Annotated in this window: 65 protein-coding genes and 1 pseudogene (2 of these 66 cut by a window edge); 21 read left to right on the forward strand and 45 right to left on the reverse strand. The window is 67.5% G+C overall.

The genetic code is table 11. The annotated features are described in order from the left end of the window. The 7 genes in view from R1Z03_RS10940 to R1Z03_RS10970 are tightly spaced (at most 29 nt apart) and all read right to left on the reverse strand, a layout consistent with a single transcriptional unit that may run on beyond the window. Positions 1–806: the beginning of a hypothetical protein gene (locus R1Z03_RS10940; RefSeq protein WP_317359561.1), read on the reverse strand. 1,084 nt of this gene lie to the left of the window's left edge; the window shows 806 of its 1,890 coding nt (coding positions 1–806); it begins with the start codon at positions 804–806; its stop codon lies off the left edge, out of view. A gap of 7 nt (positions 807–813) precedes the next feature. Beyond that, positions 814–1,248: a hypothetical protein gene (locus R1Z03_RS10945; RefSeq protein WP_317359563.1), complete on the reverse strand. Its 435-nt coding sequence runs from the start codon at positions 1,246–1,248 to the stop codon at positions 814–816. Then, positions 1,245–2,636 carry a hypothetical protein gene (locus tag R1Z03_RS10950; protein ID WP_317359565.1) on the reverse strand — a complete coding sequence of 464 codons (1,392 nt, stop codon included), beginning with the start codon at positions 2,634–2,636 and terminating at the stop codon, positions 1,245–1,247. The genes R1Z03_RS10945 and R1Z03_RS10950 overlap by 4 nt, the downstream gene beginning before the upstream one ends. Then, positions 2,636–3,811 (reverse strand): hypothetical protein, encoded by a 1,176-nt coding sequence (locus R1Z03_RS10955; RefSeq protein ID WP_317359568.1) that lies wholly within the window; start codon positions 3,809–3,811, stop codon positions 2,636–2,638. Before R1Z03_RS10955 ends, R1Z03_RS10950 begins: the two co-directional genes overlap by 1 nt. A 29-nt stretch (positions 3,812–3,840) precedes the next feature. Next, complete coding sequence (locus R1Z03_RS10960; protein ID WP_317359570.1) at positions 3,841–7,434, reverse strand: hypothetical protein; 3,594 nt, start codon at positions 7,432–7,434, stop codon at positions 3,841–3,843. A 5-nt stretch (positions 7,435–7,439) separates the two neighbouring features. Next, positions 7,440–7,841: a hypothetical protein gene (locus R1Z03_RS10965; RefSeq protein ID WP_317359572.1), complete on the reverse strand. Its 402-nt coding sequence runs from the start codon at positions 7,839–7,841 to the stop codon at positions 7,440–7,442. Next, the gene (locus R1Z03_RS10970) at positions 7,842–11,246 is read right to left on the reverse strand and encodes a tape measure protein (protein ID WP_317359574.1); all 3,405 of its coding nucleotides are present in this window, start codon (positions 11,244–11,246) and stop codon (positions 7,842–7,844) included. Here R1Z03_RS10970 and R1Z03_RS10975 point away from each other — a divergent pair. Then, entirely contained in the window at positions 11,245–11,421 is a 177-nt protein-coding gene (locus tag R1Z03_RS10975) for a hypothetical protein (protein ID WP_317359576.1), read from the forward strand. The genes R1Z03_RS10970 and R1Z03_RS10975 overlap by 2 nt on opposite strands. Positions 11,422–11,438: 17 nt before the next feature. Here R1Z03_RS10975 and R1Z03_RS10980 read toward each other — a convergent pair whose 3' ends face one another. The 28 genes from R1Z03_RS10980 to R1Z03_RS11115 form a co-directional block, all read right to left on the reverse strand. Beyond that, positions 11,439–12,191, reverse strand: coding sequence for a hypothetical protein (locus tag R1Z03_RS10980; RefSeq protein ID WP_317359579.1), 753 nt, complete (start codon positions 12,189–12,191; stop codon positions 11,439–11,441). 12 nt (positions 12,192–12,203) lie between these two features. Continuing rightward, entirely contained in the window at positions 12,204–12,677 is a 474-nt protein-coding gene (locus R1Z03_RS10985) for a hypothetical protein (protein ID WP_317359581.1), read from the reverse strand. Beyond that, positions 12,674–13,168 (reverse strand): gp436 family protein, encoded by a 495-nt coding sequence (locus R1Z03_RS10990; RefSeq protein ID WP_196289123.1) that lies wholly within the window; start codon positions 13,166–13,168, stop codon positions 12,674–12,676. Before R1Z03_RS10990 ends, R1Z03_RS10985 begins: the two co-directional genes overlap by 4 nt. A gap of 17 nt (positions 13,169–13,185) precedes the next feature. Beyond that, positions 13,186–13,560 (reverse strand): capsid cement protein, encoded by a 375-nt coding sequence (locus tag R1Z03_RS10995; RefSeq protein ID WP_317359590.1) that lies wholly within the window; start codon positions 13,558–13,560, stop codon positions 13,186–13,188. A gap of 44 nt (positions 13,561–13,604) precedes the next feature. Further along, the gene (locus tag R1Z03_RS11000) at positions 13,605–14,018 is read right to left on the reverse strand and encodes a hypothetical protein (protein WP_317359593.1); all 414 of its coding nucleotides are present in this window, start codon (positions 14,016–14,018) and stop codon (positions 13,605–13,607) included. A gap of 95 nt (positions 14,019–14,113) precedes the next feature. After that, the gene (locus R1Z03_RS11005; protein WP_317359595.1) at positions 14,114–15,079 is read right to left on the reverse strand and encodes a major capsid protein; all 966 of its coding nucleotides are present in this window, start codon (positions 15,077–15,079) and stop codon (positions 14,114–14,116) included. 40 nt (positions 15,080–15,119) lie between these two features. Continuing rightward, positions 15,120–16,184 carry a hypothetical protein gene (locus R1Z03_RS11010; protein ID WP_317359597.1) on the reverse strand — a complete coding sequence of 355 codons (1,065 nt, stop codon included), beginning with the start codon at positions 16,182–16,184 and terminating at the stop codon, positions 15,120–15,122. 123 nt (positions 16,185–16,307) lie between these two features. Beyond that, the gene (locus R1Z03_RS11015; protein ID WP_317359599.1) at positions 16,308–16,730 is read right to left on the reverse strand and encodes a hypothetical protein; all 423 of its coding nucleotides are present in this window, start codon (positions 16,728–16,730) and stop codon (positions 16,308–16,310) included. Then, the gene (locus R1Z03_RS11020) at positions 16,723–17,172 is read right to left on the reverse strand and encodes a regulatory protein GemA (RefSeq protein WP_317359602.1); all 450 of its coding nucleotides are present in this window, start codon (positions 17,170–17,172) and stop codon (positions 16,723–16,725) included. The genes R1Z03_RS11015 and R1Z03_RS11020 overlap by 8 nt, the downstream gene beginning before the upstream one ends. After that, on the reverse strand, positions 17,169–17,474 hold the full coding sequence (locus R1Z03_RS11025; RefSeq protein WP_317359605.1) for a hypothetical protein: 306 nt from the start codon (positions 17,472–17,474) through the stop codon (positions 17,169–17,171). The genes R1Z03_RS11020 and R1Z03_RS11025 overlap by 4 nt, the downstream gene beginning before the upstream one ends. Continuing rightward, positions 17,471–17,722: a hypothetical protein gene (locus tag R1Z03_RS11030; RefSeq protein ID WP_317359608.1), complete on the reverse strand. Its 252-nt coding sequence runs from the start codon at positions 17,720–17,722 to the stop codon at positions 17,471–17,473. The genes R1Z03_RS11025 and R1Z03_RS11030 overlap by 4 nt, the downstream gene beginning before the upstream one ends. Then, a complete protein-coding gene (locus R1Z03_RS11035) occupies positions 17,719–18,069 on the reverse strand; it encodes a hypothetical protein (protein WP_317359611.1) in 351 nt (116 codons plus the stop codon). The genes R1Z03_RS11030 and R1Z03_RS11035 overlap by 4 nt, the downstream gene beginning before the upstream one ends. 134 nt (positions 18,070–18,203) lie before the next feature. Next, the gene (locus tag R1Z03_RS11040) at positions 18,204–19,097 is read right to left on the reverse strand and encodes a recombination-associated protein RdgC (protein WP_317359614.1); all 894 of its coding nucleotides are present in this window, start codon (positions 19,095–19,097) and stop codon (positions 18,204–18,206) included. Between the two features lie 6 nt (positions 19,098–19,103). After that, the gene (locus tag R1Z03_RS11045) at positions 19,104–19,541 is read right to left on the reverse strand and encodes a hypothetical protein (protein WP_317359616.1); all 438 of its coding nucleotides are present in this window, start codon (positions 19,539–19,541) and stop codon (positions 19,104–19,106) included. After that, a complete protein-coding gene (locus tag R1Z03_RS11050) occupies positions 19,538–20,161 on the reverse strand; it encodes a hypothetical protein (RefSeq protein WP_317359619.1) in 624 nt (207 codons plus the stop codon). The genes R1Z03_RS11045 and R1Z03_RS11050 overlap by 4 nt, the downstream gene beginning before the upstream one ends. Beyond that, on the reverse strand, positions 20,158–20,538 hold the full coding sequence (locus tag R1Z03_RS11055) for a DUF2528 family protein (RefSeq protein ID WP_317359623.1): 381 nt from the start codon (positions 20,536–20,538) through the stop codon (positions 20,158–20,160). The genes R1Z03_RS11050 and R1Z03_RS11055 overlap by 4 nt, the downstream gene beginning before the upstream one ends. Then, entirely contained in the window at positions 20,535–21,149 is a 615-nt protein-coding gene (locus R1Z03_RS11060) for a DUF3164 family protein (RefSeq protein ID WP_317359624.1), read from the reverse strand. The genes R1Z03_RS11055 and R1Z03_RS11060 overlap by 4 nt, the downstream gene beginning before the upstream one ends. A 15-nt stretch (positions 21,150–21,164) precedes the next feature. Next, positions 21,165–21,425, reverse strand: coding sequence for a hypothetical protein (locus R1Z03_RS11065; RefSeq protein WP_317359626.1), 261 nt, complete (start codon positions 21,423–21,425; stop codon positions 21,165–21,167). An 11-nt stretch (positions 21,426–21,436) separates the two neighbouring features. After that, positions 21,437–21,634, reverse strand: a complete 198-nt coding sequence (locus R1Z03_RS11070) for a hypothetical protein (protein WP_317359628.1) — start codon at positions 21,632–21,634, stop codon at positions 21,437–21,439. Next, complete coding sequence (locus tag R1Z03_RS11075; RefSeq protein ID WP_317359630.1) at positions 21,631–22,257, reverse strand: hypothetical protein; 627 nt, start codon at positions 22,255–22,257, stop codon at positions 21,631–21,633. The genes R1Z03_RS11070 and R1Z03_RS11075 overlap by 4 nt, the downstream gene beginning before the upstream one ends. After that, positions 22,254–22,490: a hypothetical protein gene (locus tag R1Z03_RS11080; RefSeq protein ID WP_317359632.1), complete on the reverse strand. Its 237-nt coding sequence runs from the start codon at positions 22,488–22,490 to the stop codon at positions 22,254–22,256. The genes R1Z03_RS11075 and R1Z03_RS11080 overlap by 4 nt, the downstream gene beginning before the upstream one ends. Further along, positions 22,487–22,642, reverse strand: a complete 156-nt coding sequence (locus R1Z03_RS11085) for a hypothetical protein (protein ID WP_317359634.1) — start codon at positions 22,640–22,642, stop codon at positions 22,487–22,489. The genes R1Z03_RS11080 and R1Z03_RS11085 overlap by 4 nt, the downstream gene beginning before the upstream one ends. Before the next feature lie 7 nt (positions 22,643–22,649). Next, positions 22,650–23,630, reverse strand: a complete 981-nt coding sequence (locus R1Z03_RS11090) for an AAA family ATPase (protein ID WP_317359636.1) — start codon at positions 23,628–23,630, stop codon at positions 22,650–22,652. A 43-nt stretch (positions 23,631–23,673) separates the two neighbouring features. Then, positions 23,674–25,455 carry a transposase family protein gene (locus R1Z03_RS11095; RefSeq protein ID WP_317359639.1) on the reverse strand — a complete coding sequence of 594 codons (1,782 nt, stop codon included), beginning with the start codon at positions 25,453–25,455 and terminating at the stop codon, positions 23,674–23,676. A 46-nt stretch (positions 25,456–25,501) separates the two neighbouring features. Next, positions 25,502–26,554 (reverse strand): hypothetical protein, encoded by a 1,053-nt coding sequence (locus R1Z03_RS11100; RefSeq protein ID WP_317359641.1) that lies wholly within the window; start codon positions 26,552–26,554, stop codon positions 25,502–25,504. A 39-nt stretch (positions 26,555–26,593) separates the two neighbouring features. Continuing rightward, complete coding sequence (locus R1Z03_RS11105; protein ID WP_317359644.1) at positions 26,594–26,929, reverse strand: helix-turn-helix domain-containing protein; 336 nt, start codon at positions 26,927–26,929, stop codon at positions 26,594–26,596. Next, entirely contained in the window at positions 26,929–27,156 is a 228-nt protein-coding gene (locus R1Z03_RS11110) for a hypothetical protein (RefSeq protein WP_317359647.1), read from the reverse strand. The genes R1Z03_RS11105 and R1Z03_RS11110 overlap by 1 nt, the downstream gene beginning before the upstream one ends. Beyond that, positions 27,153–27,392, reverse strand: a complete 240-nt coding sequence (locus tag R1Z03_RS11115; RefSeq protein ID WP_317359649.1) for a helix-turn-helix domain-containing protein — start codon at positions 27,390–27,392, stop codon at positions 27,153–27,155. The genes R1Z03_RS11110 and R1Z03_RS11115 overlap by 4 nt, the downstream gene beginning before the upstream one ends. A 117-nt stretch (positions 27,393–27,509) precedes the next feature. Here R1Z03_RS11115 and R1Z03_RS11120 point away from each other — a divergent pair, with 117 nt between their 5' ends. The 15 genes from R1Z03_RS11120 (at position 27,510) to R1Z03_RS11190 (ending at position 36,772) form a co-directional block, all read left to right on the forward strand. Further along, positions 27,510–27,899, forward strand: a complete 390-nt coding sequence (locus R1Z03_RS11120; protein WP_317359651.1) for a helix-turn-helix transcriptional regulator — start codon at positions 27,510–27,512, stop codon at positions 27,897–27,899. Positions 27,900–27,901: 2 nt separating this feature from the next. Further along, positions 27,902–28,306 carry a hypothetical protein gene (locus tag R1Z03_RS11125; protein WP_317359653.1) on the forward strand — a complete coding sequence of 135 codons (405 nt, stop codon included), beginning with the start codon at positions 27,902–27,904 and terminating at the stop codon, positions 28,304–28,306. Next, positions 28,303–28,878, forward strand: coding sequence for a hypothetical protein (locus R1Z03_RS11130; protein ID WP_317359655.1), 576 nt, complete (start codon positions 28,303–28,305; stop codon positions 28,876–28,878). The genes R1Z03_RS11125 and R1Z03_RS11130 overlap by 4 nt, the downstream gene beginning before the upstream one ends. 9 nt (positions 28,879–28,887) lie before the next feature. After that, complete coding sequence (locus R1Z03_RS11135) at positions 28,888–29,082, forward strand: hypothetical protein (protein ID WP_317359659.1); 195 nt, start codon at positions 28,888–28,890, stop codon at positions 29,080–29,082. Next, positions 29,075–29,656 carry a hypothetical protein gene (locus R1Z03_RS11140; protein ID WP_317359661.1) on the forward strand — a complete coding sequence of 194 codons (582 nt, stop codon included), beginning with the start codon at positions 29,075–29,077 and terminating at the stop codon, positions 29,654–29,656. The genes R1Z03_RS11135 and R1Z03_RS11140 overlap by 8 nt, the downstream gene beginning before the upstream one ends. 63 nt (positions 29,657–29,719) lie before the next feature. After that, positions 29,720–30,085 (forward strand): putative holin, encoded by a 366-nt coding sequence (locus tag R1Z03_RS11145; protein WP_317359664.1) that lies wholly within the window; start codon positions 29,720–29,722, stop codon positions 30,083–30,085. Next, complete coding sequence (locus tag R1Z03_RS11150) at positions 30,085–30,789, forward strand: transglycosylase SLT domain-containing protein (RefSeq protein WP_317359667.1); 705 nt, start codon at positions 30,085–30,087, stop codon at positions 30,787–30,789. Before R1Z03_RS11145 ends, R1Z03_RS11150 begins: the two co-directional genes overlap by 1 nt. Further along, the gene (locus R1Z03_RS11155) at positions 30,786–31,202 is read left to right on the forward strand and encodes a hypothetical protein (RefSeq protein WP_317359669.1); all 417 of its coding nucleotides are present in this window, start codon (positions 30,786–30,788) and stop codon (positions 31,200–31,202) included. The genes R1Z03_RS11150 and R1Z03_RS11155 overlap by 4 nt, the downstream gene beginning before the upstream one ends. Positions 31,203–31,304: 102 nt before the next feature. Then, entirely contained in the window at positions 31,305–31,640 is a 336-nt protein-coding gene (locus tag R1Z03_RS11160) for a DUF2730 family protein (RefSeq protein ID WP_317359671.1), read from the forward strand. 3 nt (positions 31,641–31,643) lie between these two features. Then, the gene (locus R1Z03_RS11165; protein WP_317359672.1) at positions 31,644–31,949 is read left to right on the forward strand and encodes an ArsR family transcriptional regulator; all 306 of its coding nucleotides are present in this window, start codon (positions 31,644–31,646) and stop codon (positions 31,947–31,949) included. Between the two features lie 3 nt (positions 31,950–31,952). Next, positions 31,953–32,498: a phage protein Gp27 family protein gene (locus tag R1Z03_RS11170; RefSeq protein WP_317359674.1), complete on the forward strand. Its 546-nt coding sequence runs from the start codon at positions 31,953–31,955 to the stop codon at positions 32,496–32,498. Beyond that, positions 32,498–33,913: a terminase large subunit domain-containing protein gene (locus R1Z03_RS11175; protein WP_317359676.1), complete on the forward strand. Its 1,416-nt coding sequence runs from the start codon at positions 32,498–32,500 to the stop codon at positions 33,911–33,913. Before R1Z03_RS11170 ends, R1Z03_RS11175 begins: the two co-directional genes overlap by 1 nt. Then, positions 33,906–35,444 carry a DUF935 family protein gene (locus R1Z03_RS11180; RefSeq protein ID WP_317359679.1) on the forward strand — a complete coding sequence of 513 codons (1,539 nt, stop codon included), beginning with the start codon at positions 33,906–33,908 and terminating at the stop codon, positions 35,442–35,444. The genes R1Z03_RS11175 and R1Z03_RS11180 overlap by 8 nt, the downstream gene beginning before the upstream one ends. Positions 35,445–35,447: 3 nt before the next feature. Continuing rightward, positions 35,448–36,320: a phage minor head protein gene (locus R1Z03_RS11185; protein ID WP_317359682.1), complete on the forward strand. Its 873-nt coding sequence runs from the start codon at positions 35,448–35,450 to the stop codon at positions 36,318–36,320. Between the two features lie 2 nt (positions 36,321–36,322). After that, positions 36,323–36,772, forward strand: coding sequence for a phage virion morphogenesis protein (locus R1Z03_RS11190; RefSeq protein WP_317359685.1), 450 nt, complete (start codon positions 36,323–36,325; stop codon positions 36,770–36,772). 168 nt (positions 36,773–36,940) lie between these two features. On the opposite strand, the pseudogene R1Z03_RS11195 reads toward R1Z03_RS11190, so the two are convergent. The 7 genes and pseudogenes from R1Z03_RS11195 to bfr form a co-directional block, all read right to left on the reverse strand. Beyond that, positions 36,941–38,359: pseudogene (locus tag R1Z03_RS11195) on the reverse strand (TonB-dependent siderophore receptor); the annotation flags it as partial. 160 nt (positions 38,360–38,519) lie between these two features. Beyond that, positions 38,520–39,236, reverse strand: coding sequence for a DUF4198 domain-containing protein (locus R1Z03_RS11200; RefSeq protein ID WP_317359688.1), 717 nt, complete (start codon positions 39,234–39,236; stop codon positions 38,520–38,522). A gap of 145 nt (positions 39,237–39,381) precedes the next feature. Continuing rightward, positions 39,382–41,508 (reverse strand): TonB-dependent siderophore receptor, encoded by a 2,127-nt coding sequence (locus R1Z03_RS11205; protein WP_284395366.1) that lies wholly within the window; start codon positions 41,506–41,508, stop codon positions 39,382–39,384. Positions 41,509–41,631: 123 nt separating this feature from the next. Continuing rightward, on the reverse strand, positions 41,632–41,958 hold the full coding sequence (locus R1Z03_RS11210; protein WP_284395364.1) for a DUF3325 domain-containing protein: 327 nt from the start codon (positions 41,956–41,958) through the stop codon (positions 41,632–41,634). A 5-nt stretch (positions 41,959–41,963) separates the two neighbouring features. Further along, positions 41,964–43,640 (reverse strand): PepSY-associated TM helix domain-containing protein, encoded by a 1,677-nt coding sequence (locus R1Z03_RS11215; protein ID WP_317359691.1) that lies wholly within the window; start codon positions 43,638–43,640, stop codon positions 41,964–41,966. Beyond that, positions 43,637–43,942, reverse strand: coding sequence for a DUF3649 domain-containing protein (locus R1Z03_RS11220; protein ID WP_284430164.1), 306 nt, complete (start codon positions 43,940–43,942; stop codon positions 43,637–43,639). Before R1Z03_RS11220 ends, R1Z03_RS11215 begins: the two co-directional genes overlap by 4 nt. Positions 43,943–44,330: 388 nt before the next feature. Next, complete coding sequence (bfr, locus tag R1Z03_RS11225; RefSeq protein WP_092744334.1) at positions 44,331–44,807, reverse strand: bacterioferritin; 477 nt, start codon at positions 44,805–44,807, stop codon at positions 44,331–44,333. Positions 44,808–45,087: 280 nt separating this feature from the next. On the opposite strand from bfr, the gene ahpC reads away from it, so the two are divergent. From ahpC to R1Z03_RS11245, 4 genes are all read left to right on the forward strand, one after another. Continuing rightward, positions 45,088–45,663 carry an alkyl hydroperoxide reductase subunit C gene (gene ahpC, locus R1Z03_RS11230; protein WP_272551795.1) on the forward strand — a complete coding sequence of 192 codons (576 nt, stop codon included), beginning with the start codon at positions 45,088–45,090 and terminating at the stop codon, positions 45,661–45,663. A gap of 177 nt (positions 45,664–45,840) precedes the next feature. Then, positions 45,841–47,409: an alkyl hydroperoxide reductase subunit F gene (ahpF, locus tag R1Z03_RS11235; RefSeq protein ID WP_317359697.1), complete on the forward strand. Its 1,569-nt coding sequence runs from the start codon at positions 45,841–45,843 to the stop codon at positions 47,407–47,409. Between the two features lie 311 nt (positions 47,410–47,720). Further along, positions 47,721–47,897, forward strand: coding sequence for a hypothetical protein (locus tag R1Z03_RS11240; protein WP_284430166.1), 177 nt, complete (start codon positions 47,721–47,723; stop codon positions 47,895–47,897). 40 nt (positions 47,898–47,937) lie between these two features. Continuing rightward, positions 47,938–50,148, forward strand: coding sequence for a phosphocholine-specific phospholipase C (locus R1Z03_RS11245; RefSeq protein WP_284430167.1), 2,211 nt, complete (start codon positions 47,938–47,940; stop codon positions 50,146–50,148). A 194-nt stretch (positions 50,149–50,342) separates the two neighbouring features. On the opposite strand, the gene R1Z03_RS11250 is transcribed toward R1Z03_RS11245, so the two are convergent. Both R1Z03_RS11250 and R1Z03_RS11255 read right to left on the reverse strand, forming a co-directional pair. Beyond that, complete coding sequence (locus R1Z03_RS11250) at positions 50,343–51,194, reverse strand: substrate-binding domain-containing protein (RefSeq protein ID WP_317359700.1); 852 nt, start codon at positions 51,192–51,194, stop codon at positions 50,343–50,345. A 50-nt stretch (positions 51,195–51,244) separates the two neighbouring features. Continuing rightward, the gene (locus tag R1Z03_RS11255; RefSeq protein ID WP_272568140.1) at positions 51,245–52,216 is read right to left on the reverse strand and encodes a tripartite tricarboxylate transporter substrate binding protein; all 972 of its coding nucleotides are present in this window, start codon (positions 52,214–52,216) and stop codon (positions 51,245–51,247) included. Positions 52,217–52,325: 109 nt separating this feature from the next. Here R1Z03_RS11255 and R1Z03_RS11260 point away from each other — a divergent pair, with 109 nt between their 5' ends. Beyond that, positions 52,326–53,225 (forward strand): LysR substrate-binding domain-containing protein, encoded by a 900-nt coding sequence (locus tag R1Z03_RS11260; RefSeq protein WP_317359704.1) that lies wholly within the window; start codon positions 52,326–52,328, stop codon positions 53,223–53,225. 81 nt (positions 53,226–53,306) lie between these two features. Here R1Z03_RS11260 and R1Z03_RS11265 read toward each other — a convergent pair whose 3' ends face one another. Next, positions 53,307–53,353, reverse strand: the 3' end of a protein-coding gene (locus tag R1Z03_RS11265; protein WP_317359707.1) for a GAF domain-containing protein. It continues 466 nt past the right edge of the window; only the last 47 of its 513 coding nucleotides appear in the window; the start codon falls outside the window, past its right edge; the stop codon is at positions 53,307–53,309.

The following is a 53,353-nucleotide window of genomic DNA, read 5'->3' on the forward strand; positions in this document are numbered from 1 at the left end:
CTGTCGGCCAGGCCATCGAACACAAGGTGCGCGGGCACCGCCGGCACGTAGCAAGGATCGGGCTGCGGCGGCTGCGTAGGCGCCGAGATCCCGGGACGCGGCACCCACGCCTCTTGGTAAAGACTGCGCCAGGCGCGCGAGCGCGGCTCGGCGATGCCCATGCGGCCGGCTACGGCCATCGACACCCGCACGCCCTCCTGCCAGTGCTGGGCAACCGCCCGGCGCAGCCGCACCGCCTCCTGAAAGCCCTGCACAATGCTCACTGACCGCGGCAGCGCCTCCTCCCAGCGCTGCGCGACCGCCTGGCGCAGCGGGAACGCTTCCTCGAAGCCCTGCACACGGCTGATTGCCCGGCGCAGCGCATCCTGCCAGCGTTGCAGAGTAGCGGCACTGAGCGCTGCCGCGGCCTCGTAGCGCGCGACCGTGCCCGCCCGAAGAGCGTGGGCGTCCTGCCAGCGTTGCCGGCGGGCCGCCTGCAGCGGCAGGCCCTGCTGGTACCGCGCCTGCACCGGCGCGCCGCGCAGGGCCGCGTCCTGCCAATGCTGGACAGCCGTACCGACCAAGGGCCGGGACACGTTGACGTCGTAGCCAGCGGCGGCCACGAGCCGTAGGCCCGTGATCTGGCCGGTGGCCAGGGCCCGCGCCCCGCTGCGCACGAGGATCGGCGCGCGCAGCCCGGTGATCGATCCCGCGGCCTGCAGCTCGACACTGCCCCCGGGCCCGGCCGAGTCGTCGCCGAAGACGATACTGACCGGCGGGCCGGCAGCGTTGGCCGCCTGGTCGAAGATCAGATGGAGGTCGGCCATGTGTGTCTCACGTCAGCGCGGAGGCCGCCAGCACCACCAGGCCACCCGCCAGCAGCAACGGGCTCTGCTCGCCGTCCGGGGTGGTGCCGCCCAGAACGCGGAAGTCCCCACCGTGGTCGGCATCCGTCACGCTGCCCTCGGCCACCACGATGCCCGAGGCGCCGATCCACACGGCCCACCGCGGGATGCCCGCCACCATCACCAGCGCGCCGCCGGCGTCCTCGGCGTGCCACACAAGGGCGCCACCCACGATCGACGCGCAGGGCTTGGCGAGCACGATCTCGGCCTGCGGCGTGCCGCCCACGGCGCCGCTGATCGATGACGGCCGATCGGTCGTATGCAGCCGCACCCGGCACCGGCCGCTGCCGGCGTCCGCGCGCGCGATAGTGGCCTCCAGCTGCGCGAGGGCCACCTCGGGCCCGATACGCCACGTGCTGCTCATGGCTGCGCCTCCAGGCGGCTGGCGGCCACCGGCCGGTAGTTGCCGGCCTGGTCCTCGGCGAGCACCAGCCACTGCTGCCCCGCGTCGAGGCCCACGAACTCGAATGCACCGGTGACGGGGTCGCTCCACACCTCCCGGGCCACCAGCTTGTCGCGCTGGCGCAGCAGCAGCACGCGCGAGCGCGTCGGCACGTCGACGGCGCCCTTGATCTTGGTCGTGCCCCAGATGCGCGCCAGTCCACCGAACTCCATGTCACGCGCCAAGCGCGCCGCGCCCGGGGACGGCACGCCGGCATCCGGCACCGGGCCGCCCGAGATCACGCGGGCACCCGAGCCCGAGGTCGGCAAAACGCGCGCCGTGCCGGCCTTGGCGAGTTGCAGCGCGCTGTCCGCATACAGGTTGTCCAGGCGTGCAACCATCGTGGGCGTGCCATGGCTGAAGGTCCAGCGGCCGATCTGCAGCGGCCGCGTCGGCGCGGGCAACGTGCCCAGACCGCTGCGGGCCGCCACCTGGGCTCCGTCGCGGATCACGGCGCCGTCACCACCCGAGCGCACCATGCGCCAGCGCTGGGCCACGTTGGGCGTGTACTGCACGTCGAGGTACTGCTCGTCCGCGTAGCTGGTGGCGTAGAAATAGAACCGGAGGCGGTCGTCCAGCAGCCGGATCGAGATGCCCGGCGATGGCCACGAGAGGGCATCCGCGTTGTAATAGCCCTGGTGCCAGATCGCGCCCACGGTGGAGCCGCTGGGCACGCGCAGATCAAACCCGATCTCGTAGCTGTTGCCCAGCGCCAGGTCCGCGGCGTTGGGGAATTCAAGGTAGTCCTCGCCACCGGCGAGGCTCAGGTAGGGCGTCCCGTCGATCAACGGCGAAGTACTCTCGATGTGCGCCCCCCCGTGGACCGTCACAGGGTGACCGTAGGCCTCGGTGATCGCGCCGCCGTTGAAGTCCATCGAGAACACATGCTGGCGCAGATCGTCCACCGAGCCCAGGGTGTATGGCCCTGGGAAGAGCAGCCCGCCCACCTCGCCCAGGGCCGTCCAGGCCGCACCATCCGGCGACGACTCCACCCGCAGGTCGCAGGGGTAGGTTGCCTGGGTGGCACCACCGCCGATCGCGATGCACACGATCTCCACCGCCGCAGGAAACTCCCAGATCAGCGCCCACCCTGGCGCTGCGACCTGGCTGGCGCTCCAGTTGACCACCGCGGCCGCGGAGCCATCCTGCAGAGCCGCCAGGCCGCCCATGGTGGGCGCCATGCGCGAGGTGAGCGTGGCCGACGCGTCGGCGCGGCCGGAGGCCGTGTAGAGGGCGGCCTCGCTGATGGAGAGCGCACCCAGGCCCCAGGGCCGCACGGCGGCAAGACGCCAGTAGCGTGCAGCGGCCATTACCGGCTCCAGATCCCGCCGACGTCCACGAACACCGTGCCCACGTCGCCGCCTGGTGCTGGAGCACCGACGCGCACGGCCAGCAGGGTGCGGCCCGCGTAGTCCCCGGTGCCGGTCACCGTGCCGCCCGTCGCGAAGGCAGCTGCCATATCCTGAATCGGGTGCAGCAGGCCGGGCAGCGTGCCGCGCAGGCCCAGGCCGTTGATCTCCACCGCGCCGGTCATCAGTCCGTTGTTGGCGCCGTTGGGGTACGTGCCCCAGGCATAGCCGGGCAGGCCCGCGTACAGGTCCGCCACCACGCCCGTGTGGTGGGCGCCGATGCGCTGCACCGGGATGGCTTGGCCGATGCCCGTGTGGGCGCGCGCCAGGTAGGCGCCGCCGCGGGCATTGCGGTGGCTGTAGCCGCAGCAGCCGTCGGGTGGAGTGGTCGATGCCACCTGGTCGGACTGGTTGCCCGTCACGAGCCAGCCGTACGTGTCGCCGCTCTTGTAGCTGGCGATGTCGCCCGCGTAGAGCAGCGTGTAGCGGTCATACCCCGGTTGCGGGGCCACCGCGAGATAACACCCTCGCTCGTCGGCAATCAGCCACCACGGACGCGCTGCAGCGCTGGCCACGCCGCTCTTGGGCCAGTACAGGCCACCGGCCACTTGCGATGCCAGCGGGATCACGCCCTGGCCCGTGGTGATGTCGCTCATGGACTCATAGCCTCGCACGCGGGCATTGGTCGCGCCCGTGTCATCGACGCGCAGCACGCAGCCCGTGGCCTCCACGGCCTGCGGCCGCAGGGCGATCACGTTGTCGGCCTGGCCCGCAAAAAGCTCCTGCCAGCCTGCCGCCGCCATGCGGCTCGTGATCGACCCCGCAGCCGCCCCCGCGGCCGCATCGGGCGCCGCGAAGGTGACCCGGTCGCCCGCGATCGTGAGGATGCGGCGATCGCCGTTGATGCCATCGCCGGTCGCCCCCGCGAAGAGCGCGACGGAGCCCACGCGGTAGGGGTGGCCGGACGCGTAGGTGGCCGTGGCCACGCCGGCCGTGACGGTGAGCGAGGCGACAGCGCCGGCGCCGTAGCCGTCCACGAGGCAGGCCTTGAGCACGGCGCGCAGCGCGCCGGGGGTGCCGGAGAGGACTGGCGCACCGGTCTGCGCGGAATCGAAAACCTTGACGGGAGTAGTCATGTGGGTGGTCCTGGGTTGGATGGAGGCGATCAGGCCGAGGGCGGGCGATCGACGTTGCCGCGCGCCAGCAGCTCGAACTCGTAGTCGGTGGCCGTGGCCACGCCGGGCTGCACCGCGCGGATGGCCGCAAAGGGGTAGAACGCCCCCACCGTGGGCAGGAACAGCACGTTGCCGGCCGCCCAGCCGTTGCCCCAGCCCGCCGCGCGCAAGGTGAAATACGGCGCGCCGCTGATCGGGTTGAGGGGTGCGATGTCGGTGTTGCGCGAGTAGGTGCCGACGTTGCCCACGTGCTCGCCGATCACCTCGACGTCGGTACCGCCCGTGAGCACGCGCAGCGCCCAGCGTTCGGTGAGCGCACCCGCATTGGTGACCACCACCGGGAAATTGCCGTCGTTGTAGGTGGCGGGCGCCGGACCGGCAGGCCCTACGGCATCCAGCCAGGTCACACCGTCCCAATTGAGCTGGTCCCAAACGGGCAGCGCCCGGCCCTGGAGATTGCCGGACATGAGCGCCGAGGACACCACGGTGCCGGCCGGGAACGCGTGCGAGAGCTGCTGCGTGAGCTTGATGGTGCCGTCGATCTGCACGTCGGCCGCGCGCACCATCTGCTCGATGCGGTGCAGCACGCGCACCGGCTGCACCCAGGTTCCCGGGTCCACCACCTGCACGGTGCCGGCGTCGAGGTTGGCGGTCCAGCCGGTCTGGATCAGTTGGTTGTCGGCGCCCACCAGGTGCACGCGCGAGAGCCGCGTGCGGCCCGCTGCGATGGTCTGCCCTGCGGTGTAGTTGGCCGCCGGCACCGTGCCCGTGTGGCCCACCACCAGGTAGCTGCCCACGCGGTAGATCGGCACGCGGCCATCCGGCGGCAGGCGCACGGGGTCGAGCCCGAGGATGTCGGCATCGAGCGGGAGATAGAAATACGCCACGCTGTTGTAGCGCAGGGTCGTGGGGTCCACGGGCCAGGGGCGCCAGATCTTGCCGGGCTCCACCGCGCCGACGTCGGCGGCGCTGTACCACCACTCGGCTCGCTGTGCATCCGTGAGCGTGGCCGGGTCCACGTAATCCCCGAATTGCAACTCACCGACCCCACTGGCGTAGTCCATGCGGCCGCGCATGTGATCGCCCGCGAACGATCCATCCACGCCGGCCGTGGCGGTGAGTGCATTCCCCTGCAGGTCCAGCAGCGTCAGCACCAGCCCGCCCGGCTTGAGCGGCGCCGCCTGCGTGCGGAAAAACACGCTCGCCGTGCTCCATGGCGTGCGGCGCGTCCAGAGGCTCTGCAGGACCACGCTGGCCGGGCTCGGCCCCACCACGTAGTCGGACATACGGGCCAGGCCGGCCGCGTAGTCCAGCGTGCCGGATGCGGTGCCTGGCACGCTGTCCGAGCGACCGCGGTAGAGCACGCCCTCGAAGTCCTCATACACCTGACCCATCCACGAAAACCGCACGCTGCTCGGCACCGCGCGGTCGCTGGTGTAGGGCAGCAGATCGATCACGACCTCGCCTGGCGTGATCGTTTCGGTGGCCGTCGTGGACGCCAGGGGTGCCACCTTGTAGCGCGCCACCACGGAGCCCAGCTGCTGCTCGCCCACCGCTGCCGTGTCGTACTCGCCGCCCTTGGCGGAGCTGCTGCTGGAGGCGTTGCTCGATGCCGGATCGTCGAACACCTTGGCGTCCTCGTGGTCCGCTTTGTAGGCCGTCGTGGAGCGGTCGTGCGACACCAGCTTGAGCAGCACGGTCTTGCTGCCGTAGGCCACGGTGCCGAGCTGGCCGGGGAAATTTCCGGCACCATCGTCCGTCGCGCGGTGCATGGTGATGACGCGGCGGGTGTTGGTGTTGTCGCGCGCGGTCATGCGCGACCAGGTCGCGTTGGTCGTGTTGTCGCTGATGCGGTAGATCGGCACCTGGACCACCGGCACCGGTGTCTGCGCATCCACCGGCGCAGGCTTGGTGACGTTGGCGCCGCCGCCCGCGGCGTTGTCGGCGTACATGTTGAAGATCGACTGCGGAACGTAGCCCATGACGGTGCGCGTCTGCCCCACGGTCTTCGCGGCGCCCGTCTCGGTGAGCGTGGTGCCGCTCGTCGTGGAGACCTCCTGCGCGGTGATCCACTCGATCGCCAGGGAGCCAGCCACCGGCTGCTGGGCCAGCACGATGGTGGCCTGGCCTGCAGCGTCGAGCACCGGAGCGGCCAGCACCTCCTCCACGACAGCGCCGGCATCGGAGGTGACCGCATACTGACCGCCCGGATCGATCATGAAACTCGGCCGGAAGAAGATGCTGCTGCTGGGGTAATCGATCTCGCCCACCGCATCGCCTGTGAACTTGCCAGTGCCGTTGTCCGTTGCCGTGCGCACCACGCCTCCGGACGTCCAGTGCACGGTGACCGAGCCCGGCGTGGTGCCGCGGCGCGAGAGCTGCCAGGCCACCTCGGGCGCGCGGATCTGCGCGCCCTGGCCCGAGCGGTCGGTGTAGGCGACCTGCTCACCCCATTGGATGATGATGCTGCTCGCATCGTCGGGCATGGCCTGCAGCGTCATGTCGATGCTGCCGGTCGTGTAGATCACCCGGCCGGAGCCTGCGCCCGTGAGCACGCCGGTGCCGTCGTCGGTGAGCGTGTACCAATTGCCGAGCGCGCGGTAGCTCACGATCACCGTGCCCGGACTGGGCAGCGGCTTGAGCAGCGCAACGAAAGAGAAACCCCGATTGCTCTGGTTGATGCGGATACGGCGCGTGTGGGCCGCCACGGCCACCTCGACACGGCGGGGTGCCAGGGCGAGCACGATGGAGCGCTCCGCGGCCGGCCGCTGGTCGAGGGCCGTCGTCTCGGTCCGCGAGCTGGGCACGAGCTGGGTGTAGATGCTCTGCACCCGGATCACCGAGTCGCCCAGCGCCGAGGGGTCGGCCAGGGGCGATGCACCGTAGTACTCCGCGGCGTCAGCTACCGTCGTGTCGCGGATCACTGTCTTGTTGACCGCCGCCGAATAGTCTCGGGAGGGAGGCGAGCCCGGAAACGCGAAGCGCAGCGCATCGGTCAGATCCACCTTGGTGACAGCTGCCTCGTAGTCCACGAAGCCGCCGGAAGCCGTGTGCGTGAACGTGCGGATCTCGGTCTCGGTCCGCGTCACCCGCACATACTGCAGGCGCTCCTGCGACGTGCCGACCTGGTAGCCCAGGACCAGGGTGCGACCGATGTCGGGTGCGGGCGTGCCCTTGCGGTGCAGGATCTGGATGGAGCGCATGCCGGCGACGTGGTCCTCCAGCAGGTAGCCCGCCCACTGCGTGCCCTCGATCAGGTAAGCCGCGATCGCCGCGGCGATCTGCGTGCGTCGGGCGAAGAGCCCGCACTTGGCGAGGGTCACGCTCACCTGCGCATCCGTGGGCAGCTGCGACAGCACCACGTTGCCGCCCATGTAGGTATCGGTGTTGGGCGTGAGCACGCCGACATGCAGCTGGCGGATCGACACGTTGCCACCTGCCCGATCCGTCTCGGTGACATCGGGGAAGACGTTGTTGGAGCCGCCCCAGGGGATGGCGGTGCCGGTGGGCCCGCCGCCGCCCTCGGGCACGTCGGCCATGACGCGGCTGGCGAGGATGTTGATGTCGCCGTCTTGGATGGGCATGGTGATCAGACCTCGATGAATTTGAAGGTGGGGAGATAGAGCAGCTCGGGCGTGATCGCACCATCCTCGAGCTTGTGGATCGGCTGGGCGGCAAAGCCGCTGCCCTGCGCGTGGTCGAACACCACGCGGTAGGTGTCGCCGCGCAGGACCAGGTCCAGCTCAATGCCGGGCAGCGCCGCCCAGGCGCGCAGCGTGTCGCAGAGGGCGCGCGACAACCATGCGGCGGTGTCGGTGCCGACCAGGGTGATGGGGCGGCCCGCCTGCTTGACCGCGACGTCCACCAGCAGCGCGCCAGTGGTGCTGTACGCCGTGGCCTGATCGACCGGGCTCCAGGCGTATTCGTCGGTCCACTGGAGCCGGTCACTGATGTGGGCCGTGGTGCCGTTGTAGGTGAGGGTGATGGCCATCTAGATCGATGCTCCCTGGGCCTGTGCGAGCTTGCGCAGCAGGTCGATCTCGGTCTCGGCGCTCTGGGCGTCGGCATGCCGCGTGGTGCCGCGCACGACGCCCCAGTCGCCCACACCATTGATCGTGATGTTGTTGACGTAGGTATTGCCTGCACCCGATCCCGTGCCAGGCGATGGAGCTGGAGATGGCGACGGGCTCGGCGAGGGTGCTGGCGCTCCAGCGCCCGAGTTGCCCTTGAAAAGGTGCTGCTCGGCAGCTTTGTAGAGCGCCTGGGTCATGGTGCTGTTGCGGCCACCGTACTTAATCTGGCCCGCGTTGTTGCTGTACGGGACGTTGCCGCTTGCATCGACAAAATCGCCGGACACCCGCTTCGCTGTTTCATCGTCAAGACCTGCCTGTTTCAGCCAGTCAATGATCGCCAAGCGCGTCCATGCGAACTGGTTTTCGCTCTGTGGCCGATTCGTGATGCTCGATGCGGAGGTATCAGCCGACTTCTGCGCAGCGGCCGCTGCCAAGAACTGGCCCTGGGCCGCCAGCGCTTTGGCTGCAGCATCGGAGTAGGCGCTGCCGACATCTCGCACTGCAGCGGCATGCGCACTGGCAGATCCGGAACCTGCACGCATGGATGCCGTTGATTTGTCCACGGCACTGGATAGCTCCAGAGTGGAACGACCGGCTTCGTCGGTGACCACCTTGAAACCACGCATAGCGGCCTGGCCTTCCACCCATGCCGGCGCGATCCCCTTGTTTGCTGCGATGGCTGCTTCCGCCGCGCGCTTAAACCCTTCGCCCAGTTCGCGAGCGCTGGCGGTTCCACTGGCCGTCAGGGTGTCGTAGGCGTCCTTCGCGTCAGCCGCGGTCTTCTTGAGCGATTCGTCGGAGGTAATTCCCAACTGCTTCATCGCCTCGCGCACGCTGTTGATGCCGGGCGTCGCCTGATCCAGGGCATCCTTGAGCGCGTTGGCTTTCTCACGGGCCTGGTCGAGCAGCCCATCGGTGATCTTGTCACCCAGAACCTTGCGCATCTGCTCTATGCGACCACGCAGGTTGTCGATGGCCGCCTGCCCGTCGGCCGTGCTGATCGCCTTCGAGAGACTGGCCACGAGCACGCGGCCGGTGTCCACGCCCTGGGCTTTGAGCCGATCCATCCCTGCGACGATGGCCTCAACGTCGTTGATGGCACTGCGAGATACCGAGCCGATCTTGCCCTGTAGCTGCTCATACTCCAGACCGGTGCGCCGCACAGCCTCTCGCAGCAGACTGTCCGTCAGCTGCGCGGCGCGCGAGCTTTCTCGGGTGAGGACCGCAAATGCTGCCTCGGCCTTCGCCTTCAGCGCAGTGAGTTCATCGCCGTTCACCCCCCGCGCGATCGCTGCCTGCACCGCGGCGGCCGCTTTCTCGGCTTCTGCGCGAGCGGCACCAAAGGCCATCCGCGCCTTGATTTCAAAGTCAGCCAGATCTTTCCCATTGAGCGCTTGCGACCACGCGGCCTGCAACTCTCCGATGGAGATCTTCCCCTCTGCCGACAGCTTCTCCAAGACCGAGGAGAAGTCACGGATGCCCTGCACCTTATTCAGGTCGAAAGAGTCCGTCGCTTTCTTGAGAGCCTCGGCTGTGCTGTTGCCCTCCTTCGTCAACTGCTCAAACTCCGCCACGCTGCTGCGTGCGGCCTTGGAAAGGTCGAAAGTGCGATCGATGGCAGCCTGGATGGATGCTGCCAGACGGGCCCGATCGGCCGCAGCCTGCTTCGCGGTCTCCGCTTGGACTTTTTCTGCGCGCGCAAGCTCCTCGGTGCGGTCCTTGTACCCGGCCAGCTTTGCGGCGCTCTGACCGATCCATGTGCCGATGTCCTTGAAATTGGCGACGATGCCGACCAAGGTGAACGTGCGCAGGCTGGCGAGGATGGTGGCAAAACGGCCGGCGCTCGCCGCCGCTGTCGCCGCGGCTGGTCCCGCCGCGACCATCTGGGCATTGTTGGCCGCCACTGCGGCCGCGGATGCCTGTGCGGCCGCGCTGAGGCCGAGAAACTGCTGCGCCAGGCGGAGTGCGGCAAAGGCGGCAGCGGCCTGGCCCACATCGATCAGCAAGCCTGCGATGGTGCGCAGGTTGCTGGCGAGGGCGCTGATCGCCGTCGCAGCAGCACTGCTGGCCCCTGTGGCTTTGTCCGTCTCACCGATATACAGCGTCCACTGCGTGGACAGATCCTGCAATGCCCGCCCCACGGTAGGCGGCAGCTTGGAGAACTCGGTGGCCACCGTCTGGCTCTGGCCCTGCAGGGCCTTGATGACGGTGTCGCTGGTGAGCAAACCGGCTTCGGCCATCTTGCGCAGCTCGCCGGTGGTGACACCCAGTCCATCGGCCAGCGCGCGCGCCAAACGTGGACTCTGTTCCATCACGGAATTGAACTCGTCGCCACGCAGCGCGCCGCCCTGCAGGCCTTGTACGAGCTGGGTGATTGCGGCGCTCGATGCCTGTGCGCTGGCGCCGCTGAGCTGGATGGCCTGGTTGATCGTCTCCGTCAGCGCCAGGCTCTGGGCGCTGGCCTGGGCCGTTGTGAGGCCCGCATCCTTGCCAGCCTGGGCCAGGCGCGTGAAGAGCACGCCCGTCTCCTCCAGTGCGCTGTGCGTGCGCAAGGCCACTTCGGTGACACCCTGCCAACTGCGCGTGAAGTTGTCGCCTTCCCCGGTGACCAACTTGAGACGCGCTTGCAGGTTGTTGACCTCGTCGGCCGTCTTGGCCAGATCCGTGGCGATGGCCTTGAAGCCCTGCAGCCCGGCGAAGCCTGCATAGAAGCTCTGCAGCCTGGCGAGTTGCTGGCTGATGGACTCCACACCGTCGCCGATGGCGCGGTGCGTGCGGTTCATCGAGCTGCCGGCGTTCTGGGCACCCGCGGCTGCGCCCTGGTAGGCGGGTGCGAGGCCCTGGACGGAATCGCGCACTAGCGCCACTTCCTGCCGGAGCCGCTGCTGGGCAGCCTGGGCGTTCTGCCCGGCGATGCCGTACCGCTGCAGCTCGCCCTGCGCTCCTGCCAGGGCCTGCTGTTGCTGGCCGAAGGTGGCACGCGCACTCTCGGCCGTTGCCTGCAGGCGCTGCAAGGCTGCGGCCTCCTGGGCGGTGGGCGGCCCCAGAGCAGTGATCTGCTTGCCGTAGTTAGCGGCCTCGGTCTCTGCCGCCTTGAGCGCGCGGCCTGCGTCACGCGCTTCAGCTTGCAGACGGTTGAATGCCGTGATCGCGGCATCTTGCTCGGCCAGTTCACGCAGACGGGTTGCGGCGGCCTGGGCCTGCTGGCTCAGCTCACCGCTCAAGACCTTGGCGACGTCGTCCAGGTCGTCGGCCAGTCCAGTGATGGACTCACGCCCCTTCACGTCGGCGCGGATCTCGTATCTGACTTGCTTGTCCGCCATGCTTTCCTACAATGCGGACATGCCGCGCTTGATCGCCTTCATCCTTTGCATCGCCTTCCTGGTGGGCGCAGGTGCATCCGTGCGCGCAGGCATGGCCGTGGCCGCCATGGCCCTGCTAGCCCTGGGCGGTTACCTCGCCTGGACCTGGCTGCGTCTTTTCCTCGGCCCGCGCTGACCGGCCGCGCCGCGCCGTTAGACGTAGATCGTGCGCATATAGCGGCTGATGCCGGTGCCGCTCTTGGTGGAGTCCTGCAGCACCTCGCCCTCGATATCCAGGGCGCCGAACCCTTTCTTGATCATGGTGAGTTGCTTGGCGATGCCCTGGCTGACGCGCCACAGATCCATCACCACCGGGCGGCCGCTGTCCGCCTCGTTCAGGCCGCCGAAGCGCAGCGTGAGTTCGGCGGCCTTGGCAGTGAGCGCCTCGATCACGACCTGGTCGGCATAGCTGTAGCTGTAGGTGATGGCATCGGCCTCGATGAGCCCCGCGGCGTCCGCGCGAATCCAGATGCCTTCGGGCAACAGGTCGAAGTTGCCCGCTGCCCCGACCACCGTGGAGCCCTTCTTGATCACCAGGTTGGTGACGCTGATGTGCGGCAGCGGGATCAGGCCGCCCAGGCGGGCGACGGCGGGCACATCGGCCACGGTGCCGGCGTCCTGCGGGTTCACGGTGCCGAGCACGGCACGGGCCATGTTGACGATGTTCAGGTCCGCGAGCTTGCCCTTGAATGTCACGCCCGTCACGCGGCGGATCTCCGCATGCACGCCGCCGCCCAGGGCCGTCATGTCGTCCTGCTTCTCGACGGACTCGGCCTGCTCGGTGCTGGCCTCCAGCACGTTGCCGATGGGCACCAGCGCCGCGGCGGTGCCATAGGGCTTGGCGTAGATCTTGCCGACCAGGCCGCTCGGGGCATAGGTGCGCTTGATGATTTCGATGGCGGCCATGGTGGCTCCTCTTTACTGTTGCGGTTTGCGAAATACCGTGGTGGCCTGGAAGGCCGAGGGCAAGTACTGGAACCCTGCCGCGTAGCGCGCTGCCGGCGGCGTGATGAGCGTGAGCGGCCGGGTGGCGCCGGGCACCGTTGCACCGGCCAGCGCGCCGACCACGTGGGCGGCCAATGCGCCCGCGTCCTGGCGCGCGGCCTGGCCGCTGCGCGCCGTGGCCACGTTCTTGACCGCGGCCACCACGTACCAGGTGTGCTCCAGTTCCCAGGCGACGCCGATGTCCTCGGCGATGCGGTAGCCGCCATAGATCACATGCACGGCGGGGGTGCGCTGCGCCGTCTCCTTCACGTCTGCGATCTCCGCCGCCGTGAGAACGTGGACAGCGGGGCTCATGCCCTCCACCGCCTGGCGCACCAGTGCGACCAGGTGCGGCTCCAGGGCCATGAAGTTGTTGGCCTCTGCGGTGGTCAGGCCCTGCGTGCTCATGCGTAGCCCCGCATGCTGTCGTCGGTCACTTGGCGCGGGCTGAAGCCGAAGACCACTTCGGCATCGCCCGGCGCATCGCCGGCCACGAGCACCCCGGGTGCGCCGCCCCAGGGGCACGACAGCACGGCCTTGCCCTCGGCGATCTGGCCCAGCTCGCGCTCGGCGGCCTTGTAGCGCAGGTAAACCTCATGCTCCGGCGCCAGGTCGTCGTAGAGGTAATAGCGCGCCACATCGCACACCACGCGGGTGAGCTGCGGCGGAGCCACGAGCTGGACGGCCCCGGGATTGCCAGCCACGGGCGCGGGCTTGCTGCAGCCGGGCAGCGGCAGGCGGTACACCCGGCCCACGAACCCATCGGCGAATGCCTGGGCATCGTCCAGCGCGCGCTGCGCCTTCGCGGCTTGCACGGCCAGGATGTCCGGGTCGGTGAGCTGGACCAGCTCGCGCTCTCCGAAGCGGTCGATCATGTCCTGCACGGTGGCGTAGTTCATGGCGCTGCGGTCGGCGATCAGGCGTGGACGTGCTTGTAGATCTGCACTTCGATGAGCTGGCCCGCCTGCGTGGCCGCACCCAATGCGCGGCCGCAGTGGTCCGCGGCAGAGCCGGTCACGGCCTTGCCGACCAGGTCGGGTTTGACCAGGGCCCCGAAAGCAATGGCCTCGCCGGCCTCGACCAGGTAGCTGTAGCCCGTGGCCACACTCACCGCATCGCCGATCTCGGCGGCGGTCTCGGTCACGCCTTGCACGTCCTTCGCGCCGCCGGCGGCCGTGGGATAGCCGCCGTCGTAGGCCGCGAAGCGATAGGCCGCCAGGGCGGCGGTGGCGACCATGGTGACAGCGTGCTGCTTGTCGAACTGGCGGCCGGTGTTGTTCTGCGATGGCATGAGGGCTCCTGTGGATTGAGGGGGATGTCAGCGGCGCTCGGCCGTCACTTCCTGGGCTTCGCGTCCGCCTTGCCGGACACCTGATCCTTGTCGCCCGGGGCCGGCTGGTCTTCCTCGCCCTTGGCCGCAGGCGCTGCACCGGCCTGATCGCGTTGCGCCGCGAACGCCGCCTCAGCGGCAGCGACGGCTTCCGCATTGGCCTTGGCAATGGCCTGCGACTCTTGCTCTTGGCGTTCGCGCTTGCGAGCGCGCTCGAACTCGGCCTGGGCCGCGGCCAGGACCAGGGTGTCGGTGCGTTGGGCTGCGCTGGCCCGCTCGGGATCGAGCGCGGCGCCCGATGCCGTCAGCTCCCGCGAGTCGTGTGCGCCCAGGTCGGGAAGGGGCTCGCCGGGCTGGATGACGGTGCGCTGGCCGTTGACGATGACGGCGGTGGCCACGAGGGCAATCAGTTGGCTCATTTCGGTTTCCTTGAAGTGGTTCGGATGGCCCCGCAGGACACGAAGCATGCGGGGCGTCTCCAGGCCATTGCTGGCCCATCGCGCTACGGTGGTTGTTACTTCGGGTTGGTGAACAGGAAGGCGGCGGTGTTGTAGGCCACGTTGGGCTTGCGCTCGTAGGTGGCGCCGTAGATCCAGCTCTTGCTGCCCGGGTCGTAGTACGGCGTCTCGCTGAAGGGGTGCCCTTCCAGGACGTTCGTGAAGCCGAAACCGGGCTCGGCCAGGCTGATGTCCGCGCTGCCGCCCGCGCCGATGGTGGGCACGTAGGCCAGGATGGCGTTGTTGCCCCACACGTCGCGGCCCGTGTCGGTCTCGTCGATCCAGACCGCATCGCCGACCACGATGTCAGCGACGTTCAGCACGGTCTTCAGCTGCTCGATGGTGGCCGGACCGAGATTGGTGGTGGGCAGGTACCCCTTGACCTCGGCATTGGTCGACAGCGCAGTGAACGCATCGGCGCTCAGCGTGAGCCGATTGGGCCGCTTGCCGATCTTCTTGCGGATCACATCGGCGGCGGCGCGGATGTCCGTGACCGGCGTGCCCGTGCTGGCGCTCCACTTCGTCCCGCCGGCGAGCGCCAGGACGTGGCCTGCGGCGTAGCTGCCGGCAGCCGTTGCGATCTGCGCCACCTCGATCTCGTAGTCCAGTCCCAGCACATCGTTGGCCGTGGTCATCGCGATGCGGCTGATGTCCAGGTAGGCGCCCACGTTGAGCTTGCGGCTCTCGTCGGCCTCGCGCAGCAACTCGCGCGGCAGCGGCACCTCCACCGAGTACTGGTCGACCGCGTAGGTCTTGCCGTCGTACTTGATGTGAATGCGTTTGGTGGGCGCGCCAGGCGCGCGCCGCAGGTTGTAGCGGCGCAGGCGTTCGTCGCCCAGCTGCGCCAGCGTGATGCTGGAGAGGGCCTGCGGCAGGCGCGGGAAGAGCTTTTCTGCGACGTAGGTGCCCTGGCCCATGCCGAGCAGCAGGTTGGTCAGGATCGGGTTCTGTTTGAGCCGGATCTCGGCGGCGGTCATGGCCATGGTGTGATTTCCTTTGCGATGGCGGTTGGTGCGCGGATGCTCAGCTCGAGAACGACGCCGTGACCGCCGTCAGCGCTTCGGCGTAATTGACCTTGTGATGGCGGGCGTAGGCCTGCGCGGCCTGGTCGATCTCCGCATCGCTCTTGCCCTTGGCCTGGCCGGACTGAGCGGCCGCGTTACCGCCGCTACCGCCGCCAGCGAATTCACCGAAAGACACCGTGGGTTTGGCCGCAGCGATCAGGTCTTGCAGCCACTGGGCCGGGCTCACCTTGCGGGTGGCGTCGCCTTCGGCGAACTCCACCGGCTTGGTGTCGGCCAGGGCTTCCAGGGTGGCCACGGCCATTTCCTTGTCCTTGGGCAGCAGCTTGCCAGCCTGGATCTGCGCCTCGGCGAACGAGACGTAGCCGGCCTTGCGGTTGGCGCGCGCCGTTTCGGCGAACGAGGCCGCCGTGGCGGTTGCCTGCTCGGCGGCTTTCTTGGCCGCAGCCGCTTCGGCCTGCGCCTTGGCGGCCTCGTCCTTCGATGCCTGCAGCTCGGCCTGGGTTTTCGCCAGCTGCTCTTGCAATTCTTTGCTCATGTCGTCGGGCTCCTGTGGTGACGGATCGGTGGGTGTGGTGGTTGGGGTGACGGGTTCTGAAAAGCAGATGGCCCCGGCGTCGGAGAAATTGACGTCCTTGAGCCCCTTGACGGAGGGCGGCTGCGCGCCCAGCCAGGCGACATGCCGCGGATACCAGATGCCGGGCTTCGGATTGCTGCCGTCGTTGGGGTGGTAGAAGCTCATGGAGCGCTTCTTGACGCGCCCGGTGGCCACCATCTCCGCGAACTGCGGCTCTACCTGCTTGGACGCTGCGATCTGCAGCACGCCGTCCCGCACGGCGAAGCGCTCGATCCAGCCGTAGGCCGGTGCGTTGTGCTGGGGGTGACCCACGGTGTGCGGGGCCTCGTGGACAGCCGGGTCGTAGGCGGCGGCGCTGGCGGCCAGGTCGGCCTCGGTAATGGTGTGGACGCTGCCGTCGTCGGCCGTGCGGGTGCCGGCGCGGAAGACTTCGATGTCGGTCGGCAGCGCGGCGGGCAGCGTGTTAGTGGCGGGTGCATTGGAAGGCATGGACCGCACTGTCTCGCGATGCGGCCTCCGGGGCTAAATCGAGCCCTCCACAGATTCGCAGCAAAGAAAAAGCCCCGCGCGCGCGAGGCAGGCGGGGCTTGGGGGCGTCAGCCGACGGGCCGACTACAGGGGCAGTTGTCCCTGGCGCGCGGCGATCTGTTGGCGCCGCCACTCGGTTTCGATTTGGCGCACACGGGATTCGGTCAGTCCGGTGGCATCGGCCACCTCGCGGTAACTGCAACGCTGACCCAGCAACTCCATCGCGCGCCGCGCCTTGGCGCTGGCGGCAAGCATAGCGCCGACCGGGATGTAGGGTTGCGTGCCCCCCAGGTCTTGCGCGATGCCCAAGGTGAGTGCCACGGCCAGGTGGGCCAACGCGGGCGGCTCGACCGCGCTGGACCCCGGGGCCGAAAGCAGCGTGAGGTAGTGGCTCATGGCCAGGTCGCGCCAGGTGTCAGGCCATCCCTTCGGGATCAGGGCCTCCAGCGGGGCGATCTGTTCGGCCGTGACTTCGGCCAGTTCCAGCCGTTCGAACATTTCAACCATGCTCTGCTCCTCGGGTTTGCCATGCTTTGAGCGCCTCGATCAGAGTATCCAACTGGGCGCCGCTCGCAAAGCGCAGGGCCGACACACCCACTTGCCGGTGCACCCACGCATCGAGCGCGGCGCGGCTCGGGTTGTCCACCAGGCCGTCGCGGTGCAGTTGGAGCCACAGCGCCCACACCTTGCGCTCGCGCGGGCTGGCCGCGGCCTTGGCCTTCGCGAACTGCTCGCGCGTCAGAGGCTGGCGGCGCGTGGTGGCCGGGACCACGCCCATGCGCTCTGCCAGATGCTGCATGTGCTCGCGCACCTGGCGCTGCTCGGTCGCCGTCATGCCCTTGCTGCTGGTCTTGCCCGTGAGGTTGGACAGCAGCGCGCGGTAGTCGTCATCGCTCAGGGCCAGCTTGGACTTGAGCGTGTGGATGGCGGCGGTGTGGTTGGCGGTCATCGCTGCGCTCCTGCAAGTCGGTACGTCCACACCCACCTGGGAAACCCCATGCCAGCCATCCCGCAGAGCCCGGTGCGGCAGCGCAAGAGGCGTCCCTGTGCTGCCATCCAGGACAGATCGCGCCCGAGTTGCCGGCATTTGTCCGCGCCGTATGGCATGACCTGCACCGGCGCGCCAGTGGCTTCCGCATAGGCATCGACGAATTCCCGGTTCAGCACATCAACCGAGTAGCCGAGCAACTGCTGCGCAAGCCATTGCTCGATCCATGAATATCGTTCTGCTGCTGCCTGCATCACGCTCACCCCAGCACCAGCGGCCCGAGCCACCAGTTCCACAGGCCCAGGAGGCTGCAGGCGAGGAAAACCCATTGCTGCAGGTGCAACGCCGTGTGCCGCTGGAGCCTGCTCGCGACCAGCCACGAAACGTTGCTGATCGCGAACGCGCCGAACCCCCAGCCTGGCAGCGCCGGCATGGCCAGCAACAGCGCGCCGAGGATGCCGAAAGCCGCGCCCAGTGCCGAGGCTGCACGCCCGATGGGACTCGTGGTCATGCCGTCACCTCGTTCCGGACCTGCGCGAGGGGAAGGCGCTCCGCGGGCAGCTCCAGCGTCTGCGCCACCAAGCCGCCGCCCGTCTCTCTCGCCACGGCCAGCAGCTGGCCCGTACGATCCACCAACGGCGAGCCACCCCAAGCACGACCGGCGTGGCGCACGATGCCGCCCGGATAGACCCGACGCAGGAACCACGATGCCAGCACGCCGCGCTGGGCCTTGTAGCGATTCCAGGCCCGCTCGATCTTGCGCGGGTCGGCCGGCCAATATCCATGGCGCAGGCGGGCCACCGTGCCACGGCCCAGCCCAAGCACCAGGGAGGCTTCGGCCACGGACAATGCGCTCACGAAACCCAGCAGATCGGCCGGGGCCGATTGCGGGCCGCACAAGCCCTCATCCGCACCGCTGGCTACCCTGATGCCACCCGCACCCCGATCGGGGCCGCTACCCCGTTCCAATTTGTACCCAGGCACATATGCGGTCATGCGCGACCTCCTGCATCGCCGCCCAGCGCCTCGACCAGGTCCGGGATCATCTTGGAAAGCTCTCCCGTGGCGATCGCCACGTCGGCGTCGAAGCCGCTGTCGTCCTGGCCCCGGCCCTCGAACACCGTGTCGAGGAACGACACCTTCTTGATCTGCGGCCCTTCGGTGAGCACGAAGGCGACGCGGTCGTCCCAGCTCATCGCGAGCTTGGTGGGCAGCTTGCCGGCGACGATGTGCTCACGGATCTCGTCGATGTCGAGCGGGTGGCGGGCGTAGCGCACCACGGCCTTGGACTCGTCATCGCTTTTCAGCTCGCATTCCCGGTCGATGCTGAAGCCCTCGGGCGGCTCATGCTCGGTGAGCCAGTGCGCCATCGCGGCCTGGGGGGAGGTTCTTGTGTCCAGCAGCGCCAGCGACAGCCCGGGCAGCGCTTCCACCAGCAGGGTCGCCACCTCGTCGGCGCGCGCCTGGCTGCTGGTGGCCACCACCAGGCGGTTGGCCTCGCGGTCGATCCAGACCCAGGTGGCGGCCTGCTTGGCGAAGGCCATGGGCAGCAGGTCGAGCTTGGCCTCGTCCTTCAAGTCGCGGGTTTCCTTCTTGCCGGGCTTGCGGCCGGTCTCCTGCTCGATGCGCTGGGCCTTCTCCCTGACCTTGTCGGCCAGCACGTTGCCGGGCACGGTCTTGGTCTGCACCATCAGGCGCATGATCCAGTGACCATTGATGGACTCCACCAGCGCGCCGTGCAACTCGTCGCGCGGCGCCACCCAGCCGATGGACTTCTCTTGCGTGGGCCCGCATTCCGCGAACGGCGCGCGCTGCAGTGCTTCCTCTGCCTGGTCGAGGGTGGCGGCCAGGGTACCGATGGTGTAGATGATGAGATCTTTGAACATGGGGCCTCAGCTCGGGTTCTTGGTCAAAGTAAAGCGCTCGATTTGCGCGATGCGGTAGCGGATGCAACGGCCCTCCTTGGTCAGCGGGTCGGTGAAGTGCACGAGTTCGCCGACTTTCAGGCCACCAGGGTTGAGCACATGCTTGCCGAGCCAGACGGACGCCTGGAAGGGCTCGCAGCCGATCACCTTCCCCTTGGCGTCCAGCTCCCAGCGGAGGAAGTCCTGGTGGTGGTCCTCGAAGTGGATGCGGGTCACTACCCTGTCGAGCCACCGAACCCGGCGCTGCACTGCTGCGGCGACGGTCTTCTGCAACTCGGGCACCTGCAGGGCGGCCTCGCACTGTGACCGGTCAAAGCGGGCCACGGCGTTCACCCGATCCTCGACCGTGCCGTAGTAGGCCTGGACACCGGCATGGATGCCGGCCTTGAAAGGGTTGTCCATCATTTGGTCCTCCACACACGGATCTCCGAGCCCAGCGTGCGGCTGGCCAACACCTTTTGCGTCTCATCCTTGTAAGCCTTGAGGGCGCTGCTGATGGACGAGCGGGCGGCATAGGGCACCGTGAACGAATCGCCCACCTCCAGCCTGTCGAGCAGCGGCGTCCAATCCATGGCCGGGCGCCGGCCTGGCAGAGGCACGTCCTTGTCCACCCTGATCGCGCTCAGGTCGATGCGGAACGGCGCAGCGGGCGGCCTCCGGACGGCAGGCGGTGCGGCCGTTGCCGGCGCCGGTGTAGCCGGACTGCGCTTCGGTCGCCCCTCTTCGGACTGTTGGCCCTTGCGATCCAGCCAGCCGTGGAAGCCACTGCCTGCTGGCGATCCCTCGCTCGCTGGCTTGCCTGTGCCGATTGTGTAGACCAGCTCGCCCGTCGGCATGTCTTCCGTGCGGCGCAGCAGCCCGGCCTGGACCGCTGGGCCGAGCAGGGTGTGGACATTGCGCCGATCGCATTCGCACTTTGCGGAGATCAGATCCGCATCCAACTGCTCATCGGGGTTGGCTTCGAGGAATTCGATCACCCTCGATACCACGCTGCCTGAGCGGGGGGTGTAGGTGGCGCTGGTCATACTGCCTCCAGCGTCACGTCGTCATAGTCCACCACCGATACCTCTGCCGCAGTGATGAGGATGCCCAGGCTATCCACCTCAGGCCAGCCCTCGCCCTCGTGCTCAATCACTGCAGCCGTGTGGTACCGATCGGTCGTTGGTCCAAAGGAAGCCCCGCCGTTTCCCATGTAGCAGCGGATGGCGGCCAGGCCGAACATGCGCACGACCGCGAGCAGGACGTTTCCGTCCTCGGCCGCGAGTCGGCTCTCATCCTCTGACCAGAAGCCGTTGATTTCGGCGGCCAGCTCAGGCGTGAGGATGTCGAGGTCCACCTGCAGGGTGACCTCCGCGTCGCCGAACCAGGTGGCGCGCACGGTATAGGTGCATTGATTGCTCATACGGCCGCCACGTCCAGAGTGATGGGGTCGTAGCCGCCGGCATCGTTGCGCTTGTAGAAGCGCACGTAGGGCTTGGTGCTGGCCGTCTGCATGCTGTCAGAGATCGCCTGCATGGCGTTCTTCCACTTCGCATCGGTGATGTTCAGTTGGCGGAGGCCCAGCACGCGACCGGTGTTGATCTTGCCTTCCTTGTCGGTCTGGAAGGCGTGGTTGACCAGTGCGCGGATGTTGTCGTTGGCCCCTTCGGCCCATTCGTGGACGCACTCGTCGATCAGCACCTTCGCGGCCATGAGCTGCTCGCCGAAGACGATCTTGTCTTGCATCTGGCGCACCAGCTTGTACTTCCCGTCGTAGCTGGGCAGGGTGACGTTGCCCTTCTCGCCGCCGGCGCGCACGCCGTACTGCTCCATGCTGGTCGCCACCAGCGCGGCGACCTCCTGCATGGCGTGGGCCTTGAAGAGGGACAGGCTGGACTGGTGCTGCTCGGCCATGCGGCACAGATCCACCACGACCTGGTGGCGCAGCTTGTCGATGTCCTTGACCTTGGATTCGGGGATGAGGTTGCCGTTGGCATCTTGCCAGTAGCCGGCAGGGAGGGTGCTTGCTTCCATTGCTCGCTCCGATCGTTAGTGGATGGGTTGGTTCTGCGGGGCGCCACCGTTGGCGCTGGCCTTCATCAATTCGCCGGCGTAGGAGGCCGTTGCCATCGCTGCCATGCCGATCTGCTCGGGCGACAGTTGCAAGACGGTCATCCGGTGGACCAGGAACAGCGCCTCCATCACGATCCAAGGGGATTGCGGACCCTCGATGGCCTGGACGATCTGGCGGCCCATGTCGGTGGCAGCAGCCCGGAAGGCCTCGCGCTGCTCAGGTGTTGGTTGATCCATGTGCGGTCCTTTCAGCAGCGCCAGCCGCGGCTGGCAATGTGTTTGTGGTCGTCGGCCCCGGCGCGCGTTGCCGGTGCCGGGTTGGTGGTCCAGATCGGAGCGCGCATGCGGTCGTACTGCGCGGGCTCGACCAGGTTGTTCTGCACCGGTTTTGGTCGGTTGCGAGAGCCGCGCGGGCGGCCGGTGGGGGATCGCAGTTGGTCCGTCATGCCTTGCCTCCCTTGCCACGCAGGGCGTCGAGCCGTGCGCGCACGTCAGCCGGCATGGGTGCCGCTTGGCGATCGCGCTCGGCGATGGCGACAAGCGCCGGGTCTTTGCCTCCATAGACGACCTCCAAGGCATCGCCGATGGCCATGGTCTGGCCTTTGACCTGGACCGTGTCGCGCTGCGGGCGAAGGCGCTGGTCCTGCTCGCGCTGCTGCTCGGCCGCGGCCTCGTGCTTGTCGGCCAGACCGGCCAGGATCGCGTAGAGGTAGCCGTGGCCCGTCATCGGCAGCTGCAAGCGCTCCGTGGTGCGGGCGGCCAGCATCTGCTCGATGCCTTTCTCCCAGGCATACAGCGGTGCAGGCCAATCCCGCCCCTTGTGCGTGATGGCCTGCCGCTGCAGGTCCGGCAGCAGCTGCTGGATGAGACGCACCTTCTTGCGCAGCGTCAGACGCTGCTTTTCCGGGGCGAACAGCGCGATGTACTGCACGACCAGGTGCGCCATGGGCACGGACAGGGCGACCAGCCGCGCAAAGGCGCGTTCGTCGTCCAGGTGGCCCACCAAGTGCTCGAGCGTCAGCTCGGTCCCGCATGCGGGGCATGCAATGATCTCGGGAGCCTTGGTCACAGCAGGCCTTTCTGCCGGCGCGCCGCCGGGCTCGGGACGCGATCGGCCTCAGCCCGGAAGCCCTGGCACAACTGCTGCCCGAGCACCATGCCGGCGCGGTGAGCGTTGTCGAGCTGATCGCCGTGCTCAGATGCCACCGAGAGCGCTGCGACCAACGCGAGCAGGCAGCACACCAGGGATATGGCCAGCCAGATCACGAGCTGGATGAGCGGGTGATTGCGGCGCCGTCTCATGCTTGCCTCCGGATGAACATGGCCGAGACGCGCTTCGCGTCCGGGAAGTCGGCCAGGGTCTGGAGCACGGCTTCGAAGCCGTCGGCGAAGATGCCCGTGCTGCGGCCCCGGCTGCCGTCTGGCATGACGATGTGGATTCGGTAGATAGCCATGGCGCCCTCACACCGCCCGAATCACATCGCGGCCAACCACCGGTGCGCCCAGCGCGGCGGCGGTATTGAGTGCGGCGCTCATCCAGTTGTTCACATTCAGCGGGTTGAGCAGGCTCACGGGTGCGGCTTGGCCGTCGCCCTGCACCGTCAGGCGCGTGCGCAACTCATCCACCCCATCGATCGTGATGAACTCATCCAATGACCGGCCGGCTGCGGCGGCGCGGCATTGAAGGTAGGCGGCCAGATCGACACCAAGAGGCGGCAGGCGCGCTACTTCGATCCGCTGCATAACTTCGCGCACATCCCAGCGGGCGAGCTTCTTCTCCAACTCGGGGTGACCGACGAGCAGGATGCCCAACATGAAGCGGCGACCGATGCGCATCTTCTCGCGCAACCGCTTGAGGTGGTTGAGCGTAGGAACGGGCAAAGCGTGTGCCTCTTCAATGATGAGCAGATGTGAGTGGCCTGCGGTGCATGACTCGGTCAGCGCCGCATGCACTTGGCGCGAGCGTGCCTCGCCATTGCTGGCGACGGAGGCCCGAGCGTTGAAGGTGCGGACGATGGCGGTGTGGATATCCACGGCCTTGACCGTCTTGCCCTTCGTATCGGTCTCCTCGGCACCTTCCATGCTGGGCTCGATGCACACCACGGGCCGGTGCTCGCGCAGAAGGTTCTCTTTCAGGTCATCCAGCATGGTGGTCTTGCCCGCGCCCGACTCACCCACGATGGCGGCCATTCGTGCGCCCAGGGCGGTCTGCCAAGCCACCTCCCGCACGAACCGGATGTTGCCGTTGAGAAACATCTGCGCGTCGGTGGTCACCTCGCCCTGGAAGGGGTCGGTGAACAGGGTGAACTGGCGGCGCGCCGCTTCGCTCAACGTTTGGGGGGGTAGTAACATCGTCTCTTCCTCCTGGGTTTCGATGGTTTCGGGGTTCACGGGGACGACCTCGGCGAGCTGCAACTCGTCGGGGTCAACTTTTTTGAGCACGGCTGCGGCGGCGGCATCACGTTGTTAAAGGCGTGAGAGCGCGTCACAGCGCCCCTCCCACTGCACGCAGGCCGCCCTTGGTCTGCGCAGGAATGAGGGCCTGGCGGCGTGCGGCAACCAGACCGGGCACCACGTCTTCGGGCACACCCGCGTCGCCGTAGCGTTCGGTGAGCCACGCATAGGTGGCAGGGTCGTAGTCGTCGCCCAATGCCAGGCGCATGCGCTTGCAGGCCTCGGCCACGGACAGGCGCATGGGCTCCACGATGGTTGCGGCTGCGGCGTGTGGCACGCCAGGACGCTGCAGATAGGCGGGCAGGCTCGCGGCCTTGGCCTTGATGTCGGCGAAGGGGTCGAACTGACCGGCGTAGGGCGCGGCACCCGCTTTTTGCGCGGCCTTCACCTGGGCCGGGGTGGCTGGTCCGCCCGGGGCGGCGAAGGCTTGTGCGGCGATCCTTGCGCGCCGCTCGTCGACCGGTGTGGCGGGCATGGCCTTGTAGTCATCCTTGCCCAGCACGGGGGCGTCGGCGGCATAGCCCATCCAGCCTTCTTTGACGGGTTCGACCTGGTGCCAAACGATCTCGCCGGTTTCGCGGTCGGTGACGCCCACGCGCACGGCAGGCGCGGCGAACGGGTTCACGGCGACCAGCACCTTGTCGCGTATCGATACGCCCGGCACGTAGCGCAGGTCGTAGTCGCGGCGGCCCTGGCCTTTCACCGCAAAGCTCACGGTCATGCCGCCGCTGACCTGGCGCGGCTGGGCCAGGCTCACCGGCAACTCGCGCATGATGTCCATGTCGGGCGCCACACGTAGGTGCTCGGTGCCGATGGTGCTCCAGGCCGCATAGGGTGTCATGCCATGCCGGCTGTGCTTGCGCGTTCCGTTACGGCTGTGCATCCACAGTTCGCCCATGGCATTCAGGCGGGCCACGGTGATGGTGGCGGGGTCCAGGAACCGCAGGCGCGACTCGAGCCCGCGCTCGGTGATGTTCTGCGAAACCTCCGCCTGTCCCGTGGCGCGGCTGTTACGCGGGGCATGCCACTGCTGGCGGATGTCCATGGCGCCGCAGAAGTTGCGGAATGCCGCGCTCTTGAAGCAACCGCCCTGGTCGGTATAGAGCATGTAGGGCACGCCGTGCAGGGGCATGGACTGGCCCGCCGCGTCGTTGCGCTGGGTCATCATCCACATGAGGAAGTCGAGCGCGTTCTCGGTCGTCTCGCCACCGCTGTAAAAGCGCACGGCGATGGCATTGCTCGCATGCTCGGTGCCCACGAAGCGCACCAGCAGCTGGTCCATGACGCGCTTGAGGTTGTCCGGCTTGTTCTTGTAATGAACGCCGTCCTCTTCGAGCAGCAGCAGCTCGCCCTTGGGGGTCTTGTAGAGCACGCACACCGATGCGTCGATCTGCCACACGGCATTGACATGTTCGGTGCGCATGCGCACGTGGGGCGTGGGAGCGGCCAGGCTGCGCCCCTGCATGCCCCGCTCACGCAGCAGGCACCCCACTCGGCTGGCCGACAGGCGGGTGGCGATCTTCCCGCCCGCGTGCAGCATGTCGATGGTGTCTTGCAGCGGGATCATCCACTTGCCAGCGCGGCGGTCGTGCAGGATGGCGCCCGCGATGGTCTCCAGCTCGGCATCCGTGATGGCGGATTCGCCGGCATCTGAGCGACGCTTGCGCGCGGTGGCCAGGCCCAGGCTCTTTTGCGCCTGGGTGATGAGGGTGCTGGCGCGTCCTGGCGAAAGGCCCAGCCCCTCGGCCACGCGCGCCACCACCGCGCCGCGCGATCCGTGCTCGGTGGCTGCCAACTCGTGGGCTGCGTTCATGATGATTTCCATACGAATGGCGTCCATGGCGCGTCAGGGGCGGGAGTTACTTGGCGCGGGGGTTGGTGTAGGGGTTGGCGGCGTTGCGTGCCTCCAGCGCAGCGAGCGCTTCCTCATCCAGCCACGTCGGCGTGAGCCGTCCTTCAAGGTCCACGCGGATGCCGAACTCCTCGGCCATGTCCACCAGTTGCTGGGTCAGGAATTCGATGGCGTGCCGTGCCCGCTGCTGGATGGCCTCCGGTGCGGCGCCGCCGCTGTCTTCCAGAGCCGTAGCAGCCGCCTGGAACGTGCGATGCATGGCCAGGTAGGCCGCGCTGCTGGCTTGCTCCAACTCCGTCACCAGCGCTTGCTCGGTGGCGGTGCGCGCCGCCGACCCGGGCAGGGGCTTGAACTTGCGTGAGGCTTGTTCTTCCAGCCTGGTGAGGCGGTCGCTTTTGTCGGCCAGGACGCGATCCTTCGCTTCCAGGGTGGCCTGGGCTTCTTCGACCTGGGTGGCGAGGGCTTCTTTTTCTTTGGCGTGGCGGGCGATGATTTCCTCGGCCAGATCCAAAAAGCCCTCCTTGTCGCCCGCCTTGGCGACTTCGATCAGGGCCTGCTTCTGGTCCTCGGGCAGGCGGCGGTACTGGCGCAGTTCGCGGTAGCCGATGCCCATGCGGGACATGGATTCGAGGGCTTCTTCGCCAAAGGCTCGAAGGTTGGAAATATCAAGATCCACCTTGTCTACGGATGTACCGAGCAATTGGCAAAACTCTTCCCATGTACCCAAGAATTCCGAACCGTTCGGAGCGCGCTTTCCTCTAAGTTGTTGATAAAGCTTGTTTTCTTTAACAAATGAGAGTTTTGAAGTCCGAACCGTTCGGGAAAATTCCTCGAAAGCACCAGCCATCTGTGCCTGCCCCAGCAACTGGTTCAGCAAGTCGCGCTCTTGCCCATAGGTTGCCTGCATGGCAGTTGCCTGATCGACCAGCGCAACGGCCTGAGCCACGGGCGCCAAGTCGGTGTCCACCGCCACCGGTGCGGTGGCGGGTGCAGCCTTGCGCCCGCGCTTTGCGGGCGCGCTCAAGAGTTCTTTCGTCACGAAGTCTGTGCTGTCTTTCACGGCGTGCTTTCAATGTTTGCGAGGGTTCTCGGCTGCTATTCAATTGGGAGCAAACATGCCCCGGATGCCCGCTGGCTGGCCGTAGCGCTGGGCGGTATCGAGCAGGCCCTGCACGCTGGCACGCACACCGGCGGCATAGCGCTCGCTGATCTCGATCACGTGGGGCGCCAGGCGCCAGCGGCCCTGGGGCGTTTGCTCAGCCCAGCCGGCAGTGCGCAGGTTGTCCAGGTCACGGGTGACGACGCTGGCACTGACGTTCAGGGCCTTGGCGATCTCGGCGGGGGCCAAGCCCTGCAGTTCGTGCCCGGCAAGCAGGTCGATGAGCTGCAGCAGGCGCTGCTGCGCTGCGTTGGTGTAGTCGGTGGCGCGGGTCATCAGTACGTCCCTTCCCGAGCCACGGTGAAGCAGAGGTAGATGCAGTCCAGGGTGGTGCTGCCCCATGCATCGTGCGAGCCCTGGGGCAGATTGCACGGCGCATCCAGCGGCGCGAAGTCGTCACGCCAAGGCCAGTCTGCGCGGCCCACCAGCACGCTGACGGAACGTGGATGGCCGGTGATGGCGTGGCCCGCCGGCTGGTGGACGATGGCAGTGGGGAGGCTCATGCCACCGCTCCCGCAGCGCGAGCGCGGCGAAGCTTCGAGGTCTTGACATTGGTTGGCCAGAGCTTGTCCATCGAGAGGCCGGTGATATCCACGATCCGACGCGCGATACGTGCGCTTTTGGCCTTGCCGTTGATGACGTGCGACACCATCGATCGGGATACCTTCAGTTCATCGGCAATCGCCGCAGGCGTTGTGTCCTTCATTCGGATTGCCGCTTTGATTTCTTCGGGGTGCATGGTCTGTTACCCTTCACTCAACTTGTTTAGCTGGCAGCAGTAAATTGCTGGGTTAAGTTGAATTCTTGTGCATCACGATGCACAAGTCAAGGGGTTTTTGTGCATCTTGATGAGCAAATGGGGGCGCGTATCCGCGAAGAGCGAGGCCGCCTAGGTTTTTCCCAGCAGAAGGCTGCGGACATGGCGGGCGTTCGGCGCGAGATGTGGGCGAAGTACGAGGCGGGCGCTGAACCTGGCGCGAAGACGCTTGCTGGCATGGTGCTGGCTGGCGTGGATGTCCGTTACGTCCTCACTGGTGGACGTGACAACGATTTCTCTGCTGAAGAGAGACTGATGCTGGAGTACTTCCGTGAGGCATCAAAAGACGCGCGCCGTGCAGCATTTGGTGCGTTGCTTGGTGCCCCTGTGCCCACTCAAGTTGGAGGCAGTCATAGCCAGCACAGCAGCGGTAATGGAGCGATTCAAATCGGCAGCATTGAAAGGGCGCCGGTGAAACGTAGGAGGTAGGAGTGGGTTTGATTCCAAAGTGGCTCAGAGACTGGATCGCCAGCCTGATGCCGAAACAAGAAAGCACCGGCAGCGGATCGGTACAAATGGGCACGGTGCAAGGGCCCGTGCAAAACGTGACACATGTCACGCATCACCATTTCTATGCGCCGTCATCTGCGCAGGCAGAAAATCAACCGCCAGCAAAGAACGACGAATCGCGGCCAGCAGCCACTGCGGCGCATAAAGAAGTGCTGACTCTCATGAAGCCACTCGATCGCAAGGTGCGGGTTCGGGTTCTGGACTTCATGCGCCGAGAATTTCAAACCGCAATGGTGGTGGAGTTGACGCCCGAACAAGTGCGACGGCTTCGCAGCTATGTCGAGACAGTCAGGCGCAATGAAGAACGAGGGAGGGAAAGAACATGATCAAGCAAGCTATGTTGCTGAGTACTGCGCTGCTGGTTGCGCCTGCGTGGCCTATCAATAAATGCAAGGGACCAGACGGCAAAGTTGCATTCCAGGATGCACCGTGCCCAGATGGCACTGGCGAGAAGCTGCGCATCCTGGCTGCGCCTGTAGCGGGTGGTACTACCAACGATGCCCAGGTTCGTCTGGACAAGATGCAGCGCGACAACGCCGTAGCGGAAGCGATTCGCATGCACAAGCCACTGGTAGGCATGACCGTTGACCAATTGAAGGAGGCCATGGGGCCTGCGACCAAGGTTAACGCCGACAACTACAACGGAACTCAGCGCGAACAAGTGATCTACGAACGGCCGAACGAAACTTGGTACGTGTACATCCGCAATGGGGCTGTGGACTCCATCCAGCATCGCCCGGGCGTGCCTGCCCCCAGTTCACCCGCTCGGACTACTCGGTGCCCAACGCAGCACGAAATCAACGGCGCGATCACGTCGGCTTCCAGCATCACGCTTTCCGAGATCGAACGCGCGGAGCGCTGGAAAGCAATCAAGCAGATGCAAGCCTGCGGCACATAGGAGTCAGCCATGCCAGACGACGATGAGCAGCAATACCTCAAATTCCGCACCTGGATGCTCCAGCCCGGCTCCCTGCCCGAGCGGCGCCAGGACGTGGACGGCTTGCATGGCATGCAGGCCCTGATCGAAGATGCACTGTGGGCTGCGTGGCAGGCGGGGTATCTCGAGGGACAGCAGCGAGAAGCAGGACCGGCTGATGAATGACGTGGTGTGGGTGGCTCTCATCAGCGCCGGTGCGGCGCTGGTTACCGCATTGGTGACCCAACTCCTAGCCACACGAGCAGCAGGTAAATCAGCAGACCGTGCAGAAAAGAGAGAAGCACTGCAATGGCAACGAACCGAAGCGTTAAGGCTGGAGGAGTTTCAGCGCAAGGAAGCGCAACGCCGAGAAGAGCTTCAGAACGCGCGGTTGAGGGAGTTGTGGGGCTACGTGCTGACCGTGCGCTGGCAGGTGCTGGATGCACTACAGCGCATGCCGGTGAAGGGGCAGCCAGCCCCAAAATCTGCTCCTGTATCTGCTGAAGCGATGCCTGCGCATGCCGCCGGGCAAGCGTATTCCGTAGCACTGACTGGTCTAGCAGCCGTGCGCCCCAGCGCAAAGGCGTTCTATATCGCAACGGCGAGCGTGCAGCAAGAACTGCTGGCTTTCGACGACGACGCGATGCACGTTGCATCAGCGGCATGGAAGGATGCATATGAAGCGCTGGAAATGAGCGTTGCGGCTCTGGCGGATGGGCTGGTTCGCGATACGACTGCAGGTACTCTGACGCCGCAGTGAGCGCAAGAAACAATGGTGCGCACCATTTATCGCTGATCGCGCGCGCACGGCATCCTGCCGTGCATGACGCTCAAAGACTCCATCCCCCTCTGGCTGCGCGCTCCGCGCAACTCCCTGTGGATCATCGTTGCAGCCGTGCTGCTCGTGGCCATCGGGTACTTCTCCCCCAAGCAACTGCCGGTGGCGCTCTACAAGGTGTCGCTGATCTCGCTCGCGGCCGTGCTCGGCTACTGGCTCGACCGGGCCCTGTTCCCCTATGCCCGGCCTGACAGCTACCTCAAGCGCGAATGGCGCCTGGGCACGACCGAGCCCGATGGCGATGCGGACTATCCGGTGGTGCCGATGTACCTGCGCGCGTTCTGCGCCGCGCAGATCCGTCGCGCGATCGTGGTGGCTGCGGTCGTGCTCGGCACGGCGATGGGGTTGTGATGCGCTGGGACCGCATTGCCAGTTGCCTGGCCATGGCCACGGCGTTGGCTGCATGCCAGCGCGAGCAGACTGCTGATACGCAGGAGGTGCCTGCTGCGCCTGCGCCCGCCGCCGTCGTGGAGACGCCCCTGCAGAAGCCCGTCACTGCAACCACGGCGGCATCCGCGCCGGACGTTCCGCGCGCGGCGCTGCCCTATCGCGCGATGCTGATCCGCACCGCGCGGGCCGTGTGGGGCATGGATGCTCCGATCGCGGTGTTCGCCGCGCAGATCCACCAAGAGAGCGGCTGGAAGGCTGATGCCGTGTCGCGTGTGGGTGCACAGGGCATGGCGCAGTTCATGCCGTCCACGGTCACCTGGATCGCCAAGCTGGACCCCGAGCTCTCAAGCCGAGAGCCGTTCAACCCGGCATGGGCCATGCGCGCGCTCGTGGTTTACGACCAGTGGCTCTATGACCGCACGCCGCAGCGCTATACGGCACACGACCGCATGTGGGTTGCTCTTCGCGGCTACAACGGCGGGCTGGGCCACTGGACAGCGGAGGCCGCCAGTACCGGGCTGGCCCAGCCATCGCGGGCCCAGGTGGACGCCGCATGCGGCAAGGCCCGCCGTGCCCCCTTGCATTGCAAGGAGAACCTGGGCTACCCCCAGCGCATCCTCATCGTGATCCAGCCGCGTTACGCGGCCTGGGGGCCCACCGTATGAGCCGGGTTGCCATTGCATTGGGTGGGCTGGTGCTGGCCCTCGCGGGCACCGCAGGCGGCTACTGGCGGGGCCACGTCGCCGGCACGGCGGCCGAGGTGGCGCGCCAGCATGCAGGCACGGTCAAAGAGCTATCCCAAACGCTCGAGACACACGCCGGATTGATCAAGGACTCCCAAGCTGCAAGCCGCTCCATTCGGGCGGCCATCGCCGAGCGCGAAAAGCAGGACCGCTTCACCACCAAGGAGATGGGCGATGCGCTCACGAATACCTCTGCCGATCGCGCTGACTGCGTGTTTCCTTCTCGCGTCATGCGCGGCCTCTCCGAAGCCCGGGATCGGGCTGCAGCGGCCGCTGCCGGCGGAACTGGCAGTGAGGTGCCCAACGCCCCCGCCCGCGCCGCCGGCGAGCGGTGAGGTGGACCCCGTGGCACTGGAACTCAAGGGCATGTACGACCTGTACGGCACCTGCGCGGGGCGCATGGTGGATCTGCTCAATTGGATGGATGGCCCGACGCAATGACCGCAGAACAAATCGGCCTCTGGCTGCAAATCATCGCCGTGGTGGTGCTGCCGATCGCCTCCGCGATCTACACCTGGATCGCGACGCGAGACAAGGACAACACCGTCCACATCAAGGCGGTGGAAGAAGCCATGGCCAAGGAGATGGCGGCCCTCAAGAGCCGCACGGACAAGCTGGAAACGCGGGTGCAGTACATGCCCACGCCCCAGCAGATGTCCGAGCTGCAGGGGGATGTCCAGGCGATGCAGGCGACACAAGACGCCATCCAGCGCGACATGACCACGGTGCGCATCACGCTCAACCGGATCGAGGATTTCCTGCTCAAGAAGTAAGCCATGACAACGACAAACGATTTCGCGACCCACCTGGCCGAGGACCGGCGTCTGGTCATCCTGCGCGTGCTGCTGGAGAGCGCGGCCTACACCGCCAACGAGTACCTGCTGCACTCGATGGTGGAGCGCCTGGGCCATGTGGTTTCCACCGACCGCATCCACACGGATCTGGCCTGGCTCAAAGAGCAAGGCCTGATCGCCGTGGATGATGTCGCTGGCGTGCGCATCGGCAAACTGCTCGCTCGGGGCGAGGACGCGGCGCGCGGCCGCACCGAGGTGCCGGGGGTCAAGCGCCCGAGGGCGGTGTAAGCCATGGGGCGCAGGTCCACCGTCGCCGTGCTCGATGAGGCCATCGTCGGGGAGGTCAACCGGCTCATTCGCATGGGGCGGACCATCGACGAGATCCTGGCGGCTCTGGAGCCGCTCGGCGTGGACGTCTCCCGCTCGGCCATGGGGCGCTACGTCAAGACGGCCCGGCAGAGCATGGAGCAGTACACCAAGGCGCAGGATGTGGCGCGCATCTGGATCGAGAAGTTCGGCGCGGAGCCCAGCAGCGATGTCTCGCGGCTGCTGCCCCAAATGCTGGAAGCCGTGGCCCACCGGACGCTGGAGGACATGGCCGAAGCCGAGGAGATCAAGTCGCCGGAAGAGGTGCGGGTGATGGCCCGGGCGCTGAAGGATCTCAACGGCGCCAAGAAGGGCAACATCGACATCGAGTTGAAGATGCGCGAGGTGCGCGAGGCCGAGCGCAAGAAGGTGCTGGAAGAGCAGCGCGCCAAGCTGGAGGCCATGCCCTCCAAGGGCGGCGTGACGGCCGAGACCAAGGCGGCGATCCGGGAAGCGCTGGGGATCGAGTGATGGCGAAGCTCAAAGGCCGCGCGAAGTGCATTCCGAAGGATCGCGATGCGATCTTTCTGCCGTTCCAGTCGGAGTGGATCAAGGACGAGTCGCGCATCAAGCTCATGGAGAAGTCGAGGCAGATCGGCCTCAGCTGGTCGACCGCCTATGGGGCTGACGAGCGCGCCGCGGCGCAAGGCGCCCGCTTCGATGAGTGGGTGAGCAGCCGCGATGACATTCAGGCGCGCCTGTTCATCGAAGACTGCAAGCTGTGGGCCGGCATCATGGGCATGGCCGCCAAGGATCTGGGCGAGGTGGTGCTGGACGCGGACAAGAAGCTCAGCGCTTACGTGCTGCAGTTCGCCAGCGGGCGGCGCATTCACAGCATGAGCAGCAACCCGGATGCGCAAGCCGGCAAGCGCGGCTCGCGCGTGCTGGACGAGTTCGCCTTGCATCGCGAGCAGCGCAAGATGTGGGCCATTGCCTACCCTGGCATCACCTGGGGCGGAAGCATGGAACTGGTGAGCACGCATCGCGGCTCCAACAGCTTCTTCAACGGCCTGGTGCGCGAGGCGCGGCACGGCGGCAACCCTAAGCGCATCAGCCTGCACCGCGTCACGCTTCAGGATGCACTGGAGCAAGGGTTCCTCTTCAAGCTGCAGCAAGCGCTGCCTGCTGACGCCGAGCAGCAGGACATGGACGAGGCCGCCTACTTCGACTTCGTCAAGGGCGGCGCAGCCGATGAAGAGTCGTTCGATCAGGAATACCAGTGCATTCCGGCCGATGACGATGCGAAGTTCCTGGAATATGGCCTGATCACCGCATGCGAGTACTCCGCCGGCACGGTATGGCAGCGCGGCCTTGAGGGGCCGTTCCACGGACGCCTTTTCGCGGGTGTGGACATCGGGCGCAAGAAGGACTTGACGGTGCTTTGGGTGGTCGAGCAGCTGGGCGACGTTTTCTACACGCGCCACATCGAGACCATGGAGAAGATGCGCAAGAGCGATCAGGAAAAGATCCTCTGGCCATGGTTTGAAATCTGCGACCGCATCTGCATCGACGCCAGCGGTCTGGGCATTGGCTGGGTGGATGACGCGCAGGACAAGTTCGGCGAGGCGCGCGTGGAAGGCGTTAACTTCACCGGACCGGTAAAGGAAGCGCTGGCCTACCCGTTGAAGGGCGCCATGGAAGACCGCCTGGTGCGCATTCCAGAAGACCCGAAGATCCGCGCCGATCTGCGCAAAGTCCAGAAGACCACCACGGCCGCGGGAAACATCCGCTTCGTGGCCGAGAGCGACAACGCTGGCCACGCCGACCGCTTCTGGGCCCTGGCCCTGGCTCTGCACGCCGGCTCCAACCCATCCGCCCCTATCGAATTCATGAGCGGAGGCCCGCGCGAGAGCAGCCAGCCGCTGGGAGATTTCATCCATGGCTAAGCCTGAGAAACGCGCACGCCCCGAACTCGACACCGAGTTCGCCAACCGCCTGCGCGATCCGTTCGAGACCCATTACATGGGGGTGCTGCGCACCAATGACCCGCTGCTGCTCGAGCGCGGCAATGCTGGGGTCGAGCTGTACCGCGACCTCCGGCGCGATGGCAAGGTGTTCTCGGGTCTGCAGAAGCGGCAGCTGGCCTTGGTGGGCAAGGCTTGGCAGGTAGAGCCGCGCGTGAAGGACAACGCCAAGGCATCCAAGGACGCGGAGACGCTCACGGCCATCCTCAAAGGCATCGCTTTCGATCGGCTGTGCGGCGACTTGCTGGAGGCTCTGCTGGCGGGCTTTTCGGTAGGGGAGATCGTGTGGACGGTTCGCGACGGCATGGTGTTGCCCGCACGCGTGATCAAACGCGCACAGCGGCGGTTCGTATACGTGCAGGACGATGAGAACAGTCCAGCACGGCTGCAGCTGCTCATGCGCGAGAACATGTTGACGGGCGTGCCGGTGCCGGATCGCAAGTTCATCGTGCACCGTGTCAACCCGGAAGACGACAACCCCTACGGCACGGGGCTGGGCCTGCAGCTTTTCTGGCCGGTGTTCTTCAAACGCAAAGGCGTGGTGGCCTGGAACAAGCTGTGCGACCGCTTTGGCTCACCCACGCCGCATGGCAAGTACCCACGCAACGCCGGGCCGAAGGAGAAAGGCACTCTTGCCGATGCGCTGCGGGCCATGTCGAACGATGGCTACCTGATGACGCCGGAGGGCATGGAGATCGCCTTGCTGGAAAGCAAGCTGTCGGGCAACGTGACCACGCAGCAGCAGTTGTGCGAGTACATGGACGACTGGATCTCCGAGGTGCTCACCGGACAGGAGCCAGCCCGCTCGGGCGGCGGCGCACTGGCCGCGGCTAGCAAGGAGCGCAAGGATGTTCGCCAGGATCTGACCCAGGCCGACAGCGATCTGCTGTCGGAAACGCTCAATGAGACATTGATCGCATGGATATGCGAGTTCAACGGCTTGGAGCCATGCCATGTCTACCGCCAGATCAAGGAGGAAGAGGACACCAAGACCCAGGCGGAGGGCGACAAGCTGATATCCGACATGGGCTTCGAAATGGACGAAGACACGGTGCGGGCGAAATACGGCGAGGGCTGGAAGAAAAAAGCACCACCACCACCCGCCGCCCCCGCAGCGGCCCTGGCTGCGGATCCAGTACTGCCGGTCGTCGCCGATCCCAGTCGGCGAGCGGCCAACTTCGCCGAGAACGCCACTGCGCCAGCGCAGCCCGACGCGCTGGATGCGCTGATCGACGCCGAGCAGGCGCAATGGCGGCCGGTGATGGACCCAATGGTGGACCCGATCCGCCAACTGCTGGCCGATGCCGCCGCCCAAGGGCAGACGGCGGCCGAGCTGCTCGCCCGCCTGCCCGAGCTGCTGGCCAGCCTGGACCCAGGGCCGCTGGCCACGTCGCTGGCCCGTACTGCGTTCACGGCACGGCTGGCCGCCGATGCCGGCATCGCTAACGAGTAGCCCATGTCCGCCGCTACCGATTTCGCGCAGTTGCAGAAGCTGTCGCCGCAAGACGCCGTGGCCTGGCTCGTGGCCCGCGGCCAGCTCACCCGCACCTATGCCTGGCAGGACGTGTTCCAGGATGAGCACGGGCACCAGTTCACGGTGAGCCGGCTCACGCGGCTCGATCTGCTGCAAGCGCTCCACGACGCCATCGTGCGGTCGGTTCAGGGCGATCTGAGCCGCACCGACTGGATGCAGGACGCCGAGCAGCTGTTGCGGGATGCTGGGTGGTGGGGGACCAAGGCGGTGACCGATCCGGCGGACGGCGAGATCAAGCTGACCAAGTTCGATTCCGCCCGCCTGCGCCTGATCTTCGACACCAACACGCGCCAGGCTTACGCCACCGGCCTGTGGCAGCGCGTGGAGCGCACCAAGCGGACACACCCCTATGTGCGCTACATCACGCGCCAGGATGAGCGCGTGCGCGCCAGCCATCGCGCCTGGGACAACCTGGTGCTGCCGGTGGACGATTCGTTCTGGAGGCAGCACTGGCCGCCCAACGGCTGGCGTTGCCGCTGCCGGGTGATGTCCATGAGCCAGCGCGACTATGACAAGGGCTACACCTTGAGTCGACCCGATGCGGAGACGGACGCCAACGCCTCGATGGTGCGCAAGCCCCTGATCAAGCAGGCGCCCGATGTGGAGTTGCAGGACTACGTCAACCCGCGCACGGGCGAGGTGACCCAGGTGCCCGTGGGGGTCGATCCCGGCTTTGCGTACAACCCGGGCCAGGCGCGGCAACAGGCCCTGCAGCAGCTGGTGGCCAGCAAGCTGCAGGGCGCTGATCCTCGCTTGGCGGATGCCGCGCGGCGCGCGGGCTTCTCGGAGGGCTGAGCATGCTGACCATATCCACCGACAGCCGCGCATTCGGCGAAGACCTGCGCGCTCTGTATCGCCGGATCGGAGACCTCACGCCTGTCATGCAGGGCATCGGGATGGAACTGGAATCGCGCATCAGCGGCCGGTTCGAGACCCGGGCCGACCCGCGTGGCCAGGCGTGGGCGCCCTGGGCACCTTCCACGTTGGCCAGCTATCCGGAGGGCGGCAACAGGCGCCTGCTGGACCGTTATGGCGACATGCTGGGCAGCCTGAGCCACGAGGCGGACGCCAACAGCGTGCGCGTGGGTTTCGGCCAGCCCTACGCCGCATTCCACGAATGGGGCACCGAACACATGCCTCGGCGCGGGCTGCTGTTCGCCGATCCCGACACCGGCACGCTGGGCGATGAGGACGAAGCCGCGGTGCTGGACATCCTGTCCCTGTGGCTGGACGACTTGAGCAAGTAGCCGACGGCAGGCTCCAGCGGGCAGCAAAAAGGCGCCAATCCGGCGCCTCTTTTTTTGTTTCGCCTTGGGAAAGAGATTTGCGAAGATCAATCCCACAACATCCCGGGCGCGGACCACAAAATCCCATTTATCGCGCCTTCCTCTCTTCCTTTATCTCACTCCCGTTCACCAGCGGCCCCAGCGGATCTGGTCCTGGGCGTAAAAGCCGAGCTGGCGCTGCGTGACGTTGGGCTGGCGCACCAGCGCCGAGGCCGAGGGCGCCGTGAAGTTGCCGTACACCGGCGCGTACGCGTCGATGCCCGAGATGGTCTGGAACAACGAGGACTGGCTGGTTTCGTTGCGCTGCGCGTCCATGCCGAAGAGCAGCGTGTGCTCGGTGGCGCCGGCCTGCACCTTGCCTTCGATCTGCGTGTCCGCCAGCAGCAGGCGGCTGGAGTTGATCTGCCAGGAGGCGTCGCGCAGCAAGGTGCGGTTGTCCGCATTGAACACCGGGCGCGCCGGCCGGCCGGTAGCGCGGTTGGCGCTGAAGCTGGTGTAGATGCTGCGGTAGTCCACCTCGCTCACCGTGCGGCGCAGGTTCTGGCGCACCGTCCATTGGTCGTTCAGGCGGTGGCTGAACAGATAGCCCCAGGAGTTGTTCTCGGTGTCGAAGGCGTCCCAGCCCGGTTCGCTGATGAAGGTCGAGGTCGGGATCTGGCCGTAGGGGCTGGACAGCCGCGTGCCCTGCCAGGGAAAGAAACCGATCAGCGAGCCGCTTTGGTCTTTCTGGTGCGTGAACTGCAGCGTGAGCGAGGTGGCGGCGTTGGGCTTCCAGGTGAGCGACGGGGCGAGGATGAGGCGGTCGTCGCTCACGTGGTCGACCTGCGAGTCGCTGTCGCGGCCCACGGCCACCAGCCGGTAGAGCCACTCGCCGTCCTGGGTGAGCGGGCCGGTCATGTCGGCGGCGATCTGCTTGCGCGCGTAGTTGCCCAGCTGCACCTGCACTTCGCGCAGCGGCTCGGCCTGCGGGCGCTTGCTGGTGAGGTTGAGCACGCCGCCCACGCTGCCCTGGCCGTACAGCACGGACGAAGGGCCGCGCAGGAATTCGACGCGCTCCAGCAGGTAGGGCTCGGCTTTGGTGTTGTTGTAGGTGCCGTAGGTGCGCAGCAGGCCGTCCTGGTACTGCGTCACGCTGCCGCCGCGTGCCGTGAAGCTGTCCACCCGGCTGTCGAAGTAGTTGGAGACCATGCCGGCGGTGTAGGCCGTGGTCTGGCGCAGGGTCAGCGCGCCTTGCGCCTCCATCTGGTCGCGCGTGACCACGCTGATGGCCTGCGGGGTTTCGATGAGCGGCGTGTCGGTCTTGGTGGCCGAAAGGGCGCGCTTGGCGACGAAGCCGCTGACGGGCGCGGTGGGGCTTTCCTGATCCGCGCCGGCCTTGACGGTCACGGGGGCGAGCGTGGTTTCCGCCACGGGCGCGGCGGACTGGGCCTGGGCGGCGCTGGCGCCCAGGCCGCACAGCAGCGCGATCGCGGTGTGCAGGGCGGCGGCCAGGGGCAAGGGGCGGCAGGGCGCGCCGTGGGCATGCGGGGAAGGGAGGTGCGAGGTCATGTTGCTACTTTTTCAATAGCGCTCCTGGCAATGAATCCGCTGGCAGGAGGGCTGTTTGGTTCAAAAATGCGGCGCGCAGGGCGTCGCCGCCGTCACGGCGCGGCGGCCGTGAAAGGTCTTCGGGGACGGCGGGCCGGTCAGCGCCGGGCCGGCGCGGAGGTCAGTGCGCGGCCGGGGCGGGCAGCGGGGGCGATTCCATGCCGGCCACCTGCACGAAGGTGAGCGTCGTGAGGTAGCTGGCCTCGCCGTACTTCTCGCCTGCGTGTTCGCCGGGCTGCTTGTCGCTGTGCTTGACCTCGGCCACGTACTGGCCCTTCCAGGGCAGCTCGAAGTGCACCGTGCCTTCGGCATTCGTGGCGGCCTCGCGGGCCCAGCCCGAGGGCGATACCAGGGTCACCTGGGCCTTGGGCAGCGGCTTGCCGTTGAACACCACGCGCAGTTCGCCCGCCTTGCCGGTGGGCACCACGTCCAGCGGCGCGGTGGCGGCCACGGGCTGCGCCAGGCTGGCCACCCAGCGCGCGGCGGGGCGCCACAGCAGCGGTGGCTGGCCGGCCTTGGTGCGGTCGATCAGCGGATACGGCGCCTCGGCGAACAGCGTGTCGGCCGGCGCCGGCAGGGCGTAGGTGAACGCGGTGGCGCTGCGCTGGCCTTCGATGCGCCGGGCCTCGCCGCCGCGTGGCTGCTGCTCGAGCACCGGCACGCCCTTGAACTTGTCGAGCGCACCGGGCGACTTTTCCAGCAGGCCGTCGGCATATTCGCCGAACTGCACGCGGGCCTGGGCGCCGCTGGCCTCGATCCAGACCTGGTGGGCCTGGACGGCCGTGGCCGCCAGCGCGGACAGCACGGCGGCGGTGATGGGCTTGAGCAAGGTGGACATCGGAAAGCTCCTGTGAAACAGAGGTTGAAAAAACGTTTGCTATCAAATAAATAGCGGTATGCCCTAGAAGAACATGCGCAGGAGGCCGTTTTGATGCAAAAAGGCTTGGCGGCCGGCAGCATCGGGGCCCCGCTCGGCCGTGCGCCTAGTAGCGCGCCTTGAGCGCCACCGTCACGCGGCGCGGCTCGCCGTAGAAGTTCTGGCGGCCCAGGCTGGAGACCTTCTCGTAGTAGGTCTTGTCGAACAGGTTGTCCACGTTCAGGCTCACCGAAAGCTTGTCGTTGATCTGGTAGGCCACCTGGGCGTTGAACAGCGCGTAGTCGCCCGAGGTCAGGCGCACCGTGCCGCTTTGCGCGAAGAACTCGCTGCGGTAGCTCACGCCTCCGCCCACGCTCAGCCCCTGCAGCACCGGCCCCTTGAAGGCATAGCGGGTGGACAGGTTCACGCTGTGGCGCGGCGTGATGGGGCTGAACACCTGGCCCTGCTGCGACACGGGGGCCTGCAGGTACTTGGTGGCGGTGAAGGCGTAGCCGGCCAGCACGTCCCAGCCGGGCGCGACCTGGCCGCTCACCTCGGTCTCGAAGCCCTGCGCGCGCACCTTGCCGCCGGCCAGGGAGGCGGTGGGAACGTCCGGGTCGGCGATGGCGCGGTCCTTGTCCAGGATGCGGAAGAGGGCGAAGTGCGTCTGCAGGCGCTTGTTCAAAAACTCGCCCTTCACGCCCGCCTCGATCTGCGAGCCCGAACGCGGCGTGAGCAGGCGGCCCGCGCGGTCCAGGCTGGACTGCACCACGAAGGTCTCGGCATAGCTCGTGTAGGCCGACAGGTTTTCGTTCAGCTCGTAGATCGCGGCCACCGAGGGGATGAACTGCCGTCCAGGGTCGGCGGTGGCCGTGGTCTGGCCCGTGCTCAGCGTGCGCGTCTCGGCCTTGGCCCAGGACAGGCGCCCGCCGGCCAGCACCTTCAGGCGCTCGGCCACGCTGACCTGCGCCTGGCCGTACAGCGCGTTCTCGGTGCGCCGGGTGGCGCTCTGAAAGCCGGGCAGCGTGATGCTGGGGTAGGGCAGGTCGTACTGCGGATTGAAGATGTTGGCGGTGCGGGGCGCGCCGAAGGCGGAGTTGCCGTCCAGGCTTTCACTGGTCGTGTGGCTCACGCCCAGCAGCACGCGGTGCGTGCGGCCGGCCAGCGACAGCGGCGAGGCGATGTACAGGTCGTAGTTGCGGTCCTTCAGGTCCTGCTGGAAGTCCACCGACTGCAGCTGGTAATTGCCGTTGGCCGCCACGGCCGAGTTGGCCCGCACCGAGCGGTACAGCGATTCGCGGTGCACGTCGCGCGCCACGAACTTGACCTGCCCGCCATTGGACAGGCGGTGCTCCAGTTCCGCGAAGGTGTCGGTGTTGTCCAGGTCCTGGCGGTTGGCGGCGATGCCCGCGAACGTGGAGCGCGGCACGTCCAGCAGCCGGCCGTCGGCATACGCGGGCAGGCCCTGGTCCACCGTGGCGCGCACCTTCTGGCGCGTGTGGCCGACCGACAGTGTGGTGGACGGGGTGATGTCCAGCTCCAGCGTGCCGTAGCCCAGGGTCTTGTCGTTCTTCAGCGTGGCGACGTGGCTGTCGCGGTCGTCCTTCACCGCCACCACGCGGCCGCGCAGCGTGCCCGCGGCGTTGAGCGCGCCGGTCAGGTCCACGTCGGCGCGGCGCATGTTCCACGAGCCCGCGGACACGTTGGCGTTCAGCCCCAATGCGGACTGCGCGCGCTTGCGCACCAGGTTGATGGTGCCGCCGGGTTCGCTCGCGCCCTGCAGCAGGCCGGACGGGCCGCGCAGCACCTCGATGCGGTCGTAGATGGCGGTGTCCATCGCGGTGGCGTAGTTGGGGCCCTGCGGGATCGGCACGCCGTCCAGCAGCAGCGCGCCGATGTCGAAGCCGCGCGACTGGATGGTGTTGTAGTTGCCGGCGCCATCCAGGCGCGTCACGTTCACGCCGGTGGTCTGCTTGACGGCGTCTTCCAGCTTGGTGAGGTTCATGTCATCGAGCCGCTGGCGCGTGATCACGCTCACCGACTGCGGCGTCTCGCGCGGCGACTGCACCAGCTTGCCCACGCTGATCTCGCGGGCGATGTACTGGCCCGAGCCCTCGGTGGCCTCGCCCTGCGGGGCATCGGTCACCTTCACCTCGGGCAGGGCCACGGTGGGCGCCGCCGTCTGGGCGTGGGCGGTGGTGGCTGCGGCGAGCCATGCGGCCGCGGTGATGGCGTTCAGGGGAGGCAATCGCATGAAAGGCTTTCCGTCGATGAAAGAAACGACACGGCGTGGAGAACATGGCTTCCCGCGCGCCGGGGGGGCTGCGGGTGGCTGGAGAAACGAAATCGGGCGCGAACCCGGTCGGCGGGCCCTGGGCTAGAGCGCCAGCGCCAGCAGGGCCGCGGCACCGGCCACCAGGCCCAGCACGGGCAGGCGGCGGGGCTGCCAGGTGGCCACGGCCGTGGCGCACACGGCGGCCAGCGACAGGGCCATGGTCCACCACGTCACGCTGAGCGCGGCGGTGCTGTCGCCCGGCCACGCGGCGGCATGCACGAGCGACAACGCCAGCAGCGCCCAGCCCACGCGGCGCAGCGTGCGCAGCTGGCGCTCGCCGCCTTCGCGGTTCCAGGCGTCCTGGTGGTGGCGGTCCATGCCCAGCGCCAGGCCCGACCAGCCGGCAAAGCAGAGAAAGAATTCGAACATGGCGGTCAGGCTCCTGCGGCAGGGGTGGAGGGGGTGCTCGGGGGCGTGGCGGAGCCGGTCTCGGTGGCGGACCGGCCCTGGGCGGCGGCCGTTTTCGCCCCGCGCGCGGGGCGCAGCCGCCAGGCCATCCAGCCCAGCAGGGCGCCGGTGGCCAGGAACGACAGGTCCATGCCGGCCCACATCCATTCGCCGGCCGGCAGCGTCACGCCCAGGTGGGTGTGCGTGGTGAAGGCGTTCAACACCGGCAGCGCGGCGAACACCGCGCCCGCCAGGCCCAGCAGCACGCTCCAGCCCCAGCGGTCCGGCCGCACGATGCCGATCAACAGGGCCAGGCCCCACGCGCCGAAGAAGCACGACAGCTCGGCATCGGCGCGGCCGTCCAGGTCCAGCGGCAGCAGCCGGTTGGAGGCCAGGAACACGCCGGTGGCCAGCGGCAGGCCGCCCAGCAGGGCCACGTTGAGGCTGGCCACCAGGCGCTCGCCGCGCCGCAGCGGCGGCGCAGCGGCGCCCTTGCGCTGCGCCTGCTGGCGGCGCTTGACGCTCCACAGCACCATGCCGGTGGCGATCATCAGGCTGCCCAGCACACCGAAGCCGAACAGGCCCCAGCGCATGCCCGGCCCGGCGAAGCGCGCCAGGTGCAGGCCATAGAGCACGCGGTAGGTGCGCAGGGCGGGCGAATCGGGGTCGATCAGCGCGAGCGTCTCGCCGGTGGCGGCATCGAAGCGCATGCGGGCGGGGCCGTACTGCAGGCGGTCGCCGTCATGGCGGGTGACCTCGATCACCGCCCGGTCGCCGTCGCGGCGGGCGCTGAGCCCGCCGATGCGCGCATCGCCCCAGGTGCGGTGCGCGCTGGCCAGCACGGGTGCCAGATCGGTCAGGGGCAGCGCCGGCACGGCCTCGCCCGGCGCGCGGCGCGCGCTGCGCCCCGAGGCCGTGTCGCCCTGCATCTCGGCGAAGTAGGTCTGCGAATCCGTGCCCTTGGGGCCGGGGTAGGCCGCGGCGATGCCCGAGGGCATGTACATCGAGTGGAAGATCATCAGCCCGCTGAAGGTGATCATCAGATAGAACGGCAGCACCAGCACGCCCGAGACGTTGTGCGCGTCCAGCCACGCCCGCTGCCCGCCCTTGGTGGGCCGGAAGGTGAAGAAGTCCTTGAAGATGCGCCGGTGCGTGACCACACCGGTCAGCAGCGCGATGAACATCAGCATCGTCGCCACGCCCACCACCCAGCGGCCCTCCAGCGTCCAGCGGCCCTTTTGCGCGGTGCGCAGCTCGAAGTGGAAGCGGTAGAAGAACTCGCCGCCCATGGTGTCGCGCGTCTCGATGGCCTCGCCGGTCTGCGGGTTCATCAGCAAGGTCTTGAAGCGCCCGCCCTCCTTGCCGCGCCACAGGATGGTCACGCCGGGCTGGCGCTCGTCGGGCAGCCGCATGAACCACTGCGTCACGTCGGGCGCCTTGCGGTGCAGCGCCTGCTGCGCGCGCTCGGCCACGTCGGCGCTGGCGGGCGGCAGGGCATGCAGCTCGGGCCGCATCCACAGGTTGAACTCGGTCTTGAAAAAGCTCAGCGTGCCGGTGAAGAAGATGGCGAACAGCAGCCAGCCCAGGATCAGGCCGGACCAGGTGTGCAGCCAGGCCATGGCCTGGCGGAAACCCTCGCGCTCGGGTGCGGTCTTCGGCTTCATGCGCCCCCCAGCCAGCGCGGCGCCATCGCCAGCGCGCCCAGGGCGAGCGCCGGCAGCCCGAGGGCGGCCCAGGCGCCCCAGGCCGTGCGTGCATAGAAGGCCCAGGCCACGGCGCAGGCATAGACCAGCCACGACAGCAGCGTGGCGGTGAGCACCGCCTCCACTCGCGGCATGAACGGCATCAGGCCGAGGGTGAGGGCGGCGGTGGCGGCCGCCGCCAGCGCGTAGCCACCCAGCCCCCCCGCCAGGGCGCGGGAGGTGATTGCCAGGCGGTAGCGCCAGTCGACGCGGGCCGCCTTCATGGCAGGGCGGCGCCCACCAAAGCGATGGCGGCCGCGCAGGAATGGATGTCGGAAAAGGGGTGATCGGCCGGGGTGGCGAAACAGGCGCGCGCAGGACAGTGCAGCATCGAAAGGCTCCATGCAGGTTGGGGCGCTGGCTGCAGGCGGGGCACGGGGCCCGAGGCGGACTGACTGGCTGGCTAGGCCGGTATTCTAGGTTTCATGAGAATCGTTCGCATTCCGTTGTGTGCAATCGCAACAAACAGTGGGAACTTGGGCGCGATGGGCACGCCACCTGATGCGTGCGCGCCACACTTTGAGGGGCAGGACCGGGCCGGAAACGAAAAACCGGCCCGAAGGCCGGCTGGAGCACGGGTTACCCGGGGGCGGGTGCCGGGCAGGTGGTGCGTTATTCGATCTCGCCCATCTGCGACTGCAGGTAGTTCTGCAGCCCGACCTTGGCCAGCAGGTCGATCTGCGTTTCGAGGAAGTCGATGTGCTCTTCGGTGTCGTCGAGGATGCCCTGCAGCAGATCGCGCGAGACATAGTCGCGCACCGTTTCGCAGTGGGCGATGCCGTCCTTGATGGTGGCCTGGGCGCCGCGCTCGGAGCGCAGGTCGCATTCGAGGATCTCGGGCACGTCCTCGCCGACTTGCAGCTTGGCCAGGTCCTGCAGGTTGGGCAGGCCGTCCAGCATGAAGATGCGGTCCATGAGCTTGTCGGCATGCTTCATCTCGCCGATCGACTCTTCGTATTCCTTCTTCGCCAGCTTGTCGAAGCCCCAGTGCTTGAGCATCCGGTAGTGCAGGAAATACTGGTTGATGGCCGTGAGCTCGTTCTTGAGCTGGGCCTGCAGATGCGAAATGACCTGTGCGTCGCCTTGCATGGAGATTCTCCTTGTGTGGGTTTGGGGTGCGATTGTCATGACGCGGGCCACGTGGCGCAAGGCAATCTCCCTGCCAGGGCGGTATGGCTGCGTTTGATGCTGAGTTGTGTTCGCGTTGGGCGTCCTCAGATACAGTCGTTCGCTCCTGGCCCACGCCATCGAGTCCTTGCTTTTTATAGCCTGTGGCAATCGACTTGATGAAGTCAATTAATTGGATTGATGGCTTGGGAGCGCCTAAACTTCAGGTTTTCGTGTTCAGCCATCAACCTAGGAAACAGCAATGTCCCTGATCAATACGCAAGTCCAGCCCTTCAAGACCACCGCTTTCGTGAACCGCGACGGCAAGGGCGACTTCATTGAAGTGACCGAAGCCAACCTCAAGGGCAAGTGGTCCGTCCTGATTTTCATGCCGGCGGCCTTCACCTTCAACTGCCCCACCGAAATCGAAGACGCGGCCGACAACTATGCCGAGTTCCAGAAGGCCGGCGCCGAGGTCTACATCGTGACGACCGACACGCACTTCTCGCACAAGGTGTGGCACGAAACCTCCGACGCCGTCGGCAAGGCCAAGTTCCCCCTGGTGGGCGACCCCACGCACCAGCTGACCAACGCGTTCGGCGTGCACATTCCTGAAGAAGGCCTGGCACTGCGCGGCACGTTCGTGATCAACCCCGATGGCGTGATCAAGACCCAGGAAATCCATTCCAACGAAATCGCCCGCGACGTGTCGGAAACCCTGCGCAAGCTGAAGGCGGCCCAGTTCACCGCCGCCAACCCAGGCCAGGTCTGCCCCGCCAAGTGGAAGGAAGGCGCCAAGACGCTGACGCCTTCCCTGGATCTGGTCGGCAAGATCTAAGCCCCTCGGCCTCCCGCAGGAGCGGGGCGCCTCGGGCGCCCCTGGCCGGACAGCAGCATGGCGTGCGCGCCATGCCGTCCGGCTTTTTTTCGCCCGCTCATCCTCGATTTCTCCGCTCCGTGCCCGGCACTGGCCGCACCGCCCAACGACACAACTCGAATCGCAAAGGACACCACCATGCTCGACGACCAACTCAAAACCCAACTTTCGGCTTACCTGGAGCGCGTGACGCAACCGTTCGAGATCGTGGCGTCCCTGGACGGCAGCGAGGTGTCCACCCAGACCCGCGAACTGCTGGAAACCATCCAGGGCCTGCGCAGCGACAAGATCACCCTGCGCACCGACGGCAACGACGCGCGCAAGCCCTCGTTCACCCTGCAGCGCGCCGGCACGCAGACCCACCTGCGCTTCGCCGGCCTGCCGCTGGGCCATGAATTCACGTCGCTCGTGCTGGCCCTGCTGTGGACCGGCGGCCATCCCCCGAAGGTCGAGCAGGACGTGATCGAGCAGATCCAGGCCATCGATGGCGACTTCGAGTTCGACGTCTACATGAGCCTGACCTGCCACAACTGCCCGGACGTGGTGCAGGCGCTGTCGCTGATGGCCATCTTCAACCCGCGCATCAAGACCACGGTGATCGAGGGTGGCGCCTTCCAGCAGGAAGTGACCGACCGTGAAATCATGGCGGTGCCCATGGTGTTCATGAACGGCCAGGTATTCGGCTCGGGCCGCATGACCGTGGAAGAGATCGTGGGCAAGCTGGACACCGGCGCGGCGGCGCGCGATGCGGCCAAGCTCTCGGCCAAGGAGGCCTTCGACGTGCTGGTGGTCGGCGGTGGCCCGGCCGGCGCCGCGGCCGCCGTGTATGCCGCCCGCAAGGGCATCCGCACCGGCGTGGCCGCGGAGCGCTTCGGTGGCCAGGTCAACGACACGCTGGACATCGAGAACTACATCTCGATCAGCAAGACGGACGGCCCTCGATTCGCCGCGGCGCTGGAGCAGCACGTGCGCGACTACGAGGTGGACCTGATGAACCTGCAGCGCGCCAAGGCCTTGAAGCCCGCCGCGGCGGAAGGCGGCCTGATCGAGGTCGAGCTGGAAAACGGCGGCACCTTGCGCTCGCGCACGGTCATCCTCTCGACCGGTGCGCGGTGGCGCAACATGAACGTGCCTGGCGAAGACCAGTACCGCACCAAGGGCGTGACCTACTGCCCCCACTGCGACGGCCCGCTGTTCAAGGGCAAGCGCGTGGCGGTGATCGGCGGCGGCAACTCCGGCGTGGAGGCGGCCATCGACCTGTCCGGCGTGGTGGCGCACGTCACGCTGCTGGAGTTCGCGGCCGATCTGAAGGCCGACGCCGTGCTGCAGCGCAAGCTGCGCAGCCTGCCCAACGTGACCGTCATCACCCAGGCGCAGACGACCGAGGTGCTGGGCGACGGCAACCGCGTGACGGGCCTGGCCTACCAGGACCGCGTGAGCGGCGAAGCGAAGCAACTGGCGCTGGAAGGCATCTTCGTGCAGATCGGCCTGTTGCCCAACACCCAGTGGCTGCAGGGCACGGTGGAGCTGTCGAAGTTCGGCGAAATCGTGGTGGACTCGCATGGCCGCACCAACGTGCCGGGCGTGTTCGCCGCGGGCGACGTGACCACGGTGCCGTACAAGCAGATCATCATCGCGGCGGGTGAGGGCGCCAAGGCGGCCCTGGGCGCATTCGACCACCTGATCCGCACCACCGCACCGGCGTGATCGCAGGCGCCCGGGCGCCTGGTGGATGACGGGGCGCCACGGGCGCCCCGCTCCTTCTTTTCTGTCTTTTCAAAGCACAAGGCGGCCTTCGGGGCCGCCTTGTGCTTTTTGCCGTTCTGCCGTGCGCGGGGGAGGGGCGCCCCTGCCCCTGGAAGGCCACTGCCGTCATGGCGCTGACACGGTGCGGGCGGATCATTCGGGTTGCAGATTATTGCGTTTATGCACTTTTCTGCAACTGCAAGGCGGTCGCCCCGAAGTTCGGTCTTTGGCCCAGTCCGCCGCTTGATCCACTCGACCCGCGAGACCTTTCCATGACCTTGATCCCTGCAGCCCCCCGATCGCGCCCCCGCTGGGCGCGGCCGTTTTTCTTGTTCCTGGCCGGTTCGGCGATGGCGTTGGCCCTGGCGGGCTGCGGCGGCAGTGGGGGAGGCGGCACCTCCGCCGATGCCCCCGGCGCCGAAAAGACCCAGCTGCGCTGCGCCCCTTGATCGCGCACGCCTTCCCCGTCGAACCCACGCAGAGCACACCATGACCATCGATTCCCGGAAACGCAAGTTCCTCCAGGCCGCAGCCGGCACCACCGCGTCCGCCGCGGCGCTGAGCCTGTTCCCGCCCAGCATCCGCCGGGCTCTGGCCATTCCGGCCAACCACCGCACCGGCACGATCCAGGACGTGGAGCACGTCGTGATCGTCATGCAGGAAAACCGCTCCTTCGACCACTACTTCGGCACCTTGCCCGGCGTGCGCGGTTTCGGCGACCGCTTCACCATCCCCGTGGCCGGCGGCCGCAGCGTGTGGCAGCAACTGGACAAGAACGGCGCGCCCGTGCTGCCCTACCACTTGGACCAGAAGGCCGGCAATGCCCAGCGCGTGAGCGGCACGCCCCACAGCTGGGTCGACGCGCGCAACGCCTGGGACCGTGGCCGCATGCAGGAGTGGGCGCGCTACAAGCAGCCCCAGTCCATGGGCTACTACACGCAGCAGGAGGCCCCGTTCCAGTTCGCCCTGGCCGAAGCCTTCACGGTGTGCGATGCGTACTTCTGCTCGCTGCACGGCGGCACCAATTCCAACCGGCTGTTCCACTGGACCGGCACCAACGGCGCCACGGGTCCCTCCGGCCGGGTGGTGGTGAACAACGCCCTGGACGAGCTCGACTCGGACACCGACATCCGCACCGGCGGCTACGACTGGACCACCTACCCCGAGCGCCTGCAAAAGGCCGGCGTCTCGTGGATGGTCTACCAGAACATGCCCGACAACTTCACCGACAACCCGCTCTTCGGCTTTCCGCAGTACCGCCAGGCCAACCTCGCCTCGGGCAAGCCGGTCTACCATGACCGCGACGTCAACCCCGCCTACGACCCCGCGAGCGACAACACCGGCAACCCGCTCTACAAGGGCATTGCCAACACCATGCCGGACGGCGGCTTTCTCGGCACCTTCCGCAAAGCGGTGCTCGACGGCTCGCTGCCGCAGGTGTCGTGGGTCATCCCGCCCGCCACGTACTCTGAACACCCGGGCCCTTCCAGCCCGGTGCAGGGCGGCTGGTACGTGCAGGAGGTGCTCGATGCCCTCACGGCCAATCCCGACGTGTGGAGCAAGACCGTGCTGCTCATCAACTTCGACGAGAACGACGGCTACTTCGACCACCTGCCGCCGCCGTGCGCGCCGTCGCTGGATGCCAGCGGCGGCAAGATCGGCAAGTCCACGCTGAGCGACCGGGACATGGCCTACGAGTACTACACGCACACCCCGGTCCCCGGCACCGGCATGCCGCCGCCCGATGGCGACTGCTACGGCCCCGGGCCGCGCGTGCCGATGTGGGTGATCTCCCCGTGGAGCCGCGGCGGCTGGGTGAATTCGCAGAACTTCGACCACACCTCCGTGCTGCGCTTTCTCGAAGCCCGCTTCGGCGTGCAGGAGCCGCAGATCAGCCCCTACCGCCGCGCGGTGTTCGGCGACCTCACCACGGCCTTCAACTTCGCCACGCCCAACGACGGGCCGCTCGCCACGCTCGCCGGCCGCCGCACGCGGGACGATGCCGACGCCCTGCGCGCCGCGCAAGGGGCGCTGCCGCAGATCGCCGTGCCCACGCCGCAGGCCCTGCCGCAGCAGGCCGTGCAGGCCCGGCCCTCGCGCGCGCTGCCGTACGAGCTGCACACCAGCGCCCGGGCGGAGCCGGCCGCGGGCACGGTGCAACTGCTGTTCTCGAACACCGGCACCAGCGCGGCCGTCTTCCACGTCTACGACCGGCTGCACCTGGACCGCGCCCCGCGCCGCTACGTGGTGGAGGCGGGCAAGCAGCTCGACGACCGCTGGAATGCCGGCACGGACGATGCGGGCGCCTACGACCTGTGGGTGCTGGGGCCGAACGGGTTCCACCGCAGCTTCGCGGGCCAGCTCGGCGCGCTGCGCGCGCCCGGCGTGCCCCAGCCCGAAGTGCGGGTGTGCTACGACATCGCCAACGGCAACGTGCACCTGACCTTGATGAACGCGGGCGCTGCGGAAGCCGTGCTGCGCGTGCAGGCCCTGGCCTACCGCCAGGACGGCCCCTGGACCGCCACGGTGGCGCCGGGCCAGGCGCAGGACCTGCAGTGGGACCTGGGCGGCAGCGCCCGCTGGTACGACTTCCAGGTCACGTGCAGCGCGCTGCCAGGGTTCGTCCGCCGCTTTGCCGGGCGGGTGGAGACGGGCCGCGACGGCTTCAGCGATCCCGCCATGGGGCAGGGCGGCCGTTGATCGCCAAGGAAGGGGCCTGCCCGCGCCGCCCGGGTGGGGGCGCAGCAGCCTCACCGAAGCACCGTCGTGGAGGGTTTGCTATATTTTGTATAGCGTAATGCCCTAGTGCTTATTGTGCTGGAGGCCGTTTTGGCCTCAGGCCTCTCCAGGGCGATTGCCGGTGCGGACCGCCCGCCCGCTCAGCGCCCGCCCGCTCAGCGCGTGGCCGCTGGCTCCATGCCCGTGCTGCGCACGATCGGGGCGGCCGCTGGCGATGCCAGGAAGCGGATCAGATGGCGCGCGGCATCCGCGTTCTGCGCGCCCTCGGCCACGCCAGCCGAGAAGAACACGCGCTGCTGCACGGCGTCCGGCAAGGGGCCGACGAATTCCAGCTCCTTGAAAGGCAGCAATTCGCTCACCTGCTGGAACCCCAGCTCCGCATCGCCCCGCAGCACCACCGCGCCGACGCGTTCGCTGTAGATCCTGGTGGCCTTGGTCTTCATCGCCTCGGCCACGCCCAGGCGCGGGAACAATTCGTTGACCAGGTAGGTGCCGCTGGCGCTGGCGGAATAGGCGACCGATTGGGCCTGGAGCAGCGTCTGCTTGAGGGCCTCCGGGCTGCTGATGTCCGGCTTGGGCGTGCCTTTGCGCACGCTCATGCCGATCATGGAACGGGCCAGGTCGACGCGGCTGCCCGCTTGCACCTTGCCCTGCGCCGTCAATTCGTCCAGCCCCGAATCGGCCAGGATCACGATGTCGAACTGCTCGCCCCGCGCCATGCGGCTGGGGATGGAGTCGGGCGCGTTGCCGAGCGATGCGCCACGCGCCGTGACGACCGTGTGGCCGGTGGCCTGTTCGTACAGCGGCACCAGCTGGTCGTAGGCGGCCGAAAAGCCGCCGGAGGTGACCACGCGGATCTCCGCGGCCTGGGCAGCGGGCGGCGCGGCACCGCCCAGTGCCAGCCCCAGGCCCAGGGCGGTGCCCAGCAGGGTGCACAGCACCCGGCGCCGGGCGTTGCTGGGCGTGGCCGTGGTGGGGGACGGTGTGAGCGGAAGGTTGAGCGGCATGTCCTTTGTCTCCTGATTTTTTTGGGGGGGAATGCGTCCGGCCTGCCGTCTCAGTCGGCGGTGATCTTGCGTTCGCGGATGATGCGGCCCCACTTGGCGTGCTCCGCCGCGATGAATTGGCCGAGTTCTTCGCGGCCCGTGGGGCTGGCGGTCTGTCCGTGCTTGAGCAGGTTGTCGCGCACCTCCGGCGTGTTGAGCACCTTGACGATCTCGGTGTTCCAGCGGTCCAGCAGGGGCTTGGGCGTCTTGGCCGAGGCCACGAAGGCGTACCAGTTGGTGGCGTTGAAGCCCGGGTAGGTCTCCGCCACGGTGGGCACGTTGGGCAGGTAGGCCGGGCGGGTCAGGCCGGTGGTTGCCAGGGGAATGAGCTTGCCCGATTCGATGTGGGGCAGGGCCGAGGGCGGTGCGGCGTAGAACGCGGTGACCCGCCCGCCCAGCACGTCCTGCAGCGCCGGGGCGCCCCCTTTGTAGGGAACGTGCAGCGTGTCGATCTTCGCCACGTCGTTGAGCAGTTCTCCCGCCAGGTGCGCGGCCGAGCCCGGGCCGGTGGAGGCGTAGTCCAGCTTGCCGGGCTCGCGCTTGGCTTTGGCCACGAAATCGCCGAGCGATTTGATGCCGGTGCTGGCGGGCACCACCAGCACATTCGGGAAGGCCACGCCCATCGAGATGGGCGCCAGGTCCTTGAGCGGGTCGTACGCCACCTTCATGAAATGGGGCGCGATGCTCAGCGGCCCGATGGAGCCGAACAGCAGCATGGACCCGTCCGACGGGCCGTTGGCCACCTGGGCATGGGCCAGGTTGCCCCCGGCCCCCGGCTTGTTGTCCACCACCACGCTCTGGCCGATGTTCTCGCCCAGCTTCTTGGCGATGATGCGGGCGGCGATGTCGGCCGAGCCACCTGCGGCGAAGCCGACCACGAGGGTCACCGGCTTCTTGGGCGGAAAGTCCTGCGCCTGGGCGGTGCTGGCGAGGGGGAAGCTGGCGGCCAGGAAGGCTGCCGCGATGAGGGGGCGTCGTTGCATGGGGTATGTCTCCGGGAAAGCGCCGCCGGGTCGTTGGCCCGGCGATCAAGGGCGCATCGTAGGAGGGGCACAATGATCCGTAAATTGCAATTTACGAAACGACTGTTGCATGCGAAGCATCAAATTCGACCTCAAGGAACTGCAGGCCTTCGTGGTCACCGCGGACCAGTCCAGCTTCCGCGTGGCGGCCGAGATCCTGTGCCTGTCCGCCCCGGCCTTGAGCCGGCGGGTGGAACGGCTGGAATCCGCGCTCGGTGCCCGGCTGCTGGAGCGGACCACCCGCACGGTGGAGCTGACCGCCATGGGCCAGGAGTTCCTGCACGAGGCGCGCATGGCATTGACCGGGCTGGACGAGGCGGTTCAGCGCTTCGGCGACCAGGTGCAGTTGCGCCGGGGCCGCGTGACCATTGCCTGCGTGCCGTCCGTGGCCAACCACCTGCTTCCGCGGGCGCTCCAGTCCTTCGCGCAGGCGATGCCCGACGTGCAGGTGCACGTGATCGACGAGAACGCCCAGCAGGTGCTGGAAGCCGTGGCCCGCGGCGAGGCGGACTTCGGCCTGAGCTTCACTGGCACCCAGGAGTCGGCGCTGCTGTTCCAGCCGCTGCTGCGCGAACGCTACGTGCTGGCCATGCCGCGCAGCCACGCCTGGGCGCAGCGCACCGAGGTGCGTTGGGAGGAACTGGCCGGCCAGCGGCTGGTGTCGGTCTCCAGCCGCAGCAGCAACCGCCTGCTGCTGGACCAGGCCATGGCGGAACTGCCGAATCCTCCCGTCGCCTGGTACGAATGCAACCATGTGACCGGCGCGCTGGCCCTGGTCGAGGCCGGTTTGGGGCTGGCGGCCTTGCCGCAGCTGGCGCTGGCGCCCGCGCATTCCCAGGTGTGCGGTGTGCCGCTGACCGGGCCCGACCTGTGGCGCACCCTGGGGCTGCTGCAGCGGCGCTCGCGCGAACTCAGCCCGGTGGCCGAGGCCCTGCGGCAGCGCCTGCTGCAGATGCATGCCGTGGTCTGACGCAGCCGGTTGAATTCGAAGGGCAGGGGCGTTGACGGCCGGCGCGCATCCGCCGCCCTGATGGCATGGTGCAAGGCCTGCTCAAGCCCCTGCCGAACCCGGCGCCAGCCGCGCGGCCAGCAGGTTGG

Source organism: Acidovorax sp. BLS4 (assembly GCF_032929295.1).
Taxonomy (GTDB): Bacteria; Pseudomonadota; Gammaproteobacteria; order Burkholderiales; family Burkholderiaceae_C; genus Paracidovorax.

Coding starts and splice junctions, on each gene's coding strand:
- R1Z03_RS10945 (WP_317359563.1), bottom strand. CDS start 1,248: ATGAGCAGCACGTGGCGTATCGGGCCCGAGGTGGCCCTCGCGCAGCTG.
- R1Z03_RS10950 (WP_317359565.1), bottom strand. CDS start 2,636: ATGGCCGCTGCACGCTACTGGCGTCTTGCCGCCGTGCGGCCCTGGGGC.
- R1Z03_RS10955 (WP_317359568.1), bottom strand. CDS start 3,811: ATGACTACTCCCGTCAAGGTTTTCGATTCCGCGCAGACCGGTGCGCCA.
- R1Z03_RS10960 (WP_317359570.1), bottom strand. CDS start 7,434: ATGCCCATCCAAGACGGCGACATCAACATCCTCGCCAGCCGCGTCATG.
- R1Z03_RS10965 (WP_317359572.1), bottom strand. CDS start 7,841: ATGGCCATCACCCTCACCTACAACGGCACCACGGCCCACATCAGTGAC.
- R1Z03_RS10975 (WP_317359576.1), top strand. CDS start 11,245: ATGCTTTCCTACAATGCGGACATGCCGCGCTTGATCGCCTTCATCCTT.
- R1Z03_RS10970 (WP_317359574.1), bottom strand. CDS start 11,246: ATGGCGGACAAGCAAGTCAGATACGAGATCCGCGCCGACGTGAAGGGG.
- R1Z03_RS10980 (WP_317359579.1), bottom strand. CDS start 12,191: ATGGCCGCCATCGAAATCATCAAGCGCACCTATGCCCCGAGCGGCCTG.
- R1Z03_RS10985 (WP_317359581.1), bottom strand. CDS start 12,677: ATGAGCACGCAGGGCCTGACCACCGCAGAGGCCAACAACTTCATGGCC.
- R1Z03_RS10990 (WP_196289123.1), bottom strand. CDS start 13,168: ATGAACTACGCCACCGTGCAGGACATGATCGACCGCTTCGGAGAGCGC.
- R1Z03_RS10995 (WP_317359590.1), bottom strand. CDS start 13,560: ATGCCATCGCAGAACAACACCGGCCGCCAGTTCGACAAGCAGCACGCT.
- R1Z03_RS11000 (WP_317359593.1), bottom strand. CDS start 14,018: ATGAGCCAACTGATTGCCCTCGTGGCCACCGCCGTCATCGTCAACGGC.
- R1Z03_RS11005 (WP_317359595.1), bottom strand. CDS start 15,079: ATGGCCATGACCGCCGCCGAGATCCGGCTCAAACAGAACCCGATCCTG.
- R1Z03_RS11010 (WP_317359597.1), bottom strand. CDS start 16,184: ATGCCTTCCAATGCACCCGCCACTAACACGCTGCCCGCCGCGCTGCCG.
- R1Z03_RS11015 (WP_317359599.1), bottom strand. CDS start 16,730: ATGGTTGAAATGTTCGAACGGCTGGAACTGGCCGAAGTCACGGCCGAA.
- R1Z03_RS11020 (WP_317359602.1), bottom strand. CDS start 17,172: ATGACCGCCAACCACACCGCCGCCATCCACACGCTCAAGTCCAAGCTG.
- R1Z03_RS11030 (WP_317359608.1), bottom strand. CDS start 17,722: ATGACCACGAGTCCCATCGGGCGTGCAGCCTCGGCACTGGGCGCGGCT.
- R1Z03_RS11040 (WP_317359614.1), bottom strand. CDS start 19,097: ATGTTCAAAGATCTCATCATCTACACCATCGGTACCCTGGCCGCCACC.
- R1Z03_RS11045 (WP_317359616.1), bottom strand. CDS start 19,541: ATGATGGACAACCCTTTCAAGGCCGGCATCCATGCCGGTGTCCAGGCC.
- R1Z03_RS11050 (WP_317359619.1), bottom strand. CDS start 20,161: ATGACCAGCGCCACCTACACCCCCCGCTCAGGCAGCGTGGTATCGAGG.
- R1Z03_RS11055 (WP_317359623.1), bottom strand. CDS start 20,538: ATGAGCAATCAATGCACCTATACCGTGCGCGCCACCTGGTTCGGCGAC.
- R1Z03_RS11060 (WP_317359624.1), bottom strand. CDS start 21,149: ATGGAAGCAAGCACCCTCCCTGCCGGCTACTGGCAAGATGCCAACGGC.
- R1Z03_RS11065 (WP_317359626.1), bottom strand. CDS start 21,425: ATGGATCAACCAACACCTGAGCAGCGCGAGGCCTTCCGGGCTGCTGCC.
- R1Z03_RS11070 (WP_317359628.1), bottom strand. CDS start 21,634: ATGACGGACCAACTGCGATCCCCCACCGGCCGCCCGCGCGGCTCTCGC.
- R1Z03_RS11080 (WP_317359632.1), bottom strand. CDS start 22,490: ATGAGACGGCGCCGCAATCACCCGCTCATCCAGCTCGTGATCTGGCTG.
- R1Z03_RS11085 (WP_317359634.1), bottom strand. CDS start 22,642: ATGGCTATCTACCGAATCCACATCGTCATGCCAGACGGCAGCCGGGGC.
- R1Z03_RS11095 (WP_317359639.1), bottom strand. CDS start 25,455: ATGAACGCAGCCCACGAGTTGGCAGCCACCGAGCACGGATCGCGCGGC.
- R1Z03_RS11105 (WP_317359644.1), bottom strand. CDS start 26,929: ATGACCCGCGCCACCGACTACACCAACGCAGCGCAGCAGCGCCTGCTG.
- R1Z03_RS11110 (WP_317359647.1), bottom strand. CDS start 27,156: ATGAGCCTCCCCACTGCCATCGTCCACCAGCCGGCGGGCCACGCCATC.
- R1Z03_RS11115 (WP_317359649.1), bottom strand. CDS start 27,392: ATGCACCCCGAAGAAATCAAAGCGGCAATCCGAATGAAGGACACAACG.
- R1Z03_RS11120 (WP_317359651.1), top strand. CDS start 27,510: ATGGGGGCGCGTATCCGCGAAGAGCGAGGCCGCCTAGGTTTTTCCCAG.
- R1Z03_RS11130 (WP_317359655.1), top strand. CDS start 28,303: ATGATCAAGCAAGCTATGTTGCTGAGTACTGCGCTGCTGGTTGCGCCT.
- R1Z03_RS11135 (WP_317359659.1), top strand. CDS start 28,888: ATGCCAGACGACGATGAGCAGCAATACCTCAAATTCCGCACCTGGATG.
- R1Z03_RS11140 (WP_317359661.1), top strand. CDS start 29,075: ATGAATGACGTGGTGTGGGTGGCTCTCATCAGCGCCGGTGCGGCGCTG.
- R1Z03_RS11145 (WP_317359664.1), top strand. CDS start 29,720: ATGACGCTCAAAGACTCCATCCCCCTCTGGCTGCGCGCTCCGCGCAAC.
- R1Z03_RS11150 (WP_317359667.1), top strand. CDS start 30,085: ATGCGCTGGGACCGCATTGCCAGTTGCCTGGCCATGGCCACGGCGTTG.
- R1Z03_RS11155 (WP_317359669.1), top strand. CDS start 30,786: ATGAGCCGGGTTGCCATTGCATTGGGTGGGCTGGTGCTGGCCCTCGCG.
- R1Z03_RS11160 (WP_317359671.1), top strand. CDS start 31,305: ATGACCGCAGAACAAATCGGCCTCTGGCTGCAAATCATCGCCGTGGTG.
- R1Z03_RS11165 (WP_317359672.1), top strand. CDS start 31,644: ATGACAACGACAAACGATTTCGCGACCCACCTGGCCGAGGACCGGCGT.
- R1Z03_RS11170 (WP_317359674.1), top strand. CDS start 31,953: ATGGGGCGCAGGTCCACCGTCGCCGTGCTCGATGAGGCCATCGTCGGG.
- R1Z03_RS11175 (WP_317359676.1), top strand. CDS start 32,498: ATGGCGAAGCTCAAAGGCCGCGCGAAGTGCATTCCGAAGGATCGCGAT.
- R1Z03_RS11180 (WP_317359679.1), top strand. CDS start 33,906: ATGGCTAAGCCTGAGAAACGCGCACGCCCCGAACTCGACACCGAGTTC.
- R1Z03_RS11185 (WP_317359682.1), top strand. CDS start 35,448: ATGTCCGCCGCTACCGATTTCGCGCAGTTGCAGAAGCTGTCGCCGCAA.
- R1Z03_RS11190 (WP_317359685.1), top strand. CDS start 36,323: ATGCTGACCATATCCACCGACAGCCGCGCATTCGGCGAAGACCTGCGC.
- R1Z03_RS11200 (WP_317359688.1), bottom strand. CDS start 39,236: ATGTCCACCTTGCTCAAGCCCATCACCGCCGCCGTGCTGTCCGCGCTG.
- R1Z03_RS11205 (WP_284395366.1), bottom strand. CDS start 41,508: ATGCGATTGCCTCCCCTGAACGCCATCACCGCGGCCGCATGGCTCGCC.
- R1Z03_RS11210 (WP_284395364.1), bottom strand. CDS start 41,958: ATGTTCGAATTCTTTCTCTGCTTTGCCGGCTGGTCGGGCCTGGCGCTG.
- R1Z03_RS11215 (WP_317359691.1), bottom strand. CDS start 43,640: ATGAAGCCGAAGACCGCACCCGAGCGCGAGGGTTTCCGCCAGGCCATG.
- R1Z03_RS11220 (WP_284430164.1), bottom strand. CDS start 43,942: ATGAAGGCGGCCCGCGTCGACTGGCGCTACCGCCTGGCAATCACCTCC.
- bfr (WP_092744334.1), bottom strand. CDS start 44,807: ATGCAAGGCGACGCACAGGTCATTTCGCATCTGCAGGCCCAGCTCAAG.
- ahpC (WP_272551795.1), top strand. CDS start 45,088: ATGTCCCTGATCAATACGCAAGTCCAGCCCTTCAAGACCACCGCTTTC.
- ahpF (WP_317359697.1), top strand. CDS start 45,841: ATGCTCGACGACCAACTCAAAACCCAACTTTCGGCTTACCTGGAGCGC.
- R1Z03_RS11240 (WP_284430166.1), top strand. CDS start 47,721: ATGACCTTGATCCCTGCAGCCCCCCGATCGCGCCCCCGCTGGGCGCGG.
- R1Z03_RS11245 (WP_284430167.1), top strand. CDS start 47,938: ATGACCATCGATTCCCGGAAACGCAAGTTCCTCCAGGCCGCAGCCGGC.
- R1Z03_RS11250 (WP_317359700.1), bottom strand. CDS start 51,194: ATGCCGCTCAACCTTCCGCTCACACCGTCCCCCACCACGGCCACGCCC.
- R1Z03_RS11255 (WP_272568140.1), bottom strand. CDS start 52,216: ATGCAACGACGCCCCCTCATCGCGGCAGCCTTCCTGGCCGCCAGCTTC.
- R1Z03_RS11260 (WP_317359704.1), top strand. CDS start 52,326: ATGCGAAGCATCAAATTCGACCTCAAGGAACTGCAGGCCTTCGTGGTC.